Here is a 55,707-nt window from a genome sequence, read left to right on the forward strand (position 1 = left end):
AGATCCGATCGCTTCCGAAGGCTTGGGCTCACGGAACGGCTCTCGCTCTTCCCTGTGGACGGGAGAGAAACACCGGTCCGGCGACGCGCCGCCTGTCCAGGGACGGGGGTCGCCGTCCCGGATGGAGCCGGCCCCCGCCCGCGTTCCCTGACCCGAGAAACGCGCCCTTGCGTCAGCGGGAGCGAGGGAGAGATAGGAATATTTTCAGGATATGTCAAGAGCGGGCGGTGGGGGATTCGGCTTTTGGACCCGGAGGGGCCTTTGCCGCCAACGAATGACAAGCAGATCGCTGCTGCTAAAGTTGACCGCTTCCTCAGGCCGACGCCGACGACTAATCTCGGGTCCAGGCGAAGCGCCAAACGTCTCTTTATTGCCCGGGAAGACCACTCGCATAGTTAGGTTGAGCTATGGAATGTGATGCAGACATTTGGAACGACTGCCCATCTTGGAAAAACCGCTGGGAGGTTTTGCAACCGCTTCAAGGCGGCGCTCAGGGCAACGCCTATAAGGTCAGAAGAAAGAGCGACGATCGCATTGCGTTTCTGAAGTCGGTCAAGGCCCCAACCCATCCGGAGCGGCGAGCGCGTTTCTTCCGTGAAGCCAGTGCCTACGAGTCATTCAATGTTGCAGGAGCGCCGACGCTCATCGAGAGCAACGCCCACAGGCACAAGGATTTTTCGTTTCATCCTTACATCGCTACTACGTTCATCGAAGGGCCAACGCTCCGGAAGTGGCGAGAAGAAAAGTCTGAGGTGGAATTAGAAACCGCGCTCGCTCTCACAATGTCGCTGCTTAATATTTTGAGAGACTGTCACGCTGTTGGATTGATTCACCGAGATGTCAAACCCGACAACATCATACTCGTCCAAGGCGCCCCGGACAACGTCGTGCTACTGGACTTTGGGCTGAATTATCATGAGCACGTCGACGCGGATTTCCAGACGGAGCATTGGCAGGAAGTCGGCAACCGGTTCCTTCGACTGCCGGAGCTTTCAGCCGGCAGTTACTTGAAGCAAGATCCGCGATCGGACATCACCTTCTGTGCTGGCATCCTCTTCTACGTCCTGACGGGCGACCATCCAGCCGTTCTCGAGGACGCGGAGGGGCGACTACCACACCAACGAGGCGAAGCTCCCTCTCGCCTTCTGAAGGCTTCCGGAGCAAGGTTGCGGCGTCTTCTGTCGTTATTCGACAACGCGTTCGAGCCAAAAATTGCCAACAGACTTTCGAGTGTGGAAGTCATGCGGGACGCTGTGATGACGATTATGGCCCCGGAAGACCCGATAGGGTCTCCAGAAAATGATTTGATCGCCATTCGAACCGTGATGAATACTCAGTCAGAACGGCGTCGGCTCGAGTCGATAAATCGGTTCGAGTGTGCCATTCAGGAAGTCTGGACTCTCTATAAAGAAGTGCAGAATGAGTTGGAGGGAACGCTAGCGCTCAGCCAGACCGGGATGCACATCACTTCAGAGTTTGGAAGAAACACCCTTTTCTGGTCACGCAGAGGCTCCAGTGATCGCGTGCTCTCCACAACGTATGAGGTGTTGGAGGCTGGCGATGAGATTATAATCCGTATGTCTACCGAGTCGGTATACCGAACCCCATTGGCGGAGCCTAGTTATGAAACTCCATTCCGTGATGCAGTCCGGTCTTGGTTGCTCGCACGTCTGAATTCAGCGCTGCGCTAGCTTCGGGCTGACCGAGCTTTCCCCGAACGAGATCGAACAACCGCTCCTAGCGCATCGGCGAAATTCGGGCCGACGTGCTACCCGCCATCGGTTTTCGTCCAGCTTCCAAGTGATCGCTTCTTCCCGGCAAACACAATCGCCTCATCCTGAGGCGCTTTTTGCGCAACGCAAAAAGCCTCGAAGGATGATCCAGGATGCGCTTCGACGCTTCGAGACGCCCGCTTCGCGGGCTCCTCAGCGTGAGGGGCTGTCATGGCATGTGCGCGAAGCGATCGACCGGAAGCCACATCACATTTTGCGAGACCCTGCCGCCGTCATGGGTCCTACAGTGAGGAGGTTCGGCTTCTGAGCCGAAGCGGAGGCTAGCGCATTCCTTCTCCCGCTTGCGGGAGAAGGTGGCCCGGCGTAGCCGGGTCGGATGAGGGTCCCTGCAGATGAGCCGTTTCGAATTCAATTAAAAAGCGGCGTGCAACTGGGCGAGCGGCAGGAGCCCTCATCCGACCCCCGCTGACGCGAGGGCCACCTTCTCCCACGAGTGGGAGAAGGAAGCGCGCCGAAGATTCGGCGGGGGCGGCTCTTTGGGCGAAAAACTTGCCCCGAATCCATGGCCCGGGGGTTTCCTCTTTCGAAAAAACATGAAATCGCTCTCATTCTAAAATTCGCCGACGCGAGGGCCTTCCCCTTGCGCCTCGAACTGCGCCCGAAAGGGACCGCGCCCGGAAATGGGAAAGACGATGGCTGAGACAGAAGAATTGCCCCCGCGCGAAGCTATGGATTACGATGTCGTGATCGTCGGAGCCGGCCCGGCCGGCCTCTCCGCCGCGATCCGCCTCAAGCAGATTTCGCCCGATCTCTCGGTCGTCGTCATCGAGAAGGGCTCGGAGCCCGGCGCGCATATTCTCTCCGGCGCGGTCATCGATCCGATCGGCCTCGACCGCCTGCTGCCGGACTGGCGCAGCCGCGACGACGCGCCGCTGAAGACGCTCGTGACCAGCGACGACATGTTCTGGCTGACCTCGACCAGCGCCGTCACCATCCCGCATGTCATCAATCCGAAGCTGATGAGCAATGAAGGCAAGTTCATCGGCTCGCTCGCCAACGTCGTGCGCTGGCTGGCGCAGGAGGCGGAGGGGCTCGGCGTCGAAATCTATCCGGGCTTCGCCGGCGCGGAGCTGCTCTATGGCGAAAAGGGCGAGGTGCTCGGCGTCGCCACAGGCGATATGGGCGTCGGCCGCGACGGCGCGCCCAAGGACAGCTTTACCCGCGGCATGGAGCTGCGCGGCAAATATACGCTGATCGCGGAAGGCGCGCGCGGCTCGCTGGCCAAGGAGCTGCTGAAGAAATACGCGCTCGAAGCCAATAGCGAGCCGCAGAAATTCAGCATCGGCCTCAAGGAGCTGTGGCGCATCCCCAAGGAGAAGCACCGCCCCGGCCATATGCAGCATTCGGTCGGCTGGCCGCTCGCCGACGACACAGGCGGCGGCTCCTTCCTCTATCATTTCGACGAGGATCTCGTTTCGGTCGGCTTCGTCGTCTATCTCAACTATTCCAATCCGACGCTCTCGCCCTTCGACGAGTTCCAGCGCTTCAAGGCGCATCCCGCCATCGCGCCGGTGCTGGAAGGCGGGCAGCGCCTCGCCTATGGCGCGCGCGCGCTCACCTCGGGCGGCTGGCAGAGCGTGCCCAAGCTCACCTTCCCCGGCGGCGCGCTGATCGGCTGCTCGGCCGGCTTCATGAACGTCCCGCGCATAAAGGGCTCGCACAACGCCGTGCTGTCCGGCATTCTCGCCGCCGATCATGTGGCGGCGGCGCTGGCCGAAGGCCGCGCGCATGACGAGGTTTCGGCCTATGACGCCGCCTGGCGCACGAGCGACATCGGCAAGGATTTGAAGCCGGTCCGCAATGTGAAGCCGCTGCTGTCGAAATTCGGCACCAAGCTCGGCATTGCGCTCGGCGGCTTCGACATGTGGACGAATGAGCTGTTCGGCTTCTCGATCTTCGGCACGCTGAAGCATGGCAAGCCGGATTACGCCTGCCTGAAGCCGCTCTCGCAGGTGACGCCGATCGTCTATCCGAAGCTCACCAGCAAGGTGGTCTTCGACAAGCTCTCCTCCGTGTTCGTCTCCAACACGAACCATGAGGAGGATCAGCCGTGCCATCTGAAGCTCGCCGATCCTTCGATCCCGATCGAGAAGAATCTGCCGATCTATGGCGAGCCGGCGCGGCTCTATTGCCCGGCGGGCGTCTATGAGGTGGTCTATGCGGAGGAGGCGACGAAGAGCGATCCGCGCTTCGTCATCAACGCGCAGAATTGCGTGCACTGCAAGACTTGCGACATAAAGGACCCGGCGCAGAACATAAATTGGGTTCCGCCGGAGGGCGGCGGCGGCCCGAATTATCCGAATATGTGAGCGTCGATCGATCGGGCGAGCACGGCAGGCGCCGCACAGGCGTCCGCCGGCCGCCGCAGCCATTGCGAGCGACAATGTTCTTTCTTCTTTCCAAGATCGGCGAATTCTTCGTCAATCCGGCGCATGTCGCCATATTGCTGGCCGCGAGCGGCGTCGCCCTGCTGTTCACGCGCTTCGCCAAGACGGGCCGCACGCTGGCGGCGGCGGGGATATTCGCCCTCGTCGTCATGTCCTTCTCGCCGCTCGCGATCTATCTGGCGCTCCCCTTGGAGAATCGCTTCGCGCGGCCGGCGCCCGATAGCCCCGCGCCGGACGGGATCATCGTGCTCGGCGGCGCCTTCGACGAGAACATCAGCATGGCGCGCGGCGGCGTCGCCTTCAATGACGCCGCCGAGCGCCTGACCGCCGCCGTCGAATTGGCCCGCCGCTATCCGAAAGCGCGCCTTCTCTTCACTGGCGGCTCGGCGGCGCTGCGCGGCTCGCCCTATTCCGAGGCGCAGGTCGCCGGGCGTTTCTTCGAGCAAATGGGCGTCGATCCGGCGCGGCTCATCCTCGAGGACAAATCGCGCAATACTTTCGAGAACGCCGTCTTCTCTCGCGAGCTGGCGGCGCCGAAGCCGGGCGAACGCTGGCTCCTGGTCACATCGGCGATGCATATGCCGCGCTCGGTCGGTATTTTCCGGCGCGTCGAATTTCCGGCGATCCCCTACCCTGTCGCCTATCGTACTCGGGGATATTGGACGGATATCAGCCTTCACAAAAATGCGGCGGATATGCTCCGCCTGACCGATCTCGCCACGCATGAGTGGGTCGGCCTCGTCGCCTATCGTTTGAGCGGCAAGACCGACGCGCTGTTTCCCGCACCCTGAGCGAGGCGAGACCTCAAGTCGTTCCGGTTCGGATCGAACCGGAATGACTTGAGATATCCCTTTGTTTGGTCGTGTTTTCTTCACGCGAACCGGTTCCCGCTTCGCTCGAAAACGCTCTAGGCGCTTTCGCGATCGCCAGCAGATTCTGCGACAAAATGCAGTCGAACGACCCCGTCTCCGCTGCATGGAGCGCGCGAAACAGGGTCGACCCGATCTGCCAGACGAGCGCTCTGAGACCACTTTTCAAATTATGTGGCCTGGGCTTGTCCTCATAGCATTCGATTTCGCGGAAGCCGATCGTCAGAAAGAGCTGTCGCACGGACGTCGAGGTGAAGGCCAATTCATGGGTCAGATCGCCATATAAGCTCCGTGAGCCGAAAATGCCCTCGGCATTGGGGACATGGGCGATGATATGTCCGCCCGGCCGCAGCACCCGGAAAATATCGCCGCACGCCTCGAACAAAACATCCCGGCTCATATGTTCCAGAACGTCGATGACGATGACGAGATCGACGGAGTTGTCGGCGGTGTTTTTCAATTCTTCTCGTAAATCGCCGAGCTTCACTTCGTGAACGCCGCCCTTTGCGGCGGCGGCGACCATTTCCGGCGAGGAATCGACGCCCGCCACATTGCGATAGCCGGCCTTTTTCAGCCAAAATATCGCGCCGCCGGCGCCGCACCCCAAATCCAGAATACGAATATCGCGGTCGGCCGGGAGGTGGCGCGCAATCAGATGATTGATGAATGGCGCTTCGGAACGGTAGCCGCTCGAAGAGCTCGCCCCGCCCTGTTCGCTCGAGACATAATGGTCATACAATCGGCGACGCCAATCGGACATACCGTCTCCCCCCGCTGAACCGGTCAGAGCCGCCCAAAGTCGTAGCGACGGCGGATTTCGTCGGCAATCCGTGAAAAGCGCGAGGCGCCCGCGATCGCCGCTTCCGGCCGCATGACGAAATCGCGCTCGGCGCAAAATTGTTGACTTCCGCCAAGGGCGCGGATAATCACCCCAGGTCCGGCGCGGGGAAACCTTCGCCGGCCCGCACCCGTGGCCTTTCGTAAAAAAGGCCTGTCGGCCGGAATTCCGGCAGAGGAGGGCGCGTTCTTTTGACGCGAGAGGCATGACCTCGTCGCGCGGGAACGTGGTTCGGCGACGCTCGCCTCTGACCGAGGCCGGGCGCGGCGTCTCGTTTTCGCGCTTGTGCGAGGCTGCGAAAAAAAAGAGGACGCCGGCAAGTGACGAAGCGCGCCGAAGCCAAATATAAAATCGACCGCCGTCTCGGACAGAACATCTGGGGCCGCCCGAAGAGCCCGGTGAACCGTCGCGAATACGGCCCCGGCCAGCACGGCCAGCGCCGCAAGGGCAAGCCTTCCGACTTCGGCACGCAGCTCAAGGCCAAGCAGAAGCTCAAGGGCTATTACGGCAATATCTCCGAGAAGCAGTTCCGCAAATATTATGCGGAGGCCATCCGGCTGAAGGGCGACTCGGGAGACAATCTGATCGGCCTGCTCGAGCGCCGTCTCGACGCCGTGGTCTATCGCGCCAAATTCGTGCCGACCGTCTTCGCCTCGCGGCAGTTCATCAACCACGGCCACATCAAGGTGAATGGCCGCCGGGTGAACATTCCGTCCTATCTGGTGAAGCCGGGCGACGTCGTCGAGGTGAAGGAGAGCTCCAGGCAGATCCTCATCGTCCTCGAGGCGGCCGGCCTCTCCGAGCGCGACGTGCCGGAATATTACGAGGTCGACCATCAGAAGATGACGGCCAAGCTCACGCGCGTGCCGCTCCCCTCCGAAGTGCCCTATCCGGTGCAGATGGAGCCGAACCTCGTCATCGAGTTCTACTCGCGCTGATCGACATTCGCCGGCCCGGAGCTTTCGGGCCGGCGCTTTTTCAGACCGCGGCGCTCGGCCGCACGGCCGCGACGGGGCGGAAGGGCGTATCATCCCCCGGCGTCGTCGGCGCATAATGGACGAACCGCAAACTAGAGTTCGCGCGGCCTTTGGTCAGCGCGCTCAGCGCCTCGCCATAGCCGAGCAGTTCCGCGAGCGGCGCGGTCGCCGTTATCCGCGTGGTCTCGTCGCCCTGCTGCGCCTTCAGCGCCTGCGCGCGCCGCCCGCGCAAATCCGCGATCACCGCCTCCGCGCTGTCATTGGGCGCCGTGACTTCGACGCTCATGATCGGCTCCAGCAATTCGCTGCTCTTGGCGAGAGCCTCCCGCGTCGCGGCGCGCGCGGCGATCTCGAAGGCGAGCACCGATGAATCCGAGCCATGGCCGGCGCCGTCCACCAGCACGGCCTTCATCTCCACCACCGGACAACCGAGAATGACGCCCGTCTCCGCCACGGAAACGACGCCGCGCTCCACGCCATCGACGAATTCGGCCGGGACCGCGCTCGCGGGCGCGCGATTTTCAAAAATCTCGCCGCCTGCGCCATCGGGATCGAAGACCAGCTTCACGCGGGCGTATTGGCCGGGCCGCTTATGGGTGAAATCGATCTCCTGGCGGCGCGACAGGCGCTCGCGATAGGCGACGCGCGGCGCGCCGATGATCGCCTCCACCGGCGACAGCTCCAGAAATCGGGCGATGGTCTCTTTCAGCCGCTCCTCGCTCGCGGCCTCGAGCAGCGCGCGCGTTCGGTCGATCGCATCGAGGTCCGAGATGCGCAGTCCCGAAGCGCCGGCGGAGAGGCGCGCCAGCGCTTCGACGAGTTCTTCCCAATCATCTTCGTGCTTGGGCTCTATCGTCACCGAGACGAGCAGCGGCGAATTGATCATCATGGCCTCCCACTTCTCCCGCGCCGGCGGCGAATCGGGAGGAGGGAGGCTAGCCGCGGCGTATGACAGTAAGTCATACGCCGCGCTCGAGCCGGTTCAGTTGCGGCGCGCCAGAGAGCGCAGGAAGCCCTCCATATCCTCGGTCAGCTCTTGATCGATGGCCGGCGCCAATTTCAGCAGCAGATTGGCGACGAATGCCTGATCATTGCGCTTTTCCTCGAGCACCTCGCGAAGCACGGGGACATTGTCCTCGATATGGGTGAGGAAGGAGATGCCCTTCTCCAGCGTCTCGGTCCAGCGCTCGCGGCTCCACAGCGCCAGCGGATACATGATCTCATGGACGAAGTTGGATTTGCGCGCCTGCTCGAAGAAGCGAATGCCCGCGTTCCAATTCTCCTTGGCGCGCATCGGCGGCGGCGGAATGTCGCCGAGCAGCATCTTCTTGCCGGCGGCGCCGACATGATCCTCGAGGCTGATCGGCGGGTCCATGGGGGTGCGGAAGGACCACAAGGAGGTCGAGCCGGGGAAATCCTTGCCCATGGCCTCGGTGAGCGCCGCCTCGACCTTGTCGGCCGCCGCCTTGTCGCCCTTGAGCGCCGCCGTCATGAAGAACGCGAAGACGGCGTCGCCGCCGTAATTGACCGCAGCGGCGCCCTTCAATTGCTGGTCCGTGAGCTTGGGCGTCACGCCATCGGCGGGAACCGTCACATCGCCGGCGCGCAGGGCGGTGATGAATGTCGTGATCTCCAGCCAGCCCATATAATTGGCGATGAAGGCGTCGGGATCGACATAGACGATCGCCAGATTGAGAGGCTGCTTGCGCTTTTGCAGTTCCGCCATGTCCGTCATGGAATATCCTTCCTGTCCCCAGTCTCTGCTGTCCAGGTCTTTGCTTGGGCGCTCGCTTCCCGAGCCCCTCTCTCGGGCGCGGCGCCCGTCTTCACTCGTCCGCCAGCATCACACCGGTGATGCAGACGTCGCCGTCGTCGATCACGAGCGAGAGAGGCGTCAGCTTTCCGCCTTGGCACGGGCCGATGAAGCAATGGCCGGTGTCGAGATCGAATTGGGCGCGATGCCGCCCGCATTCGAGGAAATTGCCCGACTCGTCGAGGAAATTGCCCGGCGAGGTGTCGAGACGCATCTGCTCGTGCGGGCAGGAGTTCTCGAAGCCGTAGAAATTGTTGCCCTTGCGGGTGATGAGGATCGGCCACGGATTGGTGTCGCCGTTGTCATAGGCGCGCATCAGGACGAAGCCATGAGCTTGGCCGTCCTCTATGTGGCCTGTGCGACAAATCACAAACAGATCGTCCATGGGCTGACCCCTTTCGAACAAACATCCACGCTCCGTGCGACCCGGAGCGGACCCGTGAAATCAGGTAGCAAGCGATGAGCCAGCCTGATCCGGCGCTTGACGATATGGTTAGATCACCATATTGAACGAGACGGATTTCAGACGGAGACCAGCGGCGAGATGAGCGCATCGGCAATCTTGAAGCTCCAAGCAGCCGGCTTCTCCACGGAGCAAGTGACGGCGCTCGCCGAGCTCATCGACTCGCAGGCGGCCACCAAGGCCGATCTCGAGGCGGCGAAGCACGAGCTCGGCGCACAGATCGGTGGCGTGAAGTCCGAGCTCGGCGCGCGCATCGACAGCGTGAAGTCCGACCTCGAGGCTGCAAAGCACGAGCTCGGCGGGAGAATTGACAGCTTAGAACATAGTCTCGGCTCGAAGATCGACGCAGTCGATCACCGGCTCGACATGAAGATTGCCCGTCTCGACGGCGAGTTCGCATTGGTAAAATGGATGCTCGGCTTCACCCTCGCATTCGAGGTCGCCCTCTTCTACAAGCTTTTCCTGCACTGAGCGGCGAAGATGCGGGATTGTCCTGAGACTTATGAAACCTCGCCCTGCGGCGCGGAAAACGCGCTCAAAGCGCAGCTCATCGGCAAGATCGGCCGGCTGATGAAGGAGCGCGGCTTGAAGCAGGTGGAGGCCGCCGGCCTGCTCGGCGTCAAGCAGCCGGACGTCTCCAAAATGCTGCGCGGCGATTTCCGCCAATTCTCGGTCGAGCGGCTGCTGCGTTTTCTGGTGGCGCTGGGGCAGGACGTCGAGATCGTCGTCAAGCCGCCGAACGGCGCGGAGGCTCCGGCGCTGCGCGTCGCGCGTCTGTGACGCGGATAGACCATTCTTTTGAAAAAAGAGACGAAGGGATCGTGATGACCGAACTGCGATGGAGCGCGAAGATATGACCGCCGCCCTTGCGATCGAGCCGAAGCGCGACGACGCGCTCGACCAGAGCATTGCGCGCGCGTCCGGCGCGCTGCGCGCGCTCGCCAAAGGCGACGGCCATTGGTGCTTCGAGCTCGAGGCCGACGCCACCATTCCCGCCGAATATGTGCTGATGCGCCATTTCCGCGACGAGCCGATCGATCACGCGCTCGAGGGCAAAATCGCCGTTTATCTGCGCCGCATTCAGGGCGCGCATGGCGGCTGGCCTTTGTTCCACGAAGGCGCCTTCGATATGAGCGCCAGCGTGAAGGCCTATTTCGCGCTGAAGATGATCGGCGACGATAGAGACGCGCCGCATATGAAGCGGGCGCGCGAGGCGATCCTCGCCCATGGCGGCGCGGCGCGCACGAATGTCTTCACGCGCGCGCTGCTGGCGCTCTATGGCGAGATTCCCTGGCGCGGCGTGCCGGCCATGCCGGTGGAGATCATGCTGCTGCCGAAATGGTTTCCCTTCCATATCGACAAGATTTCCTATTGGGGCCGCACCGTCCTCGTGCCGCTGCTGGTGCTGCAGACGCTGAAGCCGCAGGCGGTCAATCGCCTCGGCGTGCATATCGGCGAGCTCTTCGCCACCCCGCCGAACGAGGTGAAGAAATGGCCGACCGGCGCGCATCAGCATCCGGCGCTGGTCGCGATGTTCGGCGCGATCGACAGACTGCTGCGCGCCGCCGAGCCTTTGTTTCCGAAAGGCCCGCGCTGGCGCGCGATAAAAGCGGCGGAAGCCTTCGTCACCGAGCGGCTCAACGGCGTCGACGGGCTCGGCGCCATTTTCCCCGCGATGGTCAACAGCCTGCTGATGTATGATGTGCTCGGCGTTCCCGCCGATGACGAGCGGGTGAGACTGGCGCGCGAATCGATCGAGCGCCTGCTGGTGATCAAGGAAGACGAAGCCTATTGCCAGCCCTGCGTCTCGCCCGTGTGGGACACGGCGCTCGCCTGCCATACGCTGCTCGAGGTCGGCGGCGAGGAGGAGGAGGCCCGCGCCCGCGCCGGGCTCGATTGGCTCGCGCCGCTGCAAGTGCTGGATGTGAAGGGCGATTGGGCCGTGCAGCGGCCGAACGTGCGACCCGGCGGCTGGGCCTTCCAATACGCCAACGCCTATTATCCCGATGTCGACGACACCGCCGTGGTGGTGACGGCGATGGATCGCTCCTACGCCGGCCGCTCCGACCGGCCCTATGACGAGCGCATCGCCCGCGCGCGCGAGTGGGTCGAAGGCCTGCAGAGCAAGAATGGCGGCTGGGGCGCCTTCGACGCCGACAATGAATATTATTATCTCAACCACATTCCCTTCGCCGATCATGGCGCGCTGCTCGATCCGCCGACATCGGACGTCTCGGCCCGCTGCGTCTCCATGCTGGCGCAGCTCGGCGACACGATCGAAACCAGCCCCCGCATGAAAGCCGGCGTCGATTATCTCCTCGCCGAGCAAGAGCCGGACGGCAGCTGGTTCGGCCGCTGGGGAATGAACTATATATACGGGACCTGGTCGACGCTCTGCGCGCTCAACGCCGCCGGGCTGAAGCCGGAGCATCGCGCCATGCGCCGCGCCGTCGACTGGCTCGTCGCGATCCAGAACGAGGACGGCGGCTGGGGCGAGGATGGCGACAGCTACAAGCTCGACTATCGCGGCTATGAGAAAGCGCCGAGCACGGCCTCGCAAACGGCCTGGGGCGTGCTCACGCTGATGGCGGCGGGCGAGGTCGGCCATCCGGCGGTCGCCCGCGGCGTCGCCTATCTGCAGGCCAATCAGGACAAGGACGGCCTGTGGAAGGAGGAGCGCTTCACCGCGACGGGCTTCCCGCGGGTCTTCTATCTGCGCTATCACGGCTACGCGAAATTCTTCCCGCTGTGGGCGCTCGCGCGCTATCGTAACCTCGAGAGGGGCAACAGCAAAATTGTCCAGACCGGACTCTAGACGTCGCTTGGACGGCCCGGATGAGGTGGAGCCCCCGCGGTTCCTCATCATCACGGGGCTGCTGAGCGAGCGCGCCTGCGCCGAGGGCGAAGGTCTGGTGCCGATTTGCAGCGGCGCCGACACGGAGGGACTGCGCGCCGCGCTGGAGCGCACGCAGGGCTTCGCGCTCGCGGGCGTCGTCAGCTTCGGCATAGCGGGCGGGCTCGATCCGGCGCTGCGGCCGGGCGACGTCGTTATCGGCTCCTCCGTCGTCGCGGAGGACAAGCGCTATGAGACCAGCGCCGAGCTCTCGTCCATTTTGAGCGAAGGCCTCGGCGCCTCGGGCGGCAAAATCGTCGCGGGCGTCATCGCCGGCGTCGAAGCGCCCGTGCTCGATCCCCAGGGAAAGGCGGCGCTGCGAAAAAAGACCGGCGCCGCCGTCGTCGATATGGAGACGCATATCGCTGCGGATTTCGCCGAGAGGCGGCGCCTGCCGCTCGCCGTGGTGCGCGTCGTCAACGATCCGGCGGCGCGGGCGCTGCCGCCGCTGGCCACCTCCGCCGTCACGCCGGACGGCGGCGTCGATTTCCGGGCCGTGTTCCGCGATCTCGCCCGCGAGCCGCGCCAGATCGGCGATCTCATTCTCGCCGGTCTGGACTTTCGCAAATCCTCGGCGACCTTAGGCCGCTGTGGGCGTCTTCTCGGCCCGCTCCTTAGCCTCGGCCTCTCGGAGCTCTGAGAGAGTCGCGACATTCTTGTCGAAGACATATTGCGCCGGCCGCTGCTTCTCGAGCGAGATGTCGGGCGCGAAATCGCCTTCCGTCCTCACGCCGCGCAGAGCGACCAGCGCCGCCTTCCACGGCCGCGCGACGGCGTCCTTCACCGCCGTGGCCTCGAAGCCGCAATGGACCATGCAATCGGCGCATTTCTCATAATTGCCGACGCCGTAGGAGTCCCAATCGGTCTCGTCCATCAGCTGCTTGAAGCTCTGAGCATAGCCCTCGCCCAGGAGATAGCAGGGACGCTGCCAGCCGAAGACGGTGCGCGCCGGATTGCCCCAGGGCGTGCAATGATAGGTCTGATTGCCGGCCAGAAAGTCGAGGAACAGGCCCGACTGCACGAAGGACCAATCGCGTCCGCCGCGTCCGCGCTTCAGAATGCCGCGGAACAGCTCCTTGGTGCGGGCGCGATTGAGGAAATGCGCCTGATTGGGCGCGCGCTCATAGGCGTAGCCCGGCGACACCGTCATGCCGTCTATGCCGATGCGCTTCACCTCGTCGAAGAAATCGGCGACGCGGGCCGGATCGGCGTCCTGGAAGAAGGTGCTGTTGATGGTGACGCGGAAGCCTTTCGACTTCGCCAGCTTGATCGCCTCGACGGCGCGCTTGTAGACGCCCTTCTGGCTCACCGCGCGATCATGCATCTCCTCGTCGCCGTCGAGATGGATCGACCAAGTGAAATAGGGGCTGGGCTTATACTGATCGATCTTCTTGGCCAGCAGCAGCGCATTGGTGCAGACGATGGCGAATTTCTTGCGCGCCATTATGCCTTCGACGATTCTAGGCAGCTCCTTGTGCAGCAGCGGCTCGCCGCCGGCGATGACGACGACCGGCGCGCCGCATTCGTCCACCGAGGTGAGGCAGTCCTGCGCCGAGAGGCGCTTATCGAGAATATGGTCCGGATAGTCGATCTTGCCGCAGCCGGCGCAGGCGAGATTGCAGCGAAACAGCGGCTCGAGCATCAGCACCAGCGGATAGCGCTTCCGGCCTGCGAGATGCTGGCGGAGGATATAGCCCCCGATCGACATGATGTAGCGAAGCGGAATGGACAAGAAAGCTGTTCCTTCCAGGGACCGGCTCTTCGACAGAGCGGCGCTGCGGCCGCCCGGCTTCGACGCGCGAGAAACACAGCGTCGGAACGTTCCGTCTAACACGAAAGCTCGACTGCGCAAACCGGCGGCCGAGATCGCCGGCTGCGGCGACTTCGCCTCGAGGATATGGCGTTTTTCAGGCCCGAGCGGATCATGATAGGGTAGCCGCCCCGTTACGGAAGCCGCGAGAGGGAAGCTTGGCCGGCGTGATCGTCAAAATCTGCGGCTTGTCCACCCTGCCGATGCTCGAGGCCACGATCGCCGCCGGCGCGGATATGGCCGGCTTCGTCTTCTTCGAGAAAAGCCCTCGCCACATCACGCTCGAGACGGCGCGGGAACTCGGCCGGGTCGCGCAGGAACGCATCCGCAAAGTGGCTCTCACCGTCGACGCCGACGATTCCACGCTCGACGCCATCGTGGCCGCTCTCGCGCCGGATCTTCTGCAATTGCACGGCCGGGAAACGCGAGAGCGCGTCGCCGCCGTGAAGGCGCGCTTCCGCCTGCCCGTCATCAAGGCGATCGGCGTCGCCGGCGCCGCGGATGTTTCCAGCGCTGCGGCCTTTCGGGAGGTCGCCGACATTCTCCTCTTCGACGCCAAGCCCGCGCCGAACGCCGCCGTCCCCGGCGGAGCCGGGACCGTCTTCGATTGGGAGCTGATGCGCGGCTACAGCAGCGGCGACTGGATGCTCTCTGGCGGCCTCGACCCCGCCAATGTGGCGGAGGCGCTGCGGCTCACCGGCGCGCCGGCGGTGGACGTGTCGTCCGGGGTGGAGCGCGAGCGGGGCGTGAAGGACGAAGCGAAGATCGCGGCCTTCGTCGCGGCGGCGCGAAAAGGCGGAGCGTTTTTCTAGCGCACGAAATTCGCCGGCGTTTGCGTAGAACGATCGAATTTATCGGGGGCATTCTCGAAAATGAACGATGAAGAAAGGCCGCCGACGCCCGGTAATGCAATAAAATCCGCCGGAACCGGTTCTGAATACAAGCCTCGCCGTATTCGCCCGCGAATTAAAGCCGTTCCGGCCATTCGCCAAATTTATTGGTGCGACTTCGGAATGGAGCCCATTTTGCCCGAAATGGGTAAGACACGCCCTGCCGTCATTGTGTCGTTCAAGCATACGCTCACTGGGCACTGCCTCGTCCTCCCCACATCCACCGACCCACAGGAAGGCGAGAGCGGGAGATGGGCGCACAAGCTGTCGCTCGAGATCGAGAAGGGAAAGGTCTCCTACGTCGTCTGCAACCACCCCCACACGGTTTCGACGGCCAGACTTCAGATGCTCTGGGGAAAGAACACGCCTCGGCTCGATATTCAGGAGTTCAGGCTGGTAATCGATAAGCTCATGGCTTGGCTTCCAAAGCTCGATTGACTTTTATGGAGGCCGCCCGCGTTCTCGAACAACGAGTTTTCCGTTGACGGAATTAGCGACCATCGCTAGATGTAACGTTACCTGCGGCCCCGAAAGGGTGTCCGTTTCTCCGCGAGGAGAGTGAAAGGCGAAGGGGACCGAAAAGGTCCCCTTTCGTTTATCTTCGAGAGCAATTCGCTGCAACGGACGCGAATGCGCGACCGAGCCGTTCCCTCTCTGTCCGGGCGCCCGAATCGAGCGCCGCCCCGCTCGATCAGGGGACGTCGACTCCAAACGAGAGGACGCCGACGCTTTCATCCTGGCGGCTGAACGTCTATGAGAGTCGGCTCTGAAAGAGACCGGCAGCGAACAGCCCCGAGGACGAACGGCGTTGAACGAGCAGACCCCCAATTCCTTCCGCAACGGCCCGGACGAGAATGGCCGCTTCGGCCTGTTCGGCGGCCGCTTCGTCGCCGAGACCTTGATGCCGCTGATCCTCGACCTCGAGCGCGCCTATGGGGAGGCCAAGGCCGACCCCTCCTTTCAGGCCGAGCTGGACAGTCTGCTGAAGCATTATGTCGGCCGGCCGAGCCCGCTCTATTACGCCGAGCGCATGACCGAATATTTGCGCGGCCTCACGGCGGCGGTCGGCGGCGAGGGCGGCGCCAAAATCTATTTCAAGCGCGACGAGCTGAACCATACCGGCGCGCATAAGATCAACAATGTGCTCGGCCAGATTCTGCTCGCCCGCCGCATGGGCAAGAAGCGCATCATCGCCGAGACCGGCGCCGGCCAGCACGGCGTCGCCACCGCCACCGCCTGCGCGCGCTTCGGCCTCGATTGCGTCGTCTATATGGGCGCGGTCGATGTCGAGCGGCAAAAGCCCAATGTCTTCCGCATGAAAATGCTGGGCGCCGAGGTCCGCCCGGTGCAATCCGGCGCGCGCACGCTGAAAGACGCGATGAACGAGGCGCTGCGCGACTGGGTCACCAATGTCTCCGACACTTTCTATTGCATCGGCACCGCCGCCGGCCCGCATCCCTACCCCGCCATGGTGCGCGATTTCCAATCGGTGATCGGCAATGAGGCGAAGGCGCAAATGCTCGAGGCGGAAGGTCGGCTTCCCGATTCGCTGGTCGCCTGCATCGGCGGCGGCTCCAACGCCATCGGCCTGTTCCACCCCTTCCTCGACGACGCTTCGGTGGAGATTTACGGCGTGGAAGCCGCCGGCCATGGCCTGGACGTCGAGAACGGCCACGCCGCCTCGCTGGCGGGCGGACGGCCGGGCGTGCTGCACGGCAATCGCACCTATCTGCTGATGGACGACGACGGCCAGATTCTCGAAGGCCATTCGATCTCCGCCGGCCTCGATTATCCCGGCATCGGCCCGGAGCATTCCTGGCTGCGCGACATCGGCCGCGTGACCTATCTCTCGGCCACCGACAAGGAGGCGCTCGCCGCCTTCCAGCTCTGCTCCAAGCTCGAGGGCATCATCCCCGCGCTGGAGCCCTCCCATGCGCTGGCCAAGGTGATGGAGCTGGCGCCGCAGAAGCCGCAGGATCATCTGATGGTGATGAATCTGTGCGGACGCGGCGACAAGGATATCTTTGCCGTGGCGGAGCATTTGGGCGGGATGTGAGGTAGCCGGCGCTTAGTCGGAGACGGCGATGAATCGCCGCCTCCTCCTCGTTCGCCCGCGCGGGCGCGGCGCGGGCCAACCCCTCGGTCACGCCGCCGCCGGCTCGACGCGCAGCGCGGCGAGGAATTCGGCGAGCTTCTGACGATCGGCCTCGACGAGGGGCTTCAGCGGCGGCCGCGGCGCGCCGGCCGGCAATCCGCGCAGGGCGAGCCCGGCCTTCACCGTCGTCGGCAGGCCGCCCACCACGATGAAACGCAGCACCGGCAGAATGTCGTAGAACAGCGCCCGCGCGCGCACGATATCGCCCGCCTGCACCAGATCGAACAGCCGCGCCGGACGATCGTCGAGCAGATTGGGAGCGGCGGTGCACCAGCCCGAAGCGCCGGCGGCGATCGCCTCCAGCGCCATGTGATTGGCGCCGTTGTAGAAGGGGATCGCGCCGTCCGACAGCTTGTGGATCGCGTGCATACGATTGAGATCGCCGCTGCTCTCCTTGATGAAGCGCACCGTGTCGAGCTCGCGCACGAGCCGCACCAGAAACTCCGGCGACATGTCCACGCCGCTGGTCCCCGGATTATTATAGGCCATGATCGGCAGATCGGTCGCCGCCGCTATGGCGGCGTAATGATCGAAGATCTCGGCCTCGGTCAGCTTCCAATAGGACACGGGAATGACCATCAGCATATCGGCGCCGATCTCGCGGGCGTAGCGCGCCTTGGCGACGGCCGCCGCCGTGGTCAGCTCGGCGATTCCGACGATCACCGGAACGCGGCCGGCCACCGTTTCGACGCCGAGGCGAGCGCCATGGCGCCATTCCTCTTCCGTCAGATAGGCGCTCTCGCCGGCGCTGCCGAGGAAGGCGATGGCCGCTGGCTGCGAGCGCAGGAGATTTTCCGTCACGCAGCGGAAGGCGCCGTCGTCGATCCCGCCATCGGCGGAAAAGGGCGTGACGGGATAGGCGACGATGCCGCGAATCACTTTGGTCATGGCGGGTCTCACTTCGCTTCTTCGCGGATCGCGAGGCGACCGGCGTTCTGGAGCATGGGGGCGTTCTCGCAGGCGAGATAGCGCGCGGGCTTGTCCGGATCGGCGTTCACATGATGGTGCCAGGCCCAGACCGGAATATAGACGGCGTCGCCCGCCTCCCACTCGATGCGGCGGTCCTCGATCATCGAATAGCCGCGCCCCTCGAGCACATAAAGAATGGTCTCATAAGTGTGGCGATGGCGGTTGGAGCGGCCGCCCGGCGTGAGCCCGCCGACCGTGAGGCTGATGGCGTGCGATGGCAGATCGATGAAATGCACCGGATGCTTGCGCTCGACCGAATAGGCGGCGCGCGCATCGTCCTTCTCGACGCCGCGATGCGCGAGCCGCTCCGGCAAAATCACTTCGAATGTCGGCGGCGTCTTGTCGAAATCGGCCGAATGGAAAACCCGCTGGGCGGTCATGGCCCGTCTCCCTCTTGGTTGCGACGGTCTGTCTTCATTCGAATTTGAGAATAGGTCCAAGACTTGTTTTCAATACTGAAAATAGGCTTTACCTATGATATAGGAGTCCGATGGACTTCCGACGGCTCCGCTATCTGATCCGCGTCGGCGAGGAGCGCAGCTTCACGCGCGCCGCCCGCTCGCTGAACGTGACGCAGCCGACGCTCTCCCAGCAGATCCAGGACCTCGAGGCGGAGCTCGGCGTCGCTTTGTTCACGCGGACGGCGCATAAGGTCGAGCCGACCGAGGCCGGCCTGCTGACCATCGACTGCGCGCGCCGGGTGATGGCGGAAACGGAGCGGCTTCGCGAGGCCGTGCTGGAATATCGCGGGCTGAAGCGCGGCCGGCTGCGCATCGGCGTGACGCAGACATTCAACGCGCTCTATCTGCCGCGCATCGTCACCGATTTCGCGCGCGACTATCCGGCGATCGACCTCGAGATTCTGGAGCTGGCCAATGACGAGATCGACGCCGGCGTCGAGGCCGGGACGCTGCATCTGGGCGTCGGCCTTCCCCGCGCGCACACCAAGAGCCGCGCCGAGCCGCTCTACGCCGACACGCTGATGTTCGTCTGCGCGCGCGGGCACAGCCTGGGCGAGGCCGAGAGCGTCCCGGCGGCGCGCCTGTCCGAGGAGAGCATCGCTCTGCTCGGACATGGCTTTCGCACGCGGGCGGCGGTCGACGACTATCTCGCGGAGGCGGATGCGACGCCGCTGCGCGTGATCGCTTTCAATACTTTCGCGGCCATTCTCAATGTCGTCGCCTCGGGCGATTACGTCTCTATCGTGCCGGCCGACGTGCGCCATGTGTCGGGGCTCGTCTCGGGCGTCGCGGCGCTGCATTTCGCGCGGCTGGAGCCCGGCCCCGGCAGCCGCACGATCTGCCTGCTGAGCGCGCCGGAGGACAGGGCGACGCCCGCCGCCATCCGTTTCGCCGCGCGCATTCGCGATTATTTCGCCGCGACGGGGCGATGAATCACGCCGCCTCGACTTCCGAAAACGTCTATCAAAAAGCGATCCCGCCGGGGCTATCGCATTCACACATCTCAAAAGCTCCAGCGCCGTCCTGGCCGGGCTCGTCCCGGCCAGGACGAGCCCGGCCGAAACGCCGCGGGAGGAGCGGCAGCCCGAGTCTTTGCGGCGGCCCCGGCCCCGTAGGGCGTTGTGAAAGCGCGCCCTCGCCTGCGCCTGACTAGGTCCGCCCCCGCCTGAGGGAGGGTGAAGCTGCGCCCGCCAAACGCCACCCCACCATTCCCCTTCGCCCTCCCCTATGCTATCGCCTGCGGCCATGACTTCCGCCGCCACGACCACACGCATAGACGCCCGCTTCGAAGCCCTGCGCGCCGAGGGCCGCGCCGCCCTCGTGACCTTCGTCATGGCCGGCGACCCGGACATCGAGACCTCGCTCGCTCTATTGAAGAGCCTGCCCAAGGCCGGCGCCGACGTCATCGAGCTCGGCATTCCCTTCACCGACCCCATGGCCGACGGCCCCGCGATTCAGGCGGCCGGCCTCCGGGCGCTGAAGTCGGGCATGACGCTGAACAAGACGCTCGCTCTCGTCCGCGCCTTCCGCGCGCAGGATCAGGCGACGCCGATCGTGCTGATGGGCTATTACAACCCGGTCTATGTGCATGGCGTGCCCGCTTTCCTCGAGGAGGCGAAGGCGGCCGGCGTCGACGGGCTCATCATCGTCGATCTTCCGGCCGAGGAGGACGCCGAGCTGTGCCTGCCGGCGCGCGCGGCGGGGCTCAATTTCATCCGCCTGGCGACGCCCACCACGGATGACAAGCGCCTGCCCAAAGTGCTCGAAAACACGAGCGGATTCGTCTATTATGTGTCGCTCACCGGCATCACCGGCGCGGCGCTCTCGGATTATTCGGGCGTGTCGGAGGCGGTCGCGCGCATCAAGCGCAGCACGCCTCTGCCCATCGCCGTCGGCTTCGGCGTCAAGACGGCGGCGAACGCCGCCGCCATTGCGCGCTACGCCGATGGCGTGGTGGTGGGCACGGCGCTGGTCGATGCGCTGGCCAAATCGCTCGACGCGGAAAATCGCGCCGGTCCGCGGACGGTGGAGGCGGTCACGAGCCTCGTCGCCGATCTCTCCCGCGGCGTGCGCGGCGCGCGGGCGCAAGAGGCGAAGAAGGACGAGCCCTTCTCGCTGAAATCCGCCTTGGGGGCGCTCGCGAGGCTCTGGTCATGAACTGGTATTCCAACGTCGTTCCGCCCAAGATCAAAGCCCTCATCAAGCGCGAGGCGCCGGAGAACGCTTGGGTCAAATGCCCGGAGAGCGGCCAGCTGGTGTTCCACAAGGACATAGAGGACAATCTCTATGTCGTACCCGGCTCCGGCTATCACATGCGCATACCGGTGGAGGCGCGGCTCGCCAGCCTCTTCGACAATGGCGAGCATGAGGTGGCGCCGACGCCGGACGTGCCGAGCGATCCGCTGAAATTCCGCGACATCAAGCGCTATGTCGACAAGATCAAGGAATATCGCCTCAAGACCGGCCATCAGGACGCGGTGACGATCGCCTATGGCAAGCTCGAAGGCGCCGCCGTCACTGTCGCCGTGCAGGACTTCGAGTTCATGGGCGGCTCGCTCGGCATGGCGGCGGGCGAGGCGATCATCGCCGGCATGACGCACGCGATAGAAAAGCGCACGCCCTTCATCATCTTTACCGCCTCCGGCGGCGCGCGAATGCAGGAAGGCATGTTCTCGCTGATGCAGATGCCGCGCACCACCATCGCCGTGCGCCGGCTGCGCGAGGCGCGCCTGCCCTATATCGTCGTGCTCACCAATCCGACGACCGGCGGCGTCACCGCCTCCTACGCCATGCTGGGCGACATTCACATCGCCGAGCCCGGCGCGATCATCGGCTTCGCCGGCGCGCGCGTCATCGAGCAGACGATTCGCGAGAAGCTGCCCGAGGGCTTCCAGCGCGCCGAATATCTGCGCGACCATGGCATGGTGGATATGGTGGTGCCGCGCACGGAAATGCGCGAGACGCTGGCCCGGCTCTGCGCGCTGCTGACCAAAGCGCCGCGCCGCGCGGCTTGACGGAACGAAAGCCGATATCATGGATCAGCGCGACGCGATTCTGACGCGCTTGCTGGACCTTCATCCCAAGAAGATCGATCTGTCCCTCGGACGGACCGAATGGCTGCTGGCCGAAATGGGCCATCCCGAGCGCCGGCTGCCGCCGATCATCCATGTCGCCGGCACCAATGGCAAAGGCTCGACGCTGGCTTTTCTGCGCGCCATTCTGGAGGCCGCCGGCCAGCGCGTTCACGTCTATACCTCGCCGCATCTCTTGCGCTTCAACGAGCGCATCCGCCTCGCCGGAACGCTGGTGGACGACGCCCGCCTGCAAAAGGCGCTGGAAGATTGCGAGCGCGCCAATGGCCAGCGGCCCGTGACCTTCTTCGAGATCACCACCGTCGCCGCCTTCACCCTTTTCGCCGAGGAGCCCGCCGATTGGCTGCTGCTGGAGACGGGCCTCGGCGGGCGCTATGATTCGACCAATGTGATCGAGAGCCCCAAAGCCACGATCATCACCTCCATCTCGCGCGATCATCCCGAATTTCTCGGCGATACGATCGAGAAAATCGCCTATGAGAAGGCTGGCATTTTCAAGCGCGGCGCGCCCGCGATCATCGGCTTTCAGCAGCATGACGGCGCCCGCGACGTGCTGGAGCGCGAGGCTCGGCGCGTCGGCGCGCCGCTCTCCATCGCCGGCGAGGATTTCCATATTCGCGAGGAGAACGGCCGCTTCGTCTATGAGGACGAGCGCGGCCTACTCGATCTGCCATTGCCGCGCCTGCCCGGCCGCCATCAGCAGGCCAACGCCGCCGGCGCCATAGCCGCGTTGCGCGCTGTGGCGCCGCATATCGGCGCCGAACATATCGAGGCGGGCCTCACCCGCGCCGAATGGCCGGCGCGGCTGCAATTGCTCTCGCGCGGACGGGTGGCGGATCTGGTTCCGCCGGGCTCGGAAGTCTGGCTCGACGGCGGCCATAATGACGACGGCGGCCGCGTGCTCGCCGAGGCCATGGCGCAATTCGAGGAGAAGAACGCCCGGCCGCTGGTCTTCGTCTGCGGCGCGCAGGTGACGAAGGACATTCGCGCGCTGATAAAGCATTTCGTCGGCCTCGCCGGCGAGGTCGTCGCCGTGCCGGTGGAAGGCGAGCATAAGAGCTGGCCGCCGGAAGAGATCGCCGCGCTGGCCTGCGCCGAGGGCATGAGGTCGGCGGCCGCGCAGAGCGTCGAGGAGGCGCTGGCGATCATCGCGCAGCGCAGCTATGCGGTTCCGCCGCGCATATTGATCGCCGGCTCGCTCTATCTCGCCGCCGGCGTGCTGGCGCTGAACGGCTCTGTCATAGAGTGACAGGGCTCTCCCTTCTCCCGCTTGCGGGAGAAGGTGGCCCGGCGAAGCCGGGTCGGATGAGGGTCCGCGCCGGAAAGAGCATCACCCTTTCGCGAGCGCTTCCAGCAGCTTGCGGGCGGCCGGACCGGAGGACGCCGGATTCTGTCCGGTAATCAGCAATCCGTCCTGCACCACATAAGGCGCCCAATCGGCGCCTTTCGAGAAGAGCCCGCCCTTTGCGCGCAGCTCGTCCTCCACCAGAAACGGCACGATTTTGGTGAGGCCTACGGCCTCCTCCTCGCTATTGGCGAAGCCCGTCACCTTTTTGCCCACGACCAGCGGCCGTCCGTCCGGCGCGCCCACATGCCGCAGCACGCCCGGCGCATGGCAGACGAGGGCGATGGGCTTTCCCGCGCGGATGAAGGATTCGAGCAGCGCGATCGAATGCGCATCCTCGGCGAGATCCCAGAGCGGACCGTGGCCGCCGGGGTAGAAGACCGTGTCGAAATCCTCCTGACGGACATCGGCGAGCGTGACCGTCTGCGCGAGCTGCGCCTTCGCCGCCGCATCCGCCTCGAAGCGTCGCGTGAGGTCGGTCTGGAAATCCGGCTCATTGCTCTTGGGGTCGAGCGGCGGCTGGCCGCCCTTCGGCGAAGCCAAGGTGACCGTCGCCCCGGCATCCTGGAAGGCGTAATAAGGGGCGGCGAGCTCTTCCAGCCAGAAGCCAGTCTTGCGGCCGGTGTCGCCGAGCCGATTATGCGAGGTGAGCACGATGAGAATTTTCATGGGGCCGCTCCGTCGTCTCGAGTTTTCGCGCAAGCGCTCGCCGGAAGATAAGGAGCCCACCCGCAGGCGCCCACTCGAATTCGCCTGCGGCGCCACTTGGATTTCGGAAGAAATTGCTCCACAAGCGTCCTGCCTCTCCCGCCGCGGGCCGAGGCGAGATCGAAAGAGCGCCTGATCGATGACCTTGATGTTGACGAGCGTCGCCAGCGTGGCGGAAGCCGAGATCGCCGCCGCTGGCGGAGCGGACGTCATCGATTGCAAGGACGCTGCCCGCGGCGCTCTCGGCGCTCTGCCTTCCGCCGAGGTCGCGGCGATCCTGCACGCCGTCGCCGGCCGCCGTCCGGTCAGCGCCGTCGTCGAGCTGTCGCATGATCCGGCTGTGGCGCGCGCCGCGATAGAAGAGACCGCCGCGCTCGGCGTCGCTTTCGTCAAATTCGCGCTGCCGGCGACGCCCGACGCCGATGCGCTGATCGCGGCTCTGGCGCCGATCGCGCAGCGCGTGCGGCTCGTCGCCGTGCTCTTCGCCGATCTCGGGCCGGACCTCGACGTGCTGCCGCGCCTCGCCGCTGCGGGCTTTTCCGGCGCGCTGCTGGACACGGCGCATAAGGGCAAGGGTCGGCTCATCGAGCATTTCGACATTGGCGCGCTCTCTTCCTTCGTCGAGCGCTGCCATGCGCTGGGCCTCGAGGCGGGACTCGCCGGCTCGCTGGAGGCGCCGGACGTGCCGCGCCTGCTAGTGACGGGCGTCGATGTGATGGGCTTTCGCGGCGCCCTCTGCCGCGACCACGACCGCAAGAGCGCGCTGGACGCCGCGGCCGTCGCGCTGATCCGCGACCTCATCCCCGGTGGCCCGGCGCGGGCCAGCGGCAAGGGCTCGGCGCTCGCCGCCAATGTCGATTGGTCGCTGGTCGTCGGCCGCGGCTATCTCGAGAGCCGCGAGCGCACGCGGGAGATCGACCATGTCTTCGTGCGCGATCTCGTCATTCCGGTCGAGATCGGCGCCTATGATTTCGAGCGCGGCCGCACGCAGCGGGTGCGCTTCAACGTCGATGTCGATGTGACGCGCGTCTCCGCCGGCGGCGACGACATGCGCAATGTCTTCTCCTATGACGTCATCATGGACGCGATAAAGATGATCCTCGCCTCGGGCCACATAGAGCTCGTGGAGACGATCGCCGAGCGTCTGGCCGAGCTGGTGCTTCGGCACGAGCGCGTGCAGGCGCTGACCGTGCAGGTGGAGAAGCTCGACGTCGCGCCGGGCGCGGTCGGCATTCGCATCCGCCGCGAGCGCCAGGCCGAGACCGCCAAGGTTCACAACCTCTTTCCGGGCCTTCCCGATGCCGCCGAGCCCGAGCGCTGAGACGCGGCCTCTCGTCGTCAAGCTCGGCGGAAGCCTCGCCGCCTCCCCCGCCTTGCGCCGATGGCTGGCGGCGCTGCGGCGCTATCCCGGCCCTCTCACCATCGTTCCCGGCGGCGGCCCTTTCGCCGATGCGGTGCGCAGCGCGCAAGAGGCGCTGCGCTTCTCCGACGCGGCGGCGCATGACATGGCCATAATGGCCATGGAGCAATATGGCCGCGCATTGCGCGATCTCGAGCCGGGCCTGCTTCCCGCCGAGACGCCGCAGCAAGCCGAGGCCGCGCAGGCGCATGGCGCGATCGCAGTCTGGAGCCCGGTTGCGATGACGCGCGCCGATCCCCAGATTCCAGCGAGCTGGGACATGACGTCCGACAGTCTCGCGGCCTGGTATGCGCATGAGGCGGGAACGCGCGCGCTATTGCTGATCAAGAGCGTCGATTTCCCACCTCCCCCTGGAGGGGAGGGCGGGGGCGCCGCTCTCCTCCTTCATGCTGAGGAGCGGCCGCAGGCCGCGTCTCGAAGCACGCGGGAGCCGGGGGCGCCGCTGAGGCTTCCCTCGTCCTTCGAGACGCCTGCTGCGCAGGCTCCTCAGGATGAGGGAAGCCTCAGCGCCGACACGATCATGGCGCAGTCGATCGTCGATCCCTGCTTCGCGCATTATGCGCGCGGGCTCGACGTCTACATCGCCGGCCCCGCAGCCTTGCGCGAGGCGCCCGAAACTTTCGCGCGCGGCGGCCTTCCCGGCGCGCGCTTCGATTTCACCAGAGAGCAAAGCATCGCATCATGAAAAAGGTCGTCACGCCGCGCTGGGGCTGGGCGCTCACCGGCTCGGGACATTTCTTCACCGAATGTCTCGACATCATCCGCTCGCTCGACCATGTCGACCTCTTCGTCAGCCGGGCGGCGGCGGAAGTCATCCGCATGTACAAGCACAGGCTCGAGGACATGCCGGACCATGTGCGCGTGTTCAAGGACACGACGGCGAGCTCGGTTCCGGTCGGCGGCTTCTATCACAGCTATTATCACACGCTGATCGTGGCGCCGGCGACCTCCAACACGGTCGCCAAATTCGTCTATGGCATCTCCGACAATCTCGCGACCAATGTCTTCGCCCAGGCCGGCAAATGCCGCGTGCCGACGGTCGTCTTCGCCTGCGATACGGCGCCGGAGCTGGAGACGCAGGCGCCCGATCGCAAGGTGATGGTCTATCCGCGCCGCATCGACCTCGAGAACACCGACAAATTGAAAAACTTCGAGGGGACGCAGGTCGCCGAGAGCCTCGCCGCCCTGCACGAGGCCGTCGAGCGCCGGCGCCGCGAGCTCGCCACTCGGGAGCCGATCGGGAATGTCTGAGCGCCTGCTGTTCCTCACCGGCCATCTCGCGCTGCCGCGCCTCGAGCGCATGTTGGCGGGCTTCGGAGAGGAGGCAAGGAACTGGCGCATCCACGACATTGGTGTGAAGGTCGCGGCGCTGATGACGCAGGAGATCATCCTGCGCCGCCTGCCGCGCCCGCTCGCGGCCGATCGCGTCATATTGCCCGGCCGCTGTCGCGCCGATCTTTCCGCTCTCGCAGAGGCCTTCGGCGCCCCTTTCGAGCGTGGGCCGGAGGAGATCGCCGATCTTCCAGCCTTCTTCGGCAAGCGCGGCGGCAAGGCCGATCTGACGCGCCATGACATGCGCATTTTCACCGAGATCGTCGACGCCTCCATCATGAGCGTGGAGGAGGTCGTCGCGCGCGCGACGATGCTGAAAGAGGCGGGCGCCGACGTCATCGATCTCGGCTGCCTGCCGGACACGCCCTTTCCGCATATGGAAGAGACGATCGTCGCGCTGAAAGCGCGCGGCTTCTCCGTCAGCCTCGATTCGGCGAAGCGCGAGGAGCTGGAGCGCGGCGCGCGCGCCGGCGCCGATCATCTCTTGAGCCTCGACGAGCATACGCTCTCGATACTGCCGGACAATTCGCCGCTCATTCCGATTCTCGTGCCCAATCCGCACGGCGATCTCGACTCTCTGCAACGCGCCGCGCGCATCGCCGAGCGACGCGGCATTTCCTATATTCTCGATCCGATCCTCGATCCCATTCACTTCGGCCTCGCCGCCTCCATCGAGCGCTATGTCGAGACGCGCCGCCGCGAGCCGGGCGCCGAAATGATGATGGGCACGGGCAATCTCACCGAATTGACTGATGCGGATTCCTCCGGCGTCACCGCCGTTCTGCTGGGTCTGTGCTCGGAGCTGGACATTCGCCATCTGCTCACCGTGCAGGTGAGCCCGCATACGCGCCGCACTGTGCAGGAGCATGACGCGGCGCGGCGCATGTTGTTCGCCGCCCGCGCCGACGCCGCTCTGCCCAAGGGCTATAGCGACGCGCTGCTGCAGATCCACGACAAGCGCCCCTATGCCGCGACGCCGGACGAGATCGCCGAGCTCGCGCGCGAATTGCGCGACGAAAATTTCCGCATAGAGGTCGCCGCGGACGGCATTCACATTTACGCGCGCGGCTTTCATCGCGTGGCGCAGGACGCCATGTCGCTCTTTCCCGAGCTCGGGGTCGAGAAGGACGGCGCCCATGCCTTCTATCTCGGCGCGGAACTGATGAAGGCGGAAATCGCTTTTCGTCTGGGCAAGCGCTATCGCCAGGACGAGCCGCTGGACTTCGGCTGCGCTTCGGATAGATCGCAGGAGGACGAGACGCGCCTGCGCGAAGCCGGGCATACGCTGCGCAAGGCGAAAGACTAGATGATCGCGAGCGAGCGCCCCCTCCCCCTCTCACGCATAGCGAGGGAGAGCTGGGGAGGAGGCGACCCCGAGCTTTCGACGAAGGCCAGCAGGAGCGCCAGATGCCGATGATCCGCGAATGCATCGTCACCACGGTCGGCCCCACGGGCCAGCATCACATCGCGCCGCTCGGCCTCATAGAGCAGGACGAATTCTGGGTCATCGCGCCCTTCCGTCCCTCGACGACGCTGACCAATCTCGAGGCCGCGCCTTTCGCCACGGCGAGCTTCATCGACGATGTGCGAATTTTCGCCGGCTGCGTCTGCGGCAAGAGCGACTGGCCGATGGAGGCCGTTCCGGGTTGGTCGGCGCCGCGCCTTTCCGCCGCCCTCACGCACGCCGAGCTGGAAGTGGCGCGCAACGAGGGCGATCCTCAGCGCCCTCGCTTCTTCTGCAAGATTAGAAAAATCGTCTCTCACAAGCCCTTTTTGGGGCTGAACCGCGCCCAGGCGGCGGTCGTCGAGGCCGCCATTCTGGCGACGCGGCTCGGCATGATTCCCCGCGAAAAAATCGACACAGAATTGGCCTATCTCCGTATCGCGATCGACAAGACGGCCGGAGCCGCCGAGCGCGAAGCGTGGGAGCTGGTGACGGCCAAGATCGAGACTTATCTTCGAACACAGCCGGAATGACCGATTCGGCGGAGCCGGACGGGCGGCGCGCCTCGCGCGCGAATTTCGACGCGAATTTTCGATGAAGGATGACCCATGTCCGAAGCTATGACGACAGAACATCTCGAACATGCCGAACATGCCGAGCATGTCGCCCATGAGGGCACGCCTTTCATGACGCAAGTGTCGCTGACGATCGCGATTTTCGCTGTCGTCGCCGCGACCATCGGCAGTCTGGAGACGATCGAGACCGCGGCGACGCTCGGCGCGCAGAACGCCGCTGCGCTCAGCCAGAGCAAGGCCAGCGATCAATGGGCCTTCTTTCAGGCCAAGAGCATCAAGAAGAGCGTGAACGAAGTCGCCGCCAAGCAGGGCGGGCCGCTGGCCGATCAGCTCGCCCGCGAGGCCAAGCGCTATGACGACGAGACCAAGGCGATCAAGACCGACGCCGAGGCGCTCGAGCATCGCGTCGAGGAGCATCTTCACGAGGCCGAGCATCACGAGCATCGCCATCACATTCTGACGATGGCGGTGACGCTGCTTCATGCGGCCATCGCCATAGCGACGATCGCGATCATCACCCGCGGCCGCAAATGGCCATGGTACGGCGGCCTCGCTCTCGCCGCCTCGGGCGTCATGCTCGCCGGCTACGCTTATATTTGAGCGCCCGTGAACGGCCGGGCCCGCGGCGCAGCGTCGCGGCCGCCCGGCCGAAGCCAGCCCAAATTCCGCATATTGCCGAGACTTCTGCATTAATTTCTTAGACTTGTGCCGTTTTTCGGGCTCGGCCCGCGCGAGCGGAGGGTTTCGCCGCCGCCGGGACATGGGTTGTTTTTTCCCCATCCACCGCAATCTTTTCGGTGGTGGAGTGACTCCAATGTCCGCATTGAGCGAATGGCTCTTCGGCGTCGACAATCTGACGCCGCATGGTTTCTGCCTCCTCTGGGAGCCGGGTCTGATCTGGCTCTTCGCAATCTCCGACGGCTTGATCGCGCTCGCCTATTTCTCCATCCCGCTGGCGCTGGTCATCATCGGGCAGAGACGCGCCGACCTCGTCTTTCGACCCTTGCTGTGGCTGTTCGCGGCCTTCATCCTGCTCTGCGGCGCCACCCATTGGCTGGATGTCGTCACGCTATGGAAGCCGCTCTATGGCGTGCAGGGGATCGTCAAGGCGGCGACGGCGATCGTCTCGGTCGGCACTTCGGTCGCGCTCTGGTGGTGGCTGCCGAGCTTTCTCGCTCTGCCCTCGCCCGATCAGCTGCGCAAGGCCAACGCCGCATTGCTGGAGAGCGAGGCGCGGCTGGCCCATGCGCAGAAGATGGAGGCGATCGGCCAGCTGACCGGCGGCATAGCGCATGATTTCAACAATGTGCTTCAGGTGATCCTCGGCTCGCTCGGCGTCATCGAGCGGCAATTGGCGCGCGGCCGCGCCGAGGAGATCGGCCCTTCCATCGGCGCCATTCGCAAAGCGACCAATTCCGCCGCCAATCTCATCGACCGGCTGCTCGCCTTCTCCCGCCGGCAGACGCTGCTGCCGCGCGTCGTCGCGCCGGACAGGCTCGTCGTCGGGCTCGAAGATCTGCTGCGGCGAACGCTGGGCGGCGGCATAGAGCTCGATCTGCGTCTCGGTCGGTGTCGGCGCAATGTCGTATGCGACCCGTCGCAGCTCGAGAGCGCGCTGCTCAATCTCGCGATCAACGCGCGCGACGCCATGCCCAAAGGCGGCGTGCTGGAGATCGCCACCGCCGATCGCCGCCGCGAGGCCGACGCCGGCGAACCCGACATCGCGCCCGGCGACTATGTCGAGATCAGCGTGACGGACAATGGCGCCGGCATGAGCTGCGACGTGCTGGCGCATGTCTTCGAGCCTTTCTTCACGACCAAGCCGGTGGGGCGCGGCACCGGCCTCGGCCTCTCGCAGATCTATGGCTTCATAAAGCAATCGGGCGGCTTCGTGCGCATAGACAGCGCGCCGGGAAAAGGGACCGCCGTGCGCCTCTATCTGCCCGGGCGCGACCCTCCGAATGCCGCGCCGGCAGAAGCCGTCGCCGCCCCGGAGCGGACGCCGGAGAGCCTCGCCGCGCCCTGCGGAAAAACGCTGCTCGTCGAAGATCAGCTGGAGGTGCGAATGCAGATCGCCGACACGCTCGAAGAGATGGGCTGCGAGGTCATAGAGGCCGATGACGGAAGCGCCGGGCTGGAGGTCGTCGAATCGGATGAGAAATTGCGCCTTCTGGTGACGGATGTCGGCCTGCCGGGCGTCAGCGGACGCCAGCTCGCCGAAGCCGCGCGCGCCGCGCGTCCCGATCTCCCCATACTGCTCATCACCGGCTATGCCGGGAAATCGCTCGACAGCCTCGATCCCGCATCGAACATAGAAGTTCTGCGCAAGCCCTTCACGCTCGAGGAGCTGACGACGCGCGTGCGAGCCTTGCTCGCGCGCACCGCCGCTGCGCAATAGAATGCGCGCTCAACCGGAGGCGAGCAGCGCTACCGCGCAGGCCGGCGCGCAATCGGCGGCCTCTCGCGCGACGTCCGGCGTCGCATCGATGAGATCGGCGATGTCGCGATAGGCGCGGCCTTCGGCCAGAGCGAGACGCGCGACCAACGCGCGGCCGACGCCGGCGCCGATGACGGGCGCGTCCTCCGCCACCGCCGCGCGCGAGCGCAGCAGCGCGATCTGATCCTCGATCGAGCGCATCTGCGCGCGGGCGAGAAAATCCGCGAAGGCGCGCCATTGCGCGGGCGTCGCCTCGGCGGCGTCGCGGCCGGCGAGGCGGGCGAGGCGCGCGATCGATTCGGCGACGCTCTTGCCGCGCCCGTCGGCGGTCGGCTCGGAGTCCTTCGCGGCGAGATCGCCGGTCACGCGGCGCACATCCGCCATTGTGGCGAAGCTTTCGCGCGCCGGCGGGGTCCAGCGGCCGGCCATGGGCGCGAGGGTCACGCCGGCCAGCGGATCGCCGCGCGACAGGCCCGTGTAGAGCAGCTCGCCATTGGCGAGGCGTGCGGCGTCGCCGCCGCCGATGGCGCTCACGCGGCCGCCGCGAATGGGGACGAGATCAGTGGTCGTCGAGCCCATGTCGATGAACAGCGCCTCGGGAATGCGCCGCGCCACCAGCTCCGCGCTCGCCCGCCAATTGGCGGAGGCGATCGCCTGCTCGGCGCCGCGAAGCGCGTCGAAGGGGAGCAGGCCGGCCTCCCCGGCGTAGAACAGCGTCTGCGCGCCCTTCACCCGCCGGGCGACCGCCGAGGCGATGGTCGTGACGCCGGCGGCGCGCGTCTCGAAAGCGTCGGAGAGCTCGGCCGTCATAGTGACGGCGAAACGATCGGCCGCGCCGAGCCGCGCGACGGCCTCCTCTATCGCGCCCTCGAGCCGCGCGAGGCCGTAATGCGGATTGCAGGGCAGCAGCAGCACCTCGACGATCCGCCCGTCGCTGGCGCGCGCGGCTTTCAGATGCGCGCCGCCTATGTCGAAGCCGATGACGCTGGCCATGAGCCTTTCCGTTTCCGGCTCGCGCCCCGAGCCCCTCTTCCCGTACGCGGGGAGAGAGGGAATTCTGCGCGCGCTCTCAAAAAGCAAAAGGGGAGCCGCGAACGGCTCCCCCGACGATAAATGATCCGGTCGAAGCCGTCAGTTGGCGCCGAAAGGATGCTTGACGTCGTTGCGCTTGGCGACGACTTCGGCGGCCTTCGGCTCGCCCTTGATGGCGCGCGCGATGGCTTCCTTGGTGGCCTGATAGTTGTACTCCTGGATCTTCTTGTCGTCGTTCGCTTCCCAATGGATGAACACGCCGACCGAGATGAACAGGTCGTCGGCCTCGGCGACCGGGATCACGCCTTCGGCGACCGAATCGGCGACGGCCTTGGCGACGCCGGCCTGGGCCGGTCCGAACATCTGAACGGCCTGCTTGGCGTTCTTGATGGTGACCTTGTTGAAGAGGATCGTGTTCGGCTTGGCCAGCAGGTTCGGCGCAACGACGGCGAGCAGCGTGGTGAAGCCGTCCTTGTTGTTGACCAGCGCATTGGCGAAGGCGGTCTCGGCGGCGCTGCCGCGCGGTCCGATCAGCAGGTCGATGTGGGCGACCTCATTGCCTTCGCCGACGAGCGACTCACCGACCAAAAGCTTGTTGATCACGGCCATTTTCTTTTCCTCATGGCATATCGCTGGGGGAATCCGAGCGAGGGAAGACGCGCCGCCGTCATCAATCATTTTCGCATGACGGCGGCAAGTCGGGACGAAACCGTCGGGACGAGACCCGATCCAGATTCGAGCGGCTCAGAGCAGGCTGCGCGCCAGCGCGAAAGCGTGGCGGAAGTCGAGACGCAGCGGCTTGTCGGAAGTGGTCATCTGCCGGAAGAGACCGGCCTCCGTTCCGTATTTGATGTCGCCGATGGCGAGCGCGCCGATGCCGAGCGCGCCCGACGGCAGTTCGACGCCCTTGTCGTGCAGCTTGACGCCCTCGACGCCGAGCGGCGGCACGGCGTTGACGTCCGCGGCGATGAGCAGCGATTTGGCGGCGGCGAGATCTTCCGCGGACAGAACTTGCACGCCGGCGCGGGCCGCGCAGAGCGCGATCTCATGCTCGACGAGGAGGGCGCGCACCTGCTCGGCCTTGCTGCCGTCGGCGGGCGTCACCTTCACGCCGAAGCGCTTCTCGATCTCCTCGGCCTGCGTCGTCACGCGCTCGAGGCCGCTATAGCCGACGATCGTCACCTCGGCGCCCTCGAGCGCGGCGATGACGGCGGAGGAATAGCCGACGACGCCGGTCGCGCCATAGACGACGATCTTGGCGCCCTTCAGCTCGCGGCCCTTCTTCTCGCGCAGCACCTTCTCGACGAAGGCGACCATGGCGCCGGCGGTGGTGAAGGAGCCGTAAGGATCGGCGAAGAGCGAAATTTCGAAGGGCTTCAGCAGCGCCTTCTCGGCGGCGTCCAGCATGTCGAGCGCGAGCACGGCGTCACGGCCGGCGAAGAAAATTCCGGTGCGCAGGGCGGCCGAGGGCGCGCGGGAGAACATGGCGTCCTGCACCAGCGCCGTCACCTCGTCGAGAGTGACATTCGTATAAGGAATCGCCACGTCGAAGCCCGCGTCGATCGCCATGTTGACGTCGAACGGGCTCATATGCTTCAGCGTGCTCAACATATGAAGGATCGATTTGGCGGCCATGGGAAATTCCTAACCTTTCTGTCCGTTCCTCACGCGTTCCGGCGCGCGAATGCGCAGCGCCGCGTAACGCCGAGCTTGGAGAAGCTTTTCGGTGATACCGGGACGGCGGGCGCGAGCGGAGCCCCGGTCTCGAATGGCGAGACGCATAGACCGCAGAACGGGGCGAATGTCCAGCCTATTGTCCCGACGCGCGACAGCGGAAGCGCGAGGGCGTGGGCTCAATAGCCGAAAGGCGAGGGCGCGAAGGCGGAGCCGGCGCCCGGCGGATCGAAGCGATAGCCGTCGGCGCCCCAGACCGGCGCGGGGCGAGCGGGCGCCGCGGGGACGGCATAAGCGGGAGCGGCATAGGCGGGGACGGCCGGCTGCGCATAGGCCTGTGGCTGGCGGGAGGCGCGCTTGGCCTCGGCGGGAGCGGCGGCGAGCGCGCCGGCGAGCAGGACGATCGCAAAGCCGCCGATTTTCATGATCCATTGCCCCCATTGACCGCAGATGCGGCTCCGCTGGGGAAAATCGGGCGGCGCCCGGCGGCGTCAAGGGCGCCGCTGCGCGCGACGGCTTTCGCGATGCGTTTCCTCGTCATCCCTTATTGCCATCGGCTCGAGCTGGGCGCATTCTTCGCGCCCATGTCGGACGAGGCGTCTCTACTCGCGGCCAACGCCGCTTATTATCGAGCCTTCGTCGCCGCAGACCCGGACGGGATGGCGGCGATCTGGGGCGATGAGGAAATCTGCTGCATCCATCCCGGCTGGCCGCCGATCTTCGGGCGCGAGCAGGTGCTGGCCTCCTTTCGCGAGATTTTGCGCAACCCCATGCAGGACCCGGTTCTGCGCCGCAGCGAGCGGGCGCTGCTCTGCGGCTCCGAGGGACGCATCGTCTGCATCGAGATGGTCGGCCAGGCGGCGCTCGTCGCCACCAACAGCTTCCGGCTCGTCGATGGCGCGTGGCGGCTGGTGCATCATCAGGCGAGCCCGCTGATGGTCCAGAGCGAGCCGCCGCCGACCCCGCAGGCGCCGCCGACGCGCTCGCTGCATTGATGGTTCGCAGGTTCGCCGAAGCTTCACAGCAACGCCATCGTGGCGACATCCCCTGTTGACCTTTCGCCGCCCCTGCCTCTATAAGACCGCCCAACCAAGGGCCTGCCTCCCGGGGCGTGGAGCCTTTGCGCGAATTTCATATCATACGGCCATCGAATGGCGCGGGCCCCCGCGCTCCGCGCCGATCGAAAGGAAAAAGACAATGTCCCGCCGTTGCGAACTGACCGGCAAAGGCGTGCAGACGGGCAATCTCGTCAGCCACTCCAATCGCAAGACGCGCACCCGCTTTCTGCCCAATCTGGTCAATGTGACGCTGGCCTCGGACGCGCTGGCGCGCTCCGTCCGCCTTCGCGTCTCGGCGGCGGCTCTGCGCTCTGTCGAGCATCGCGGCGGCCTGGACGGCTTCCTCGTCAAGGCGCGCGACACGGAGCTCTCCGACGACGCCCGCGCGCTGAAGCGCGAGATCGTCAAGAAGCTGGCCACAGCGACCGCCTGATCTCGACGCCACGGGAAGCGGACCTTTAGGCTCGGTCTCTTCGGGCGCAAAGACGATCCGGCGCAAAGACAAATAGACCCCGCGCTCTGGGAAGAGCGCGGGGTCTTTCCTGTTTCGGCCGCCCTCGCCGGCGCCGGCCCCCCAGCCGCGCGCCGGCGATCGCTCCGGGCGTGTCAGCCCCAGATCGACAAAGCGACGCTGAGCAGCAGGGGAAGGGAGGCCAGCGAGAAAATCGCGGCGACGCAGAGAACCCTCTGGACGTCGAGCGGCTCGTGAGACGCCGCGGGCAATCCCGCATTTCGAACTTTGCCAAGGGAAATCATACGCAACTCCTTCGTCACTCCCGGACGGCGCCGATCGCTCGGACGTCCGATCGTCACTGCACGCGCACCCGACGGTCGCGCCGAAATATTAATGCAACAGCCGCCCTGAAGGTTCCCCGCCGAGTCGTTTTCGGCGCGGTCGAGCGCTGGTGACGAAATTAATGCGCATTAAACTTATTCACCATTCGGTGAATTACGAGAGCCGTTCGGCGGCGAGCGGCGCCCCTTTCCAGCCCTCCCACGCTGCGCGGAAGAGGGACCAGATTTCACGCTTCATCGACGTTTCGCGTAACGTCGCCGCCTTCCCTCTCCCGCAGCGGCGGAGGGTGAGGGAGAGGGCGCCTCGCCCCCTCTCAAGGAGCCGCGGCGAGCACGCGCGGTCGCGGCGCCGCGCGTTGCGGCGCGCGCGCCGGAGCGGGAGCGGCGTTCTCGCTGAACAGCTCGGCGAGCTTCTCCGTCATCGCGCCGCCCAATTCCTCCGCGTCCACAATGGTCACGGCGCGGCGGTAATAGCGCGTCACGTCATGGCCGATGCCGATGGCGATCAGCTCGACCGGCGATTTGGTCTCGATCTCCTGAATGACATGGCGCAAATGGCGCTCGAGATAATTGCCCGGATTGACCGAGAGCGTAGAATCGTCGACCGGCGCGCCGTCGGAGATCATCATCAATATGCGCCGCTGCTCCTGCCGCGCCATGAGACGGCGATGCGCCCAGTCGAGCGCCTCCCCATCGATATTCTCCTTCAAGAGGCCCTCGCGCATCATCAGGCCGAGATTGCGGCGCGCGCGCCGCCAGGGCGCGTCGGCGGCCTTGTAGACGATGTGGCGTATGTCGTTGAGGCGGCCGGGGTTCGGCGGCTTGCCGTCGGCGATCCAGGTCTCGCGCGACTGCCCGCCCTTCCAGGCCTTGGTGGTGAAGCCCAAAATCTCCACCTTCACGCCGCAGCGCTCCAGGGTGCGGGCGAGAATATCGGCGCAGGTCGCCGCCACTGTGATCGGCCGGCCGCGCATGGAGCCGGAATTGTCGAGCAGCAGAGTGACCACCGTGTCGCGGAAATTCGTGTCCTTCTCGCGCTTGAAGGAGAGCGGCTGCTGCGGATCGATGACGACGCGCGGCAGGCGCGCCGGATCGAGCATCCCCTCCTCGAGGTCGAACTCCCAGGCGCGATTCTGCTGCGCCATCAGCCGGCGCTGCAAGCGATTGGCGAGCCGGCCGACCACAGAGGAGAGATGCGAGAGCTGCTTGTCGAGATAGGAGCGCAGGCGATCCAGCTCCTCGGCGTCGCACAAATCCTCCGCCTTCACCGTCTCGTCGTAGCGCGTGGTGTAGGCTCGATATTCGCCGCCGGAGCGATCGGCGGAGGAGACCTGCGGGCGGCGCGTCTCCATCGCCTCGTCCACGTCGCCGGATTCGATCTCCTCCAGCATCTCGCTGTCGAGAATTTCGGCGGCCTCGCTCTCGCCCTTCTCGAGCGCTTCCTCGGAGGCCGAGGCTGTGTCCATCTCGGAGGAGCCGGACTGCTTCTCCTCCTCCGTCTCCTCGCCCTCGGCCTCGTCGGGATTTTGCGGCTGGTCCTCGCTCGGCTCCTCGGCGTCCTCCTCGCCTCCGGCGCTCTCGCCCTCGAGCTCGAGCGACGCGAGCAGCCGATGCGCGAGCTGCGCGAAGCCGCGCTGATTCTCGAGCGCGCTCGACAGCCTGTCGAGATCCTCGCCGGCGCGCTCCTCGATCCAGGGCCGCCAGAGGTCGACGACCTTCTGGCCATGAGGCGGCGGAGCGATGCCGGTGAGCCGCTCGCGCGCGATGAGCGCGAGAGCGTCCTCGAGCGGCGCGTCCTCGCGGGTCTCGATCTCGGAGAAGCGCGCGCGCTGAAAGCGATCGTCCAGCATGGCGCCGATATTGGCGGCGACGCCGTCCATGCGGCGCGAGCCGATCGATTCGAAGCGCGCTTGCTCCAACGCGTCGAAGGCGGCGCGGGCATCGGGCGATTGCGGCTGCGCGCGGCGGTGAATCGCCTCATCGTGGCAAGCGAGGCGCAGGGCGATGGAATCGGCGTGGCCGCGCACGATGGCGGCGTCATGGGCGGTGAGCTTGCGCGGCGGCTCCGGCAGGCGCGCCTTGGCCTTGTCGTCGCCGCCGAGCAGCATGGCGCGCTCCGGCGAGAAGGACACTTCCAGCTCCGAGCGCTTGGCCATGGCGCGCATCGCGCCGGCGACGGCGCGCTTGAACGGCTCCTGCGGAGCCTCCTTCGGCGTAGCTGCTTTGCGATTGGATGACATTTGGTCCGTTCGATCGTCGCTCTCCGCCCGCCTTTCGGACGAGAGAGGCTTTATAGCCTATGCCGGATCGCGAGTTATGAAAATCATGGAAGCGAAATCGCGCGACGAAACGCGCCGATCACAAATTTTCCGCTGTCTGATCAAAGGCTTCGTCGGATTTATGACCGACAAATGACGCGCTTCCTATTAAATCATTGAAAATTTTACTGTTTTTTCAAAGCTTCCGGTCAATTTCACCTGCGCCGAAGGCCTGCGGAGTTGAGCCTAGCCATGTATGAGATCGCCACCCAATATGGCGTCGTCACCGAATTTCGCGATGTGGACGAGCTGTGCTTCCAATGGCAGGTCGAGGCTCCGACCGGCGGCCTGCCGCCTTATGAGCAGATCGCGCTCGGCAGCCTCGGCCGTCTCGCCGACGATGTGGCGCTGGCCGGACGCGCGGCGGACGGCGCTTTCGAATTTCTCTATGGCGGCGGCGCCTTCGAGGCTTGGCTCGGCGCGTCGCTGCGCGGCCTGCGGCTGGACGGACTCGAACGCAATTACCGCGATCCCATAGGCGAGGCGCTGGCGGCGGCCGCGACGCGCGGAACGCCGGCGGCGACGATCGCGCGCAGCATTCGCGACGGGCTGGTGCGGACCAGCGAGATCGTCGCCTTCCCGCTGTCGAGCCATTGGGGCGACGCGCTGTTCCTGGTGTTCGCGCGCGAGCGCGCCGCGAAATATGATCTCGTCGACGCCATTTATCGCGCGACCGACGACGGGCTCACGACGCTCGCCGCCGTCCACGCCGGCCGCGACATAATCGATTTCGTCATTGTGAGCCTCAACGCCAGCGCCAGCCGCCTCTTCGGCGGCGCGGAGCGCGATCTGCAATGGCGGCGGCTCGGCGAGATCGCGCCGGCCTGGATGACGGACGGGACGTTCGAACGGCTCTCGGCCATTTTCCTTTCGGCGATTCCCGACACATTCGAGGTCTCGCATCGCTCGGCCGAGGGCGAGGCGTCGCATCTTCGGCTCGCCGCCGCGCCCATGGGCGATCTGATCGGCGTCACGCTCACTGACGTGACCCCGCTGAAGGCGCGCGAAGCCTCCTTCCGCCTGCTCTTCGAGAGCAATCCCATGCCCATGTGGGTGCATGATCCGCAGAGCCTGCGCATCATCGCCGTCAATGACGCGGCGGTGGCACATTACGGCTATGAGCGCGAGCGGTTTCTCGGCTCGACCTTGTTCGATCTCTATGCGGAGGAGGAATGGCCGGCGGTGACGATCGCCCATGAGAATCCGGCCCTTCGCCGGCCCTCGGACCGCATTTGGGCCAATCGCACAGCGGACGGACGCACGATCAAGGTGCAGAATTACGCGCGCGAGATCAGCTTCGACGATCGCTCCGCTATCTTGCTGGCCATCGTCGACGTCACCGAGCAGCGCGAGCAGGCCGCCCGCATCGCCCATCTCGCCCATCACGATCCGCTGACCGGATTGGCCAATCGCGTGCTGTTCCGCGCGCGGCTGACCGAGGGCCTGCAACGGCTCGAGGGCGGCGAGGATCGCCTCGCCGTGCTCTATCTCGATCTCGACGGCTTCAAGGATGTCAACGACGCCTTCGGCCATCCGATCGGCGACCGGCTGCTCGTCGCCGTCGCCGAGCGCCTGCGCCTCACTCTGGAGCCGGGCGATATGGTGGCGCGCGTCGGAGGCGACGAATTCGCCATCGTTCAGCTCGGCGCCGGCGCGGCGGAGGCGGATCGGCTCGCCGAGCGCATCGTCAATGAGGTGAGCGTCCTCTACGAGATCGACGGCCATGCAGTGGCGGTCGGCGCCAGCGTCGGCATTTCAGTCGCACCCATCGACAGCTGCGACGCCGACATATTGCTCAAAAACGCCGACATCGCTCTTTATCGCGCCAAGGCCGACGGGCGCGGCCTGCATCGCTTCTTCGAGCCGGAGATGGCCGCCTCCATCCTCGTGCGGCGCACGCTGGAGGCAGATTTGCGCCATGCGCTCCCGGCCGGCGAGTTCCAGATCTATTATCAGCCGCTCGTCGACATAGGGGCCAATCGCATCGTCGCCTCGGAGGCGCTGCTGCGCTGGTTCCATCCCGTTCGCGGGCTCGTGTCCCCCAATGACTTCATCCCGCTCGCCGAGGAGACCGGCCTCATCACGCCGATCGGCGAATGGGTGCTGCGCGAGGCGTGCCGCGAGGCGGCGAGCTGGCCGGAGCCGATCGGCGTCTGCGTCAATCTCTCTCCGGCGCAATTTCGCTCGCGCTCGCTGGTGCAGTCGGTTCTCTCGGCGCTGGCGACGAGCGGGCTCGCGCCGCAGCGGCTCGAGCTCGAGATCACCGAATCGGTGCTGCTCGCCGAAAATCACGCCAATCTCGCCGTTCTGCATCAATTGCGCGCCCTCGGCGTATGCATATCGATGGATGATTTCGGCACCGGCTATTCGAGCCTCAGCTATCTGCGCTCCTTCCCCTTCGACAAGATCAAGATCGACCGCTCCTTCGTGAAGGAGCTGCCGGAAAATCACGAGTGCGGGGCGATCGTGCGCGCGGTGGCGGGAATCGGGCAGTGCCTCGGCGTCGCGACCGTGGCCGAGGGAGTCGAAACGCCTGAGCAGCTGGCGCGCCTACGCGAGGAAGGCTGCACGCAGATGCAGGGCTTTCTGTTCAGCCGCCCGGCGCCGGCGGCGGAGCTGCGGCGGATGCTGGAAGGCGGCTGCGAAAAATGGGCGGAGGCGGCGAGCGCGGCGTGAGCTTTTTCTTCGCCGCAGCGGCAGGCTGTCGAATGGTGGGGGAAGTAGGACTCGAACCTACGAAGGCATAGCCAGCGGATTTACAGTCCGCCCCCTTTGCCGCTCGGGACATTCCCCCAGCTTCTCGATGGACCCCGAAGAAAGGCCCCGCGAGCGACGGCCCCGCGAGAGGGCCGATGAAGCAGGGCGCATATGGGGAATTTGCGTCCCCGCTGTCAACCCGAAAATGACAGCCGAAAGACCGAAGCCGTCGCCGCCCGCCCCGGCTCAGGACTGGCTCTGGAACTGGCCCTGCGCGCGGGCGACGCTCACCTTGACCTCCGTCGTCTCCTCGCCGCCGCCGGAATGAGCGGCGCGAACGGGAGCCGCGCCGAGATGATCCAGCGCGACGGCGACGCGCACATAGCTCTCGTCCGGCGAGGCGCCGCGCGTCGAATCGAAGCCCACCCAGCCGAGCCCCGCCACATGCGCTTCCGCCCAAGCATGGATGGCGGCGCCGGCGTCGGGACGCAGGGCGTAGCCGGAGACATAGCGCGCGGGGATGTCGAGACTGCGCGCGCCGGCGATGAAGACATGCGCCAAATCCTGCGCCGCGCCGCGACGGCGCGCGAAAACATCGGCCGCGGCCACGGCGCCGCTCGCCGCCCCCTCCTCCACGACGAGAGCCTCGTGCAGAGCGCCGACCAGCGCATGGAGCTTGGACAGCGTGTCGGACGGACGCGCGGCCGCCAGCGCAAAATCGCAGATCGCCTGATCCGCCTCGGTCAGCGGCGTCTCGCGCAGATAGAGCTCCGGCGGGAAACGCTCGATCGCGCCGCGCGCGACGCCGGCCGTATCGAAGGTCTCGACCGAGCCCTCGACCACGGTCGTCAGCGCCTCCAGCGGTCCGTCGACATAAATGCTGTGCGCCACATTGCCGAAAGCGTCCTCGCAGGCGCGCAGGCGGCAGTCGCGATCGACATCGATGCGCCAGTCGAGGACATGCTGCCCGTCATAGTTGCGCGGCGTCAGCGCCAATTTCTGAATCGCCGCCTTGACCGGCTCGGCGTAGCGAAAAATCGTCTCGCGCCTTATTCTTATGTGCATCTTTCACCGCGAGGGGGAGCTTCGAAGCGACGACATATTAGAAAAGATATTGCTCCGAGACCAGCGTCCCCAGCCGATGATTGTCGGCGATGAAGCTCTGAATGAAATCATGCAGCCCATTGTGGAAGACGCTCTCGATCGTCGCATGTTCGAGCTGGCCGAAGACGGCGCGGGCGTGGCGCTGCGCCGGGCCCTGCTTGCCATGCGATTTGCCGAGACGATCGAGATTTTGCACCACGCTCTCATAGCAGGCAATGAGCGAACGCGGCATTTCCGGCCGCAGGATCAGGAGATCGGCGACGAGCCAGGGCTTGAGGCTGTCGCGATAGACCCAATGATAGGCGGTGTGTGCGGAGACGGCGCGCAATATCGCCGTCCATTGGAAATAATCGAGCGAGCCGCCGACAGCCTCGGTCTCCGGCAGCAGCACATGATATTTCACGTCCAGAAGGCGCGCGGTGTTGTCGGCGCGCTCGAGATAGAGGCCGACGCGCGAGAACCAATAGGCGTCGTTGCGCAGCATTGTTCTATGCGCGCCGCCGTCGTAAGCGGCGGAGACCTGTTTCACGAAATCGAGGAAGCGCGTCACCTCCTCGGCGGAGCGGCTCGCGCGCTCGAAGGCCTCGAGCTCGAGGAAGGCGCCGTTGATCGCCTCCCACATCTCCACGGTGAGCGCAGTGCGCACGGCGCGGGCGTTGATGCGGGCGAGCTCGATGCAATTGCGGATCGAGCTCGGATTATCGGGCGAGAAGGCTAGAAATTGCGTGACATTGGCCTCGTCGACCGTCAGCCCCGCCGCATGAAAGGCGGGCGCCGCGCCGGAGGAGAGCAGCGCGCTCTCCCATTCGGTCTCCACGCCGCCATAGGCGCGGGGCAGAGTGGCGAGACGCCTGGACGCTTGCAAAATTCGCGCGAGGAAATCTGCGCGTTCCATATATCGGGCCAGCCAGAAGAGGTTGTCGGCGGTGCGTGAGAGCATGAGATCCCGTCGGTTCGGCGCGCTGTTCTTATTTCGAATTCGTCATACGCGCGCGAGCGGCGCATCGTCGATGATCCATGTGTCCTTGGTCCCGCCGCCCTGGCTCGAATTCACGACGAGAGAATTCTCCTTCATGGCGACGCGCGTCAAGCCGCCGGGCACCACGCTCGCGCCATTGGGACCATAGAGCACGAAAGGTCTGAGATCGACATGGCGGGGCGCGACGCCGCTCGCCACCGACACCGGGCAGGTGGAGAGGGCGAGCGTCGGCTGGGCGATGAAATTGGTCGGGTCGTCGGCGAGCTTGGCTGCGAATTCCGCGATCTGCGCCTTTGTGGCGTGAGGGCCGACCAGCATCCCATAGCCGCCCGAGCCATTGACCTCTTTCACCACCAGCTCGCCCAAATGGTCGAGCACATAGGCCAGAGCCTCCTTCTCGCGGCAGCGCCAGGTGGGGACATTTTTCAGCAGCGGCTCCTCACCCAGATAGAAGCGGATCACCTCCGGCATATAGGTGTAAATGGCCTTGTCATCGGCCACGCCCGTGCCGACTGCATTGGCGAGCGTCACATTGCCTGCATGATAGGCGCCCATCAGGCCGGCGACGCCCAGGGCGGAATCGGGGCGGAAGGCCAAAGGATCGAGGAAATCATCGTCCAGGCGCCGGTAGATCACATCGACGCGGCGCGGCCCCTCCGTGGTGCGCATATAGACGATATCGTCCTTGACGAAGAGATCGCGCCCTTCGACCAGCTCTATGCCGAGCTTGTCGGCCAGGAACGAATGCTCGTAGAAGGCCGAATTATATTGGCCGGGCGTCAGCAGCACGCTCACCGGATCGGCCCCCGCCCCGCGCGGCGCGGCGGAGCGCAGAGTGGCCAGCAGTTGATCGGGATAATTCTCGATCGGCGCGACGCGGTGCTGCGCGAAGAGATCCGGCAGCAGCCGCATCATCACCTCGCGATTCTCCAACATGTAGGAGACGCCCGACGGTGTGCGGGCGTTGTCCTCCAGCACATAGAAGCCGTCGTCGTCGGTGCGGATGATGTCTATGCCGGCGATATGCACGAAGATGTCGTGCGGCACGCGGCGTCCCGCCATCTCCGGCCGGAAGGCGGGATTGCGATAGACGAGCTCGGAGGGAACCACGCCCGCTTTCAAAATCTCGCCGGGGCCGTAGAGATCGGCCAAGAATAGATTGAGCGCCTTCACCCGTTGAATCAGGCCCTTCTCGAGCTGCGCCCATTCGGCGCGGGCGATGATGCGCGGCAGAATGTCGAAGGGAATGAGCCGCTCGGTCGCCTCTTGCGAGCCATAGACGGCGAAGGTGATGCCGATGCGCCGAAACAGCAGCTCAGCCTGCGCCCGGCGCGAGGCGAGAAATTCGGGCTCGACCGAGGTCAGCCATTTGGCGAGCTTTTCATATGGAATACGCGTCGCGCCGTCGACGCCGCCCATTTCGTCGAATTTCGCCACCTTCGAAAGCACGTTTTCGCTCTCCCTCGGGTTTCGGCGAACGGCCGCTCACGCCGCACGATGCGCCTTTGTGAGCAGAGCATGGCAAGAAGCGAGCCAGATGACGAAAGCGTCGCCGAGAGCCGTTCCGATCGCATCTGGCCTTGTTGTAATCCGTTTATCGTCGACAAACCATTTATCGTTGACAAGCGAAATCCCGCGCATCAAAACCAAGAGCGTCGGCGCGACTTTCGAGTCGCGCGGCGTCAACCACACTCGCGAAGGACTCATGGGCAGTAGCCTCGGCAGTCACAGCCTCGGCGCCGCCGCCGCAGCCTCGTCTGCGCGCGTCGCGCCTCACACGAAAGCCCGCGGCCGCGAGGACCGCGTGAGAGGCGCCGTTCGAGCCTGAGGCTCTGCTCGCCGCTCACGCCTTCGGCCGCCAAAACGGCCAGAAGGACGAGAGCGATGAAGATTTTCCCCCGCCCCTATCCGCATCTCCCCGCGCGTCGCGCGAGCGCATTCGTCGCCGTCACGGCGCCGAATGACCTTCGGAATTTGCGCCTCGGAAATCTGCGCCTCGACGGACGGCGCACGCAGCCGCGCGCCGCCTGGACGATCGATCCGGCCTCTCATCGGCCCGTCTGCCTCTGGGAAAGGGGGACCGAAGCGCTCGGCCGCGCCGAGGACGAGGATGCGCAGAGTCGCCGAAGACGCGCATTTCATTTCGTCGCGCGCCTTGCGGCGCGCGACGCCGTTCCGCCGACGCCGGCGACGTCATCAAAGCGTCATGCCGCTCGAATGTAAGGGTCTCGCTCGTACGTTATGCCCTTTCGCGCGTGCGACATGAATCTCTGACAATATGCGAATCGCGGAAAAGATCGACGACGAGCCGATGAAGCCCATACGACTCGCCCTTTTGGCGACGCTGATCCTCTCGAGCCCTGCGCGAGCGGCCGACAAGCCGTCCAAGAGCAGCTCCGCTCCTCCTCCCGCCTTCGCCTGGGCAGGACTGCATATCGGATTGAACGCCGGCGGCGCCGTTCCCATTGCGAGCGGCGGAACGCTGGAGGCGGGCAGCGGCTTCACCAGCCGCGCCTTCGACCTCGCGGCGCCCAATCGCGATCGCGCCGGGGCGAGCTTCGGCGCGCAGATCGGCTATGACTGGCAGCGCGGCCCTTGGGTCTACGGCCTCGAGACCGATCTGAATTTTCTCGGCCTGCGCCGCGCCTCCACCGGGATTTTTCCGGCGCCCGCCGCCTATAGCGCACTCGGCGTCGCCGGCTATGGGCTGACATCGGACGAGAACGGCGATTATTTCGCCAGCATTCGCGGACGCCTCGGCTACGCCTTCGACCGCAGGCTCGTCTACGCCACCGGCGGCGTCGCGGCCGGCGGCTGGCGCGGCGCCTCCAATCTCATCTTCTATGGCGCCGGGCCGCTCGGACTTTTCTTCGCGCCGGTCTCGACCTCCGCGCGCATGAAATTCGCGGTCGGCGCCGGCATAGAGCAGGCGCTCGACGATCATTTTTCCGCGCGGCTCGAATATCTCTACGTCGATCAGCAATCGCAGCGCCGCGTCTACGACAATAATTTCTCTTTCCAATTCGGCGCGCGCCAGCGCAGCGCGGCGCATGTGCTGCGGCTCGGCCTGAATTACCGATTCGATCCGCAGGACGAGGCGCGCGGAGGCGCGGAAACCGAAGACGAAAAGGCGTCCGACGCAGCGAAGAGCGAGGACGCCGCGGGCCACGACGAGAAAGCGAAAAAGCGCGGCGAGAAAGGCGAGCGCGCGGCGAAGGCGAAAGACAAGGAAAAGACGGAAAAGAAGGAAGAGAAAGACGATAAGAACGGCGAGGAGCTCTACAGCTTCCACGGTCAGACGACCGCCGTCGTGCAGGGCTATCCCAAATTCCCGGCGCTCTATACCGGCGCGCGCAGCTTCCCGCCCAAAGGCCTCGCGGACGCCGGCTCGACGAGCAATCTCTTCATGGGACTGCGCCTTTGGAAAGGCGCCGCCGTCTATCTCAATCCCGAGGTCGATCTCGGCTATGGCCTCGCCAATTCCGTCGGCGCCGCCTCTTATGTGAACGGAGCCGTCGCCAAGGTCGGACGCGCCGCGCCCTATATGCGCTTCCAGCGCTATTTCCTGCGCCAGATCGTCGGGCTCGACGGCGGCGAGAAAGTCGAGGACCCGGAGACCGGCTCCTATAACGAGGTGCTGGAATCGACGCAGAACCAGCTGTCGGGCAAGGTCGACAAGGATCGGCTGATCCTCACCATCGGCAAGTTCAGCGTGCCGGATATTTTCGACGACAACAAATACGCCCATGATCCGACGACGGGCTTCCTGAATTTCGGCGTCAACACGCTCGGCGCCTTCGACTACGCCGCCGATTCCTGGGGCTATACCTATGGCGCGGCGCTGGAGTGGAAACAGGATTGGTGGACGGCGCGCGGCGGCCTGTTCCAGCTCTCCGAGATTCCCAACGGTCCCTCTATCGAACCGCAGATCGGCCGCCAATTCATGGGCGTCGCCGAATTCGAGGCGCGCTACGATCTTTTCGAGCAGCCGGGCGTGATCAAATTCCTGGCCTTCGCCGACAATGGCAATCTCGCCAAGGTGCAGGACGCCATCGACTTCGCCTATCTCACCGGCAATTTTCCGCCGGACGTCAACAATCCATGGATTCGCAAGCGCCATGTGAAGGTCGGCGGCGGCGTCAATGTGCAGCAGCAGCTCTCTAAGGAGATCGGCTTTTTCCTGCGCGCCAGCATGTCCGACGGGCGCTTCGAGACGGTGGACTACACCGATATAGACCGCTCGCTCTCGACCGGCTTCACCGCCGCCGGCGCGCTGTGGGGCCGCGACAAGGACGAGATCGGCGGCGCCATGGTGTTCTCCGGCCTCGCCGGCCCGCGCGTGAGCTATTTCGGCCTCGGCGGAACCAGCGTCTATATCGGCGACGGCAGGCTCTCCTACGCCGGCGAAAAAGTGCTGGAGACCTATTACAAATACAATGTTCGCGACGGAGTCGAGCTGACGCTCGACTATCAGTTCATCGGCAATCCCGCGCATAACGCCGCGCGTGGGCCGATCAATGTCTTCGGCCTGCGGCTGCACGCGCAATTTTGAGAGATTTGGGCGTACTCGCCGATTGTTCTACAATCGGCGTGAGATGACCAAGGCGCACGACGATTTCACTCTGCTCTGGCTGCAGGCCGGCAGCTGCGGCGGCTGCACGATGGCGACGCTGGAGCGCGGCGCTTCCGGCTGGTTCGAGGAGCTGCGCGGCTTCGGCATACGTCTCCTCTGGCATCCGAGCGTCAGCGAGGAGACGGGCGAGGAAGCCCGCGCCATTCTCGCCCGCGTCGAGCGCGGCGAGCAGAAGCTCGGCGCGCTCTGCATAGAAGGCTCTATCCTACATGGGCCGGAGGGCACCGGCCTTTTCAACAAGCTCTCCGGCACCGGCCGCAGCATGTTGGATTGGGCGCGCGCTCTGGCGCCGCGCGCCGATTATTGCGTGGCGGTGGGCAGCTGCGCCGCTTTCGGCGGCGTGCCGGCCGGCGCGCCAGACCCCACCGACGCCAGCGGGCTGCAATATTCGGGCGTCGATATCGGCGGGGCGCTGGGGCCGGATTATCGCTCGGTCAAAGGGCTGCCGGTCGTCAATGTCTCCGGCTGCGCGCCGCATCCGGGCTGGATCATGGAGACGCTGCTCGCGCTCTCGCTCGGCCGTTTCACGCAGGCCGATATGGATGATTACGGCCGGCCGCGCATTTTCGCCGACCATCTCGCCCATCACGGCTGCAGCCGCAATGAATTCTACGAGTTCAAGGCCAGCGCCGAGGATGTCTCCGAGCGCGGCTGCCTGATGGAGCATTTGGGCTGCAAGGCGACGCAGGCGGTGGGCGACTGCAATCAGCGGGCCTGGAACGGCGGCGGCTCCTGCACGCAGGCGGGCTCGACCTGCATCGCCTGCACCTCGCCGGGCTTCGAGGCGACGCGCGGCTTCCATCGCACGCCCAAGATCGGCGGCATTCCGGTCGGCCTGCCGCTGGATATGCCGAAAGCCTGGTTCGTCGCGCTCGCCGCCCTCTCCAAATCGGCGACGCCCAAACGCGTGCGCGAGAACGCCCGCAGCGACCGCGTCGCCCGCGCGCCGACGCCAAGCGCCGAGAAGAAACTTGGGACCGAGAAGAAAAAAACATGAGCCGCATCGTCGTCGGGCCGTTCAATCGCGTCGAGGGCGATCTCGAGGTGACGCTCGACGTCGAGAATGGCGTGGTGCGCGAGGCGCGCGTCTCGGCCTCGCTCTATCGCGGTTTCGAGCAATTGCTGCTCGGCCGCCCGGCCGCCGACGCGCTGGCGATCGCGCCGCGCATCTGCGGCATATGCTCGGTCTCGCAATCTCTGGCCGCCGCCGCCGTGCTGCGCGCCGCCCAGCCGATCGCGCCCGCGCCCAATGGGCTTCTGGCCACCAATATCGCCCATGCGGCGGAGAATATCGCCGACCATCTGACGCATTTCTACGTTTTCTTCATGCCGGATTTCGCCCGCGCCGCCTATGCCGGACGGCCCTGGCGTGCCGCCGCCGAGGCGCGCTTCAAGGCGGTCTCCGGCGCGGCGCTGCGCGAGGCGCTGCCGGCGCGCGCGCGCCTATTGGAGACGATGGGGCTGATCGCCGGCAAATGGCCGCACAGCCTCGCCTTCCGCGCCGGCGGCGTCACGCGGGCGCTGGCGCTCGGCGATGAGATGCGGCTGCGCGCCCTGCTCGCGGATTTTCGTACTTTCCTCGAGCGCACGCTCTTCGCCGCGCCGCTCGAGGCCGTGACCGCCCTCTCCTCGACCGAGGAACTCGATCGCTTCGCGGACAGCGCCGCCGGCGATTTTTCCGCATTCCTCCGCATCGCCCGCGATCTTCGCCTCGCGGAGATGGGACGCGGTCCCGGCCTGCTGCTCTCCGCCGGAGCCTATCTCGGGCCGGAGGGCCATCGCTTCCCCGCCGGTCTCCTCGACACGAAGACGGGCGGGCTGCGCGAGCCGCCGCTCGATCATATCGAGGAGGATGTCTCGCACGCCTATATGCGCGACACCGTCGCCGATCCCGCCCTTTCCGACACGCTGCCGGATATTCACCGCGAGGGGGCGTATAGTTTCGCCAAGGCGCCGCGGCTCGAAGGCCGCGCTGTGGAGGTGGGCGCGCTGGCGCGTCAGGCCGTCGCCGGCCATGCGCTGATCCGCGACCTGCTCGCGGGCGGCGGCTCCACTGTCCTCGCCCGCATCGTCGCGCGCGTCCTGGAGATCGCGCTGTTCACGCAGGCGATGGAGGATTGGACCCGCGCGCTGGCGCCGAGCGAGCCCTATTGCACGCCCGACGCGCCGCTCGCCGACGGCGCCTTCGTCGGCTTCGTCGAGGCGGCGCGCGGAACGCTGGGCCATTGGGCGAGCTTCCGCGACGGGCAGATCGAGCGCTATCAGATCATCGCGCCGACGACCTGGAATTTCTCGCCGCGCGACGCCGCCGGCATTCCCGGCCCGCTGGAGCAGGCGCTGGCGGGCCTTTGCGTGGGCGAAGACGGCGCGAGCAATGTCGCGGTGCAGCATATCGTGCGCTCATTCGACCCCTGCATGGTCTGCACGGCGCATTGACTGTCTAGACGCTTTCCGCGACTGGAAAGTCGCTTCTCCTCATAGCGCCCTCCGCGAGCGAAGAGATTTTCGGCAATCGCCTGAGAGCCTGGAAAGATTCTCCTTACCCTCGCGCTGGCCCGCATCTTGCCGTTCTTTCCCCAAGCGGCGCCGTCGCGCGAATGCCGCATTGCACAAGGGTGGGGAAGGAAATGGCCGCCATCGAAACCTTCTACGACGTCATTCGCCGTCAGGGCGTCACGCGCCGCAGCTTCACCAAATTCTGCTCGCTCACCGCGGCGAGCCTCGGCCTCGGCCAGAGCGCCGCCGTGCAAATGGCGCAGGCGCTGGAGACCAAGCCGCGCATTCCGGTGATCTGGATGCATGGGCTCGAATGCACCTGCTGCTCGGAGAGTTTCATCCGCTCGGCGCATCCGCTCGCCAAAGACGTCGTGCTGTCGATGATCTCGCTCGACTATGACGACACGATCATGGCGGCGGCCGGACATCAGGCCGAGGCGATACTGGAAGAGACCAAGGAAAAGTACAAGGGCAAGTATATTTTGGCCGTCGAGGGCAATCCGCCGCTGAACGAAGGCGGCATGTTCTGCATCGACGGCGGCAAGCCCTTCGTCGAGAAGCTGAAATGGATGGCCGAGGACGCCATGGCGATCATCGCCTGGGGCGCCTGCGCCTCCTGGGGCTGCGTGCAGGCGGCCAAGCCCAATCCGACGCAGGCGACGCCGATCGACAAGGTCATCAAAGACAAGCCGATCATCAAAGTGCCGGGCTGCCCGCCCATCGCCGAAGTGATGACCGGCGTCGTCACCTTCGTCACCACTTTCGGCAGGCTGCCGGAGCTCGACCGTCAGGGCCGGCCGAAAATGTTCTATTCGCAGCGCATCCACGACAAATGCTACCGCCGCCCGCATTTCGACGCCGGCCAATTCGTCGAGGAATGGGACGATGAGGCGGCGCGCAAGGGCCATTGCCTCTACAAAATGGGCTGCAAGGGTCCGACCACCTATAACGCCTGCTCCACCGTGCGCTGGAACGGCGGCGTCTCCTTCCCCATCCAGTCCGGCCATGGCTGCATCGGCTGCTCGGAAGAGGATTTCTGGGACAAGGGCTCCTTCTACGACCGGCTGACCAAGATCAACCACTTCGGCATAGAGCATAACGCCGATGAGGTAGGCCTCGCGGCCGCGGCCGTCGTCGGCGGCGCCGTCGCCGTCCATGCGGGCGTCACCGCGGTGAAACGCATTACGACCAAGCACGAAGGGTAGTCGCGCAGCAGCGCACCCCTCGCCCCTCATGCTGAGGAGGCGGCATAGCCGCCGTCTTAAAAGCGCGAGGGGCGAGTTCCAGAGGGCGCGCATGACGCTTCCCTCGTCCTTCGAGACGCGGCCTTTGGCCGCTCCTCAGGATGAGGGAAGCTCCTGCCGGCCGCCCTGGACAAAAATTACACCGGCAACGGCCGATCTCGAGGAAACGCGATCATGGGCATTCAGACGCCGAACGGCTTCAATCTCGACAATTCCGGCAAGCGCATCGTCGTCGATCCGGTCACGCGCATCGAGGGACACCTCCGCGTCGAGGTCAATGTCGACAAGAACAATGTGATCCGCAACGCGGTCTCGACCGGCACAATGTGGCGCGGCATCGAGGTGATCTTGAAGGGCCGCGATCCGCGCGACGCCTGGGCCTTCACGCAGCGCATCTGCGGCGTCTGCACCGGCACACATGCGCTCACCTCGGTGCGCGCAGTGGAGAATGCGCTCAACATCAACATTCCCGAGAACGCCAACTCCATCCGCAATATGATGCAGCTGGCGCTGCAGGTGCACGATCATCTCGTGCATTTCTATCATCTTCATGCGCTCGATTGGGTCGATGTGGTCTCGGCGCTCTCCGCCGATCCCAAGGCGACCTCGGCGCTGGCGCAGTCTATCTCCGATTGGCCGCTGTCCTCGCCCGGCTATTTCAAGGATCTGCAGATCCGGCTGAAGAAATTCGTCGAGTCCGGACAACTCGGCCCGTTCAAGAACGGCTATTGGGGCCATGCGGCCTATAAGCTTCCGCCGGAAGCGAACCTCATGGCCGTCGCGCATTATCTCGAGGCGCTCGATTTCCAAAAGGAGATCGTGAAGGTCCAGACGATCTTCGGCGGCAAGAATCCGCATCCGAACTGGCTCGTCGGCGGCGTGCCCTGCGCCATCAATGTCGATGGCAATGGCGCGGTCGGCGCGATCAATATGGAGCGCCTCAACGACGTCACCTCGATCATTCAGCAGTCGATCGAATTCGTCGAGAAGGTCTATGTGCCGGACGTGCTGGCCATCGGCTCATTCTACAAGGACTGGCTTTATGGCGGCGGCCTCTCGGGCAAGAATGTCATGGCCTATGGCGACATTCCCGAGCACGCCAATGACTTTTCCCCCGACAATCTCGGCCTGCCGCGCGGCGTGATCCTCAATGGCAATCTGAAAGAGATTTTCCCGGTCGATCACACCGATCCGGAACAGATCCAGGAGTTCGTCACCCATTCCTGGTACAAATATCCGGACGAAACCAAGGGGCTGCATCCCTGGGACGGCGTCACCGAGCCCAATTACAAGCTCGGCCCCAACGCCAAGGGCACGCCGACCAATATTCAGGAGCTGGACGAAGCCGGCAAATATTCCTGGATCAAGGCGCCGCGCTGGCGCGGCAACGCCGTCGAGGTGGGGCCGCTGGCGCGCTACATCGTCGGCTACGCCCAGGGCAAAGCGGAGTTCAAGGAGCCGACCGACGAGTTTTTGAAGAAGCTCGGCGTGCCGGTGACGGCGCTGTTCTCGACGCTCGGCCGCACGGCGGCGCGCGCATTGGAGGCGCAATGGGCGGTGCGCAAGATGGAGCACTTCCAGAACAAGCTGATCGCCAACATCAAGGCCGGCGACTCCTCCACCGCCAATATCGACAAATGGAATCCGCAGGCCTGGCCGAAGGAGGCCAAGGGCTTCGGCTTCACCGAGGCGCCGCGCGGCGCGCTCGCCCATTGGATCAAGGTGAAGGACGGCAAGATCGAAAATTATCAGTGCGTCGTGCCGACGACCTGGAACGGCAGCCCGCGCGATCCCAAGGGCAATATCGGCGCCTTCGAGGCCTCGCTGATGGATACCCCGCTGGCCGATCCGCAGAAGCCACTCGAGATTCTGCGCACCATCCATTCCTTCGACCCCTGCCTCGCCTGCTCGACTCACGTGATGAGCGAGGACGGGCAGGAGATGACGCAAGTCACGGTTCGCTGAGGAGGCGAGGTCATGACCGAGGCGACGCAAATCCATGGCGTTCTGGACAGCCATGGCGAGAAGGCCGCTGAGCTGCAGAGCGTCTATGTCTATGAGGCGCCGGTGCGGATCTGGCACTGGGTCAATGCGGCGGCGATCGTCGTGCTGGCGACGACGGGCTATTTCATCGCCTCGCCCCTGCCCTCCACGCCCGGCGAGGCGAGCTCGCAATTCCTGATGGGCTACATACGCTTCGCGCATTTCTCGGCGGGCTATGTGCTCGCCGTGGCCTTGCTGATGCGCATCTATTGGGCCTTCGTCGGCAATGAGCACGCCAAGCAGATTTTCTACCTGCCGGTGTGGGACCGCAAATGGCTGTCGGGCGTGCTCTACGAGGCCGGCTGGTACGCCTTTCTGGTGAAGCAGCCGAAGAAATACATCGGCCATAACCCGCTCGGCCATCTGGTGATGCATCTCTTCATGCTCAACCTGGCCTTTCTGGTGGTGACGGGTTTCGCGCTCTACTCCGAGGGCGCCGGCCGCGACAGCTGGCAGTACAAGCTGTTCGGCTGGGTGTTCGCGATCTGGCCGAACAGCCAGGACGTCCATACTTGGCATCATCTCGCCATGTGGGGCGTCATTCTCTTCGTGATCATCCACATCTACACCGCCGTGCGCGAGGATATCGTCTCCCGCCAGAGCCTCATCTCCTCGATGATCTCCGGCGAGCGCGTGTTCCGCGACGAGGCGGACAAGTGAGCCGCCGCGCAGCGACGGGGCGAGCGACAACCGAGGAGACGCCATGCGCACTCTCATTCTCGGCATAGGCAATATTCTCTGGGCGGACGAAGGCTTCGGCGTCCGCGCCGTCGAAGAGTTCCACGCTCGCTATGAGACCGGCCCGCAGGTGACGGTGCTCGACGGCGGCACACAGGGGCTCTATTTGGTGCAATTCGTCGAGGCTTGCGACCAGCTGCTCGTCTTCGACGCCATAGATTACGGCCTCGAGCCCGCGACCTTGCGCGTTGTGCGCGACGCAGAAGTGCCGCGCTTCATGGGCGCGAAGAAGATGAGCCTGCATCAGACCGGCTTCCAGGAGGTGCTCTCCGCGGCCGATCTGCTCGGCCGCTATCCCTCGCGCCTCGCGCTGATCGGCTGCCAGCCGCAGGACCTCGAGGATTGGGGCGGCCCGCTGACGCCTCCGGTCGTCGCCGCGATCGAGCCGGCGCTCGACGCAGCGGTCGCGACTCTGACAGAATGGGGCGTCGAGTTCCGCCCGCGCGCGGAGAGCGCGCAGAGCTTCCAGCGCCTGCTGGGGCACGACCTCGACCACAGTGCCTATGAGAGGCGCCTCGGCGCCACCGATGAGGAGACGAGACCATGAAGGCGATCCGTTTTGCGGCTGCGGCCGCCGCTTTTCTGCTTCCGGCGACGGCCATGGCGCATCCGGGCAAGCATCCCAACGATCTCGCCTTTGACATCATCCATATTTTCACCGAGCCGGATCATCTGCTCGCCATGGCGATGGCGCTCGGCTGGGGCGCTATGGTCGTCGCCGTAGGCATCTGGTTCAAGCCCTGGCGCGCGTCGTCCTGGCGCTGAGGGAATCGCGAGCATGTGCGTCGGCTTTCCCATGACCATCGTCGAAGGCGACGCTTTCGAAGCGCTATGCGAGCGGCGCGGCGAACGGCAGAGCGTCTCCATGGCGCTGGTCGGCGCGCAACCCGCCGGGACCAAGGTGCTGGTCCATGTCGGCACGGCCGTCCGCGTGCTGGACCCGCTCGAGGCCGCGCAGATCGACGACGCTCTGGATGCGGTGGAAAAGGCCCTCGCCGGCGAGAATGTCGATCACCTTTTCGCCGATCTGGTCGATCGCGAGCCGCAGCTGCCGGAATTCCTGCGGAAGTGACGGCGCTGGAAGTCCTCTATCCAGAATGATAAGCTATCTTCCAGATATAGCTCGTCGAATCTTTGGCTCCAGCTGGAAAGCTTCTTTCGACTCAGTCGCCTAGCTCGTCGCCTTCGCGGGCCGCCCATGGCATGGCGATTGCGGCCTCCTCGGCAAAAATAAAATGGGAGGACCGCATGTCCGGGTCGTTGCAGCTGGCGCTGAGCGAAAAATCCGGCGTCGCTCTGCTGGACGAGACCAATATCGACGCTTTTCTGGCCGCGCCGCCCGCCGCGAGCGCGCATACGCTGCTCTTCTTCGGCGGCGATCCGGACCAGCGCAGCGAGACCCATGACGTGGCGATCATCTTTCCACAGCTGGTCAAAGCCTTCGCCGGAAGGCTGCGCGCCGCCATCATCGCGCCCACAGCCGAGAAGGCGCTGGAAGGACGCTTCAGCGTCTGCGTCTATCCGAGCCTCGTCGTGACCTATGGAAGCGAGACTCTCGGCGTGCTGCCGAAAGTCTATGACTGGTCCGAATATCTCTCGCGGATCGAGGCGCTGCTGCAATTGCAGGCCGCGCCGGCGAAAGAGCCGCGCGTGCGCATCACCTTCACGGAAGGGGAGACGAGCTCATGAAAGCCGGATTCTGGGTTTCGCCCGACGGCGCCGACGAAGCGATGACGGTCATGCCGATCGGCTATGACGCCGAGGCGGAGACCAAGCGCAGCGTCATCGCTTTTCTCGCGACCGCGACCGGCGAGCAGGCCGTCGCCGAATGCCCCCGCGCGGCGGCTCTGCTGCCGCAGCTCGCCGATGCGCTCGCCGCGCAACGCGCCGATGCGCCGAGCAAGCTCTTCGACATAACCGATTATGAGGCGAAAGAACGCGAGCTCATCGGCCAGGTGCTCGGCGAGGGCGAGGTGAGCGGCGTCGCCGCCCTCCCCGACGGCGTCACCGCGCAAATTCTCGAGGCCTCCATGGCGGGCCTGTGGCGCGTGCGCTTCACCGACGCCGAGGGACGGCTCACCGCCGATTATCTCGAGATCGCCGCCATTCCCCATGTCGTCGAGCGCGCAGCGGAAATCACCGCCGAGAGCATCGCCATAGGCGCGGAGCCGGAAGGCGCGATGAATGTGATGCCCATGCTGGCCGAGATCGACGCCCGTATGCGC

General features: G+C 65.3%; 55 protein-coding genes and 1 tRNA gene (1 of these 56 only partly in view). 36 read left to right on the forward strand and 20 right to left on the reverse strand.

Annotated elements, in window-relative coordinates:
- Positions 1 to 407: 407 nt before the first annotated feature.
- From C5689_RS09180 to C5689_RS09190, 3 genes are all read left to right on the forward strand, one after another.
- The gene (locus C5689_RS09180; RefSeq protein ID WP_108916979.1) at positions 408 to 1,691 is read left to right on the forward strand and encodes a serine/threonine protein kinase; all 1,284 of its coding nucleotides are present in this window, start codon (positions 408 to 410) and stop codon (positions 1,689 to 1,691) included.
- 734 nt (positions 1,692 to 2,425) lie between these two features.
- On the forward strand, positions 2,426 to 4,102 hold the full coding sequence (locus C5689_RS09185; RefSeq protein ID WP_167398702.1) for an electron transfer flavoprotein-ubiquinone oxidoreductase: 1,677 nt from the start codon (positions 2,426 to 2,428) through the stop codon (positions 4,100 to 4,102).
- 74 nt (positions 4,103 to 4,176) lie between these two features.
- Entirely contained in the window at positions 4,177 to 4,971 is a 795-nt protein-coding gene (locus C5689_RS09190; RefSeq protein ID WP_108916981.1) for a YdcF family protein, read from the forward strand.
- A gap of 13 nt (positions 4,972 to 4,984) precedes the next feature.
- On the opposite strand, the gene C5689_RS09195 is transcribed toward C5689_RS09190, so the two are convergent.
- Together C5689_RS09195 and C5689_RS18410 are read right to left on the reverse strand one after the other, a co-directional pair.
- The gene (locus C5689_RS09195) at positions 4,985 to 5,809 is read right to left on the reverse strand and encodes a class I SAM-dependent DNA methyltransferase (protein ID WP_158271795.1); all 825 of its coding nucleotides are present in this window, start codon (positions 5,807 to 5,809) and stop codon (positions 4,985 to 4,987) included.
- Between the two features lie 23 nt (positions 5,810 to 5,832).
- Complete coding sequence (locus tag C5689_RS18410; protein WP_158271796.1) at positions 5,833 to 5,979, reverse strand: hypothetical protein; 147 nt, start codon at positions 5,977 to 5,979, stop codon at positions 5,833 to 5,835.
- 228 nt (positions 5,980 to 6,207) lie between these two features.
- On the opposite strand from C5689_RS18410, the gene rpsD reads away from it, so the two are divergent.
- Complete coding sequence (gene rpsD / locus C5689_RS09200; protein ID WP_108916983.1) at positions 6,208 to 6,825, forward strand: 30S ribosomal protein S4; 618 nt, start codon at positions 6,208 to 6,210, stop codon at positions 6,823 to 6,825.
- 40 nt (positions 6,826 to 6,865) lie between these two features.
- Here the strand turns inward: rpsD and C5689_RS09205 are convergent, their stop codons facing one another.
- The 3 genes from C5689_RS09205 to C5689_RS09215 form a co-directional block, all read right to left on the reverse strand.
- Positions 6,866 to 7,753, reverse strand: a complete 888-nt coding sequence (locus C5689_RS09205; protein ID WP_108916984.1) for a translation factor GTPase family protein — start codon at positions 7,751 to 7,753, stop codon at positions 6,866 to 6,868.
- Positions 7,754 to 7,846: 93 nt separating this feature from the next.
- A complete protein-coding gene (locus C5689_RS09210; RefSeq protein WP_108916985.1) occupies positions 7,847 to 8,599 on the reverse strand; it encodes a hypothetical protein in 753 nt (250 codons plus the stop codon).
- A 91-nt stretch (positions 8,600 to 8,690) separates the two neighbouring features.
- On the reverse strand, positions 8,691 to 9,062 hold the full coding sequence (locus C5689_RS09215) for a Rieske (2Fe-2S) protein (protein WP_108916986.1): 372 nt from the start codon (positions 9,060 to 9,062) through the stop codon (positions 8,691 to 8,693).
- A gap of 159 nt (positions 9,063 to 9,221) precedes the next feature.
- On the opposite strand from C5689_RS09215, the gene C5689_RS09220 reads away from it, so the two are divergent.
- The 4 genes from C5689_RS09220 to C5689_RS09235 all read left to right on the forward strand — a co-directional run bounded on the left by C5689_RS09220 (position 9,222) and on the right by C5689_RS09235 (position 12,673).
- Positions 9,222 to 9,611, forward strand: coding sequence for a hypothetical protein (locus tag C5689_RS09220; protein WP_108916987.1), 390 nt, complete (start codon positions 9,222 to 9,224; stop codon positions 9,609 to 9,611).
- Between the two features lie 9 nt (positions 9,612 to 9,620).
- Positions 9,621 to 9,920, forward strand: coding sequence for a helix-turn-helix domain-containing protein (locus tag C5689_RS09225; RefSeq protein ID WP_108916988.1), 300 nt, complete (start codon positions 9,621 to 9,623; stop codon positions 9,918 to 9,920).
- Between the two features lie 73 nt (positions 9,921 to 9,993).
- Positions 9,994 to 11,955 (forward strand): squalene--hopene cyclase, encoded by a 1,962-nt coding sequence (shc, locus tag C5689_RS09230; RefSeq protein WP_108917059.1) that lies wholly within the window; start codon positions 9,994 to 9,996, stop codon positions 11,953 to 11,955.
- A 7-nt stretch (positions 11,956 to 11,962) separates the two neighbouring features.
- Positions 11,963 to 12,673: a phosphorylase gene (locus tag C5689_RS09235; RefSeq protein ID WP_244594648.1), complete on the forward strand. Its 711-nt coding sequence runs from the start codon at positions 11,963 to 11,965 to the stop codon at positions 12,671 to 12,673.
- Here C5689_RS09235 and hpnH read toward each other — a convergent pair.
- Complete coding sequence (hpnH, locus tag C5689_RS09240) at positions 12,614 to 13,765, reverse strand: adenosyl-hopene transferase HpnH (RefSeq protein ID WP_108916989.1); 1,152 nt, start codon at positions 13,763 to 13,765, stop codon at positions 12,614 to 12,616. The two genes, C5689_RS09235 and hpnH, sit on opposite strands and share 60 nt — an antisense overlap.
- A gap of 236 nt (positions 13,766 to 14,001) precedes the next feature.
- On the opposite strand from hpnH, the gene C5689_RS09245 reads away from it, so the two are divergent.
- The 3 genes from C5689_RS09245 (at position 14,002) to trpB (ending at position 16,789) form a co-directional block, all read left to right on the forward strand.
- Entirely contained in the window at positions 14,002 to 14,655 is a 654-nt protein-coding gene (locus C5689_RS09245) for a phosphoribosylanthranilate isomerase (RefSeq protein ID WP_108916990.1), read from the forward strand.
- A gap of 60 nt (positions 14,656 to 14,715) precedes the next feature.
- A complete protein-coding gene (locus C5689_RS09250) occupies positions 14,716 to 15,171 on the forward strand; it encodes a type II toxin-antitoxin system PemK/MazF family toxin (RefSeq protein WP_108916991.1) in 456 nt (151 codons plus the stop codon).
- A gap of 370 nt (positions 15,172 to 15,541) precedes the next feature.
- Entirely contained in the window at positions 15,542 to 16,789 is a 1,248-nt protein-coding gene (gene trpB / locus C5689_RS09255) for a tryptophan synthase subunit beta (RefSeq protein ID WP_108916992.1), read from the forward strand.
- A gap of 87 nt (positions 16,790 to 16,876) precedes the next feature.
- Here trpB and C5689_RS09260 read toward each other — a convergent pair whose 3' ends face one another.
- Both C5689_RS09260 and C5689_RS09265 read right to left on the reverse strand, forming a co-directional pair.
- Entirely contained in the window at positions 16,877 to 17,776 is a 900-nt protein-coding gene (locus tag C5689_RS09260; protein ID WP_108916993.1) for a dihydrodipicolinate synthase family protein, read from the reverse strand.
- 8 nt (positions 17,777 to 17,784) lie between these two features.
- Complete coding sequence (locus C5689_RS09265; protein ID WP_108916994.1) at positions 17,785 to 18,237, reverse strand: cupin domain-containing protein; 453 nt, start codon at positions 18,235 to 18,237, stop codon at positions 17,785 to 17,787.
- Positions 18,238 to 18,347: 110 nt separating this feature from the next.
- Here C5689_RS09265 and C5689_RS09270 point away from each other — a divergent pair, with 110 nt between their 5' ends.
- From C5689_RS09270 to C5689_RS09285, 4 genes are all read left to right on the forward strand, one after another.
- Positions 18,348 to 19,250, forward strand: a complete 903-nt coding sequence (locus C5689_RS09270) for a LysR substrate-binding domain-containing protein (RefSeq protein WP_108916995.1) — start codon at positions 18,348 to 18,350, stop codon at positions 19,248 to 19,250.
- 313 nt (positions 19,251 to 19,563) lie between these two features.
- Complete coding sequence (trpA, locus tag C5689_RS09275) at positions 19,564 to 20,475, forward strand: tryptophan synthase subunit alpha (RefSeq protein WP_108916996.1); 912 nt, start codon at positions 19,564 to 19,566, stop codon at positions 20,473 to 20,475.
- Positions 20,472 to 21,332, forward strand: coding sequence for an acetyl-CoA carboxylase, carboxyltransferase subunit beta (gene accD / locus C5689_RS09280; RefSeq protein WP_108916997.1), 861 nt, complete (start codon positions 20,472 to 20,474; stop codon positions 21,330 to 21,332). Before trpA ends, accD begins: the two co-directional genes overlap by 4 nt.
- Positions 21,333 to 21,351: 19 nt before the next feature.
- Complete coding sequence (locus C5689_RS09285) at positions 21,352 to 22,659, forward strand: bifunctional folylpolyglutamate synthase/dihydrofolate synthase (protein ID WP_108916998.1); 1,308 nt, start codon at positions 21,352 to 21,354, stop codon at positions 22,657 to 22,659.
- A gap of 81 nt (positions 22,660 to 22,740) precedes the next feature.
- Here the strand turns inward: C5689_RS09285 and C5689_RS09290 are convergent, their stop codons facing one another.
- The gene (locus C5689_RS09290; protein WP_108917061.1) at positions 22,741 to 23,424 is read right to left on the reverse strand and encodes a type 1 glutamine amidotransferase domain-containing protein; all 684 of its coding nucleotides are present in this window, start codon (positions 23,422 to 23,424) and stop codon (positions 22,741 to 22,743) included.
- Between the two features lie 178 nt (positions 23,425 to 23,602).
- Here C5689_RS09290 and C5689_RS09295 point away from each other — a divergent pair, with 178 nt between their 5' ends.
- From C5689_RS09295 to C5689_RS09325, 7 genes are all read left to right on the forward strand, one after another.
- Entirely contained in the window at positions 23,603 to 24,784 is a 1,182-nt protein-coding gene (locus C5689_RS09295) for a (5-formylfuran-3-yl)methyl phosphate synthase (protein ID WP_167398703.1), read from the forward strand.
- Entirely contained in the window at positions 24,762 to 25,568 is an 807-nt protein-coding gene (locus tag C5689_RS09300; protein WP_108917000.1) for an amino acid kinase family protein, read from the forward strand. The genes C5689_RS09295 and C5689_RS09300 overlap by 23 nt, the downstream gene beginning before the upstream one ends.
- A complete protein-coding gene (locus C5689_RS09305; protein WP_108917001.1) occupies positions 25,565 to 26,134 on the forward strand; it encodes a flavoprotein in 570 nt (189 codons plus the stop codon). The genes C5689_RS09300 and C5689_RS09305 overlap by 4 nt, the downstream gene beginning before the upstream one ends.
- Entirely contained in the window at positions 26,127 to 27,521 is a 1,395-nt protein-coding gene (locus C5689_RS09310; RefSeq protein WP_108917002.1) for a DUF6513 domain-containing protein, read from the forward strand. The genes C5689_RS09305 and C5689_RS09310 overlap by 8 nt, the downstream gene beginning before the upstream one ends.
- A 101-nt stretch (positions 27,522 to 27,622) precedes the next feature.
- Positions 27,623 to 28,192 carry a DUF447 domain-containing protein gene (locus C5689_RS09315; RefSeq protein ID WP_108917003.1) on the forward strand — a complete coding sequence of 190 codons (570 nt, stop codon included), beginning with the start codon at positions 27,623 to 27,625 and terminating at the stop codon, positions 28,190 to 28,192.
- A 75-nt stretch (positions 28,193 to 28,267) separates the two neighbouring features.
- Positions 28,268 to 28,834 carry a DUF4337 family protein gene (locus tag C5689_RS09320; RefSeq protein WP_108917004.1) on the forward strand — a complete coding sequence of 189 codons (567 nt, stop codon included), beginning with the start codon at positions 28,268 to 28,270 and terminating at the stop codon, positions 28,832 to 28,834.
- A gap of 214 nt (positions 28,835 to 29,048) precedes the next feature.
- Positions 29,049 to 30,632 (forward strand): ATP-binding protein, encoded by a 1,584-nt coding sequence (locus C5689_RS09325; RefSeq protein ID WP_108917005.1) that lies wholly within the window; start codon positions 29,049 to 29,051, stop codon positions 30,630 to 30,632.
- 9 nt (positions 30,633 to 30,641) lie between these two features.
- Here the strand turns inward: C5689_RS09325 and C5689_RS09330 are convergent, their stop codons facing one another.
- The 4 genes from C5689_RS09330 to C5689_RS09345 form a co-directional block, all read right to left on the reverse strand.
- Entirely contained in the window at positions 30,642 to 31,664 is a 1,023-nt protein-coding gene (locus C5689_RS09330; RefSeq protein WP_108917006.1) for a hydantoinase/oxoprolinase family protein, read from the reverse strand.
- Between the two features lie 138 nt (positions 31,665 to 31,802).
- Positions 31,803 to 32,312: a formaldehyde-activating enzyme gene (gene fae / locus C5689_RS09335; RefSeq protein ID WP_108917062.1), complete on the reverse strand. Its 510-nt coding sequence runs from the start codon at positions 32,310 to 32,312 to the stop codon at positions 31,803 to 31,805.
- A 135-nt stretch (positions 32,313 to 32,447) separates the two neighbouring features.
- Positions 32,448 to 33,338 (reverse strand): NAD(P)-dependent methylenetetrahydromethanopterin dehydrogenase, encoded by an 891-nt coding sequence (locus C5689_RS09340; protein ID WP_108917007.1) that lies wholly within the window; start codon positions 33,336 to 33,338, stop codon positions 32,448 to 32,450.
- A gap of 218 nt (positions 33,339 to 33,556) precedes the next feature.
- The gene (locus tag C5689_RS09345; protein WP_108917008.1) at positions 33,557 to 33,802 is read right to left on the reverse strand and encodes a hypothetical protein; all 246 of its coding nucleotides are present in this window, start codon (positions 33,800 to 33,802) and stop codon (positions 33,557 to 33,559) included.
- A 99-nt stretch (positions 33,803 to 33,901) separates the two neighbouring features.
- Between C5689_RS09345 and C5689_RS09350 the strand changes: the two genes are divergently transcribed.
- Positions 33,902 to 34,372 carry a nuclear transport factor 2 family protein gene (locus C5689_RS09350; protein ID WP_244594649.1) on the forward strand — a complete coding sequence of 157 codons (471 nt, stop codon included), beginning with the start codon at positions 33,902 to 33,904 and terminating at the stop codon, positions 34,370 to 34,372.
- Between the two features lie 202 nt (positions 34,373 to 34,574).
- Positions 34,575 to 34,868 carry a 50S ribosomal protein L28 gene (gene rpmB, locus C5689_RS09355; protein WP_108917009.1) on the forward strand — a complete coding sequence of 98 codons (294 nt, stop codon included), beginning with the start codon at positions 34,575 to 34,577 and terminating at the stop codon, positions 34,866 to 34,868.
- A 173-nt stretch (positions 34,869 to 35,041) separates the two neighbouring features.
- On the opposite strand, the gene C5689_RS18465 is transcribed toward rpmB, so the two are convergent.
- Both C5689_RS18465 and cobT read right to left on the reverse strand, forming a co-directional pair.
- Positions 35,042 to 35,191 (reverse strand): hypothetical protein, encoded by a 150-nt coding sequence (locus tag C5689_RS18465; RefSeq protein WP_166142148.1) that lies wholly within the window; start codon positions 35,189 to 35,191, stop codon positions 35,042 to 35,044.
- 353 nt (positions 35,192 to 35,544) lie between these two features.
- Entirely contained in the window at positions 35,545 to 37,470 is a 1,926-nt protein-coding gene (gene cobT / locus C5689_RS09365; protein ID WP_108917011.1) for a cobaltochelatase subunit CobT, read from the reverse strand.
- A 270-nt stretch (positions 37,471 to 37,740) separates the two neighbouring features.
- Between cobT and C5689_RS09370 the strand changes: the two genes are divergently transcribed.
- Positions 37,741 to 40,224: a putative bifunctional diguanylate cyclase/phosphodiesterase gene (locus C5689_RS09370; protein ID WP_108917012.1), complete on the forward strand. Its 2,484-nt coding sequence runs from the start codon at positions 37,741 to 37,743 to the stop codon at positions 40,222 to 40,224.
- Positions 40,225 to 40,257: 33 nt separating this feature from the next.
- Here the strand turns inward: C5689_RS09370 and C5689_RS09375 are convergent.
- The 5 genes from C5689_RS09375 to C5689_RS18715 all read right to left on the reverse strand — a co-directional run bounded on the left by C5689_RS09375 (position 40,258) and on the right by C5689_RS18715 (position 44,014).
- A tRNA-Tyr gene (locus C5689_RS09375) sits at positions 40,258 to 40,342 on the reverse strand.
- Between the two features lie 149 nt (positions 40,343 to 40,491).
- On the reverse strand, positions 40,492 to 41,310 hold the full coding sequence (locus C5689_RS09380) for a transglutaminase family protein (protein ID WP_108917013.1): 819 nt from the start codon (positions 41,308 to 41,310) through the stop codon (positions 40,492 to 40,494).
- Positions 41,311 to 41,347: 37 nt separating this feature from the next.
- Complete coding sequence (locus C5689_RS09385) at positions 41,348 to 42,289, reverse strand: alpha-E domain-containing protein (protein WP_108917014.1); 942 nt, start codon at positions 42,287 to 42,289, stop codon at positions 41,348 to 41,350.
- 42 nt (positions 42,290 to 42,331) lie between these two features.
- Complete coding sequence (locus C5689_RS09390) at positions 42,332 to 43,747, reverse strand: circularly permuted type 2 ATP-grasp protein (RefSeq protein WP_425293397.1); 1,416 nt, start codon at positions 43,745 to 43,747, stop codon at positions 42,332 to 42,334.
- 66 nt (positions 43,748 to 43,813) lie between these two features.
- Entirely contained in the window at positions 43,814 to 44,014 is a 201-nt protein-coding gene (locus C5689_RS18715) for a hypothetical protein (RefSeq protein ID WP_108917016.1), read from the reverse strand.
- A 592-nt stretch (positions 44,015 to 44,606) separates the two neighbouring features.
- Here C5689_RS18715 and C5689_RS09405 point away from each other — a divergent pair.
- From C5689_RS09405 to C5689_RS09455, 11 genes are all read left to right on the forward strand, one after another.
- Complete coding sequence (locus tag C5689_RS09405; RefSeq protein ID WP_244594650.1) at positions 44,607 to 46,880, forward strand: carbohydrate porin; 2,274 nt, start codon at positions 44,607 to 44,609, stop codon at positions 46,878 to 46,880.
- A 43-nt stretch (positions 46,881 to 46,923) separates the two neighbouring features.
- Positions 46,924 to 47,958, forward strand: coding sequence for an NADH-quinone oxidoreductase subunit B family protein (locus C5689_RS09410; protein WP_108917065.1), 1,035 nt, complete (start codon positions 46,924 to 46,926; stop codon positions 47,956 to 47,958).
- Positions 47,955 to 49,397, forward strand: a complete 1,443-nt coding sequence (locus C5689_RS09415; protein WP_108917018.1) for a nickel-dependent hydrogenase large subunit — start codon at positions 47,955 to 47,957, stop codon at positions 49,395 to 49,397. Before C5689_RS09410 ends, C5689_RS09415 begins: the two co-directional genes overlap by 4 nt.
- Positions 49,398 to 49,588: 191 nt before the next feature.
- A complete protein-coding gene (locus C5689_RS09420; RefSeq protein WP_108917019.1) occupies positions 49,589 to 50,662 on the forward strand; it encodes a hydrogenase small subunit in 1,074 nt (357 codons plus the stop codon).
- A gap of 213 nt (positions 50,663 to 50,875) precedes the next feature.
- Positions 50,876 to 52,666, forward strand: a complete 1,791-nt coding sequence (locus C5689_RS09425) for a nickel-dependent hydrogenase large subunit (RefSeq protein ID WP_108917020.1) — start codon at positions 50,876 to 50,878, stop codon at positions 52,664 to 52,666.
- A gap of 12 nt (positions 52,667 to 52,678) precedes the next feature.
- Positions 52,679 to 53,404, forward strand: coding sequence for a Ni/Fe-hydrogenase, b-type cytochrome subunit (cybH, locus tag C5689_RS09430; RefSeq protein WP_108917021.1), 726 nt, complete (start codon positions 52,679 to 52,681; stop codon positions 53,402 to 53,404).
- 43 nt (positions 53,405 to 53,447) lie between these two features.
- On the forward strand, positions 53,448 to 54,029 hold the full coding sequence (locus C5689_RS09435) for a HyaD/HybD family hydrogenase maturation endopeptidase (RefSeq protein WP_108917022.1): 582 nt from the start codon (positions 53,448 to 53,450) through the stop codon (positions 54,027 to 54,029).
- Positions 54,026 to 54,247 carry a hypothetical protein gene (locus tag C5689_RS09440; RefSeq protein WP_108917023.1) on the forward strand — a complete coding sequence of 74 codons (222 nt, stop codon included), beginning with the start codon at positions 54,026 to 54,028 and terminating at the stop codon, positions 54,245 to 54,247. Before C5689_RS09435 ends, C5689_RS09440 begins: the two co-directional genes overlap by 4 nt.
- A 13-nt stretch (positions 54,248 to 54,260) precedes the next feature.
- On the forward strand, positions 54,261 to 54,554 hold the full coding sequence (locus tag C5689_RS09445; protein WP_108917024.1) for a HypC/HybG/HupF family hydrogenase formation chaperone: 294 nt from the start codon (positions 54,261 to 54,263) through the stop codon (positions 54,552 to 54,554).
- Positions 54,555 to 54,730: 176 nt separating this feature from the next.
- Complete coding sequence (locus C5689_RS09450) at positions 54,731 to 55,171, forward strand: thioredoxin domain-containing protein (RefSeq protein ID WP_244594651.1); 441 nt, start codon at positions 54,731 to 54,733, stop codon at positions 55,169 to 55,171.
- Positions 55,168 to 55,707: the 5' portion of a hydrogenase expression/formation protein gene (locus C5689_RS09455; protein ID WP_108917026.1), read on the forward strand. Its footprint extends 315 nt past the window's final position; only the first 540 of its 855 coding nucleotides appear in the window; its start codon is at positions 55,168 to 55,170; its stop codon lies off the right edge, out of view. Before C5689_RS09450 ends, C5689_RS09455 begins: the two co-directional genes overlap by 4 nt.

Source organism: Methylosinus sporium (assembly GCF_003113265.1).
Lineage (GTDB): Bacteria > Pseudomonadota > Alphaproteobacteria > Rhizobiales > Beijerinckiaceae > Methylosinus > Methylosinus sporium.

Excerpts from the sequence above, each read along its gene's own strand:
- C5689_RS09435 (WP_108917022.1), top strand. The coding sequence starts at position 53,448 with ATGCGCACTCTCATTCTCGGCATAGGCAATATTCTCTGGGCGGACGAA.
- C5689_RS09330 (WP_108917006.1), bottom strand. The coding sequence starts at position 31,664 with ATGGCCAGCGTCATCGGCTTCGACATAGGCGGCGCGCATCTGAAAGCC.
- C5689_RS09420 (WP_108917019.1), top strand. The coding sequence starts at position 49,589 with ATGGCCGCCATCGAAACCTTCTACGACGTCATTCGCCGTCAGGGCGTC.
- C5689_RS09310 (WP_108917002.1), top strand. The coding sequence starts at position 26,127 with ATGTCTGAGCGCCTGCTGTTCCTCACCGGCCATCTCGCGCTGCCGCGC.
- C5689_RS09270 (WP_108916995.1), top strand. The coding sequence starts at position 18,348 with ATGGACTTCCGACGGCTCCGCTATCTGATCCGCGTCGGCGAGGAGCGC.
- C5689_RS09325 (WP_108917005.1), top strand. The coding sequence starts at position 29,049 with ATGTCCGCATTGAGCGAATGGCTCTTCGGCGTCGACAATCTGACGCCG.
- C5689_RS09440 (WP_108917023.1), top strand. The coding sequence starts at position 54,026 with ATGAAGGCGATCCGTTTTGCGGCTGCGGCCGCCGCTTTTCTGCTTCCG.
- C5689_RS09340 (WP_108917007.1), bottom strand. The coding sequence starts at position 33,338 with ATGGCCGCCAAATCGATCCTTCATATGTTGAGCACGCTGAAGCATATG.
- shc (WP_108917059.1), top strand. The coding sequence starts at position 9,994 with ATGACCGCCGCCCTTGCGATCGAGCCGAAGCGCGACGACGCGCTCGAC.
- C5689_RS09390 (WP_425293397.1), bottom strand. The coding sequence starts at position 43,747 with ATGGGCGGCGTCGACGGCGCGACGCGTATTCCATATGAAAAGCTCGCC.
- C5689_RS09225 (WP_108916988.1), top strand. The coding sequence starts at position 9,621 with ATGCGGGATTGTCCTGAGACTTATGAAACCTCGCCCTGCGGCGCGGAA.
- C5689_RS09290 (WP_108917061.1), bottom strand. The coding sequence starts at position 23,424 with ATGAAAATTCTCATCGTGCTCACCTCGCATAATCGGCTCGGCGACACC.
- C5689_RS09380 (WP_108917013.1), bottom strand. The coding sequence starts at position 41,310 with ATGCACATAAGAATAAGGCGCGAGACGATTTTTCGCTACGCCGAGCCG.
- C5689_RS09370 (WP_108917012.1), top strand. The coding sequence starts at position 37,741 with ATGTATGAGATCGCCACCCAATATGGCGTCGTCACCGAATTTCGCGAT.
- C5689_RS09210 (WP_108916985.1), bottom strand. The coding sequence starts at position 8,599 with ATGACGGACATGGCGGAACTGCAAAAGCGCAAGCAGCCTCTCAATCTG.
- C5689_RS09215 (WP_108916986.1), bottom strand. The coding sequence starts at position 9,062 with ATGGACGATCTGTTTGTGATTTGTCGCACAGGCCACATAGAGGACGGC.
- C5689_RS09220 (WP_108916987.1), top strand. The coding sequence starts at position 9,222 with ATGAGCGCATCGGCAATCTTGAAGCTCCAAGCAGCCGGCTTCTCCACG.
- C5689_RS09180 (WP_108916979.1), top strand. The coding sequence starts at position 408 with ATGGAATGTGATGCAGACATTTGGAACGACTGCCCATCTTGGAAAAAC.
- C5689_RS09300 (WP_108917000.1), top strand. The coding sequence starts at position 24,762 with ATGCCGCCGAGCCCGAGCGCTGAGACGCGGCCTCTCGTCGTCAAGCTC.
- C5689_RS09385 (WP_108917014.1), bottom strand. The coding sequence starts at position 42,289 with ATGCTCTCACGCACCGCCGACAACCTCTTCTGGCTGGCCCGATATATG.
- C5689_RS09320 (WP_108917004.1), top strand. The coding sequence starts at position 28,268 with ATGTCCGAAGCTATGACGACAGAACATCTCGAACATGCCGAACATGCC.
- C5689_RS09205 (WP_108916984.1), bottom strand. The coding sequence starts at position 7,753 with ATGATGATCAATTCGCCGCTGCTCGTCTCGGTGACGATAGAGCCCAAG.
- C5689_RS09295 (WP_167398703.1), top strand. The coding sequence starts at position 23,603 with ATGACCTTGATGTTGACGAGCGTCGCCAGCGTGGCGGAAGCCGAGATC.
- C5689_RS09405 (WP_244594650.1), top strand. The coding sequence starts at position 44,607 with ATGCGAATCGCGGAAAAGATCGACGACGAGCCGATGAAGCCCATACGA.
- accD (WP_108916997.1), top strand. The coding sequence starts at position 20,472 with ATGAACTGGTATTCCAACGTCGTTCCGCCCAAGATCAAAGCCCTCATC.
- C5689_RS09410 (WP_108917065.1), top strand. The coding sequence starts at position 46,924 with ATGACCAAGGCGCACGACGATTTCACTCTGCTCTGGCTGCAGGCCGGC.
- C5689_RS09185 (WP_167398702.1), top strand. The coding sequence starts at position 2,426 with ATGGCTGAGACAGAAGAATTGCCCCCGCGCGAAGCTATGGATTACGAT.
- C5689_RS09250 (WP_108916991.1), top strand. The coding sequence starts at position 14,716 with ATGAACGATGAAGAAAGGCCGCCGACGCCCGGTAATGCAATAAAATCC.
- C5689_RS09415 (WP_108917018.1), top strand. The coding sequence starts at position 47,955 with ATGAGCCGCATCGTCGTCGGGCCGTTCAATCGCGTCGAGGGCGATCTC.
- trpA (WP_108916996.1), top strand. The coding sequence starts at position 19,564 with ATGACTTCCGCCGCCACGACCACACGCATAGACGCCCGCTTCGAAGCC.
- C5689_RS09315 (WP_108917003.1), top strand. The coding sequence starts at position 27,623 with ATGCCGATGATCCGCGAATGCATCGTCACCACGGTCGGCCCCACGGGC.
- C5689_RS09195 (WP_158271795.1), bottom strand. The coding sequence starts at position 5,809 with ATGTCCGATTGGCGTCGCCGATTGTATGACCATTATGTCTCGAGCGAA.
- C5689_RS09285 (WP_108916998.1), top strand. The coding sequence starts at position 21,352 with ATGGATCAGCGCGACGCGATTCTGACGCGCTTGCTGGACCTTCATCCC.
- C5689_RS09190 (WP_108916981.1), top strand. The coding sequence starts at position 4,177 with ATGTTCTTTCTTCTTTCCAAGATCGGCGAATTCTTCGTCAATCCGGCG.
- C5689_RS09425 (WP_108917020.1), top strand. The coding sequence starts at position 50,876 with ATGGGCATTCAGACGCCGAACGGCTTCAATCTCGACAATTCCGGCAAG.
- rpmB (WP_108917009.1), top strand. The coding sequence starts at position 34,575 with ATGTCCCGCCGTTGCGAACTGACCGGCAAAGGCGTGCAGACGGGCAAT.
- fae (WP_108917062.1), bottom strand. The coding sequence starts at position 32,312 with ATGGCCGTGATCAACAAGCTTTTGGTCGGTGAGTCGCTCGTCGGCGAA.
- C5689_RS09445 (WP_108917024.1), top strand. The coding sequence starts at position 54,261 with ATGTGCGTCGGCTTTCCCATGACCATCGTCGAAGGCGACGCTTTCGAA.
- C5689_RS09305 (WP_108917001.1), top strand. The coding sequence starts at position 25,565 with ATGAAAAAGGTCGTCACGCCGCGCTGGGGCTGGGCGCTCACCGGCTCG.
- C5689_RS09260 (WP_108916993.1), bottom strand. The coding sequence starts at position 17,776 with ATGACCAAAGTGATTCGCGGCATCGTCGCCTATCCCGTCACGCCCTTT.
- C5689_RS09350 (WP_244594649.1), top strand. The coding sequence starts at position 33,902 with ATGCGTTTCCTCGTCATCCCTTATTGCCATCGGCTCGAGCTGGGCGCA.
- C5689_RS09345 (WP_108917008.1), bottom strand. The coding sequence starts at position 33,802 with ATGAAAATCGGCGGCTTTGCGATCGTCCTGCTCGCCGGCGCGCTCGCC.
- cybH (WP_108917021.1), top strand. The coding sequence starts at position 52,679 with ATGACCGAGGCGACGCAAATCCATGGCGTTCTGGACAGCCATGGCGAG.
- C5689_RS09450 (WP_244594651.1), top strand. The coding sequence starts at position 54,731 with ATGTCCGGGTCGTTGCAGCTGGCGCTGAGCGAAAAATCCGGCGTCGCT.
- C5689_RS18465 (WP_166142148.1), bottom strand. The coding sequence starts at position 35,191 with ATGATTTCCCTTGGCAAAGTTCGAAATGCGGGATTGCCCGCGGCGTCT.
- C5689_RS09265 (WP_108916994.1), bottom strand. The coding sequence starts at position 18,237 with ATGACCGCCCAGCGGGTTTTCCATTCGGCCGATTTCGACAAGACGCCG.
- cobT (WP_108917011.1), bottom strand. The coding sequence starts at position 37,470 with ATGTCATCCAATCGCAAAGCAGCTACGCCGAAGGAGGCTCCGCAGGAG.